Here is a 48,000-nt window from a genome sequence, read left to right as displayed (position 1 = left end):
GTCGCGCGAGAAGACAATGATCTTTCGGGGCTTGAACCGCGACAGCAGCGTCTGGACATACTTCTTGCCAAAGCTGCCGGTCCCGCCTGTAATCAGGATGGATTTATTGTCGAACATGTTGGTCGTCCTGTCAAAACTTCATACGTTAGAGAACGCGATGGCCGTGTAAAAACTCGGATACATGCAAATACTCAAAACAGTAGATGGGGCAGATGCCCCGGACCGGCCAATGCACACACGGCGATCCCTTCGGCGGAACATAACCGCCGCCCCGCTCATGGCACAATGCGCCAACGAATGCCATAGGCGGGATCGCGCGCGCGGGGCCAAGTGTTGCCGAACAGCGTTCAAGGGTGGAGCGTCTAGTATCCGGGCCAACCATGAGTCCCCCACGATCTTTTGCCGCCCTAGCCAGCCCAGCCGCGACATGGCCCCGATGATCAGGAGCTGCCGAATATCGGCTTATCCAGCTTTCGAGACGCGGCCCAGGCGATCCCTTCCGCCCGAGGAATGTTGCCGCGGCACCAACTCGAGCCATGCCGCAAAGTCGCGCTCGCGCCTGAACTGTGCCATGTCGAGGCCGAACGCTTCGAGGATCAGAGCTGTCTCCGTTTACAAGACCTGCGCCGACAGCAGTGCGGATTTCTACGATGACAGTAAGCGATGGCAGCCAGTGCCGGCTCTATGTGGCTTGGCGATTCTGAGCGGACGTCAAGCCAACTCGTTGCATTGCCTCAACTGCCGAAGATGACGCCGCAGAGTTCGGGGTGAGACATTGTATCTTACCGCTACTTCTTTGATCGGGAGTTTGCCGGATTCTCGCATGGCCTCGGCCACCTGGTCCCGGGTCATCGACGGTGGACGTCCGAGACGAAGGCCTCGGTCCCGGGCTTCCTGCATGCCGGCCTTGGTGCGCTCGCTGATCAGGGAGCGTTCGAATTCGGCGAGTGCGGCCATGATATGAAAGACCAACCGCCCGCCGGACGATGCCGTATCCAGCGACTCGCATAGGGACTGGAACTCCACCCCTCGTTCACCCAATTCTTCGATGAGCAGGACCAGCCCGGACAGGGACCGGCCGAGCCGATCCAGGCGCCAGACCACCAGCGTCTGACCGGGCCGGAGAGAGCGGAGCATGGATTTCATGCCGGGTCGCTCCATGGAAGATCCGGAAATTCCCCGGTCCTTGAAGATCTTTTGACAGCCGGCCCGCCGCAGGGCAGCGATCTGTAGGTCGAGCTTCTGGTCTTCCGTAGATACTCGGGCGTATCCAACTTTCATCGAAGTTTCCTTTTCACGCTGTTGGGCACGCATTTCGACAGATCATCCATTGGTTGAGCTCCGAAATGACGGTGCGTCATCGGTACCGCCTCGTTGACAGAACGGGACCCCATTCGCCCTGGCGCACACACTCAGCGGGTAAAAAAATAAAATCTATAAATTTCATGAAACTACAATGTCCCATCTTGGTTAATTAAGGCAATACAAGAATGGGTCCTATCTGACATGGCGAACCATTCGGCAATGGCGATCTCAACCATAGAGAGAATCCGTGTTCTCGGCGCTCGAGCGCCGTCTCCACGCCAGCACTGAAAGGAAGCAGATATGCAGATCCGCTACGAAGAAGTCTCGGACAAGGCCCGATACATCGCCTGCCCAAAAGGCGAGTGCGTGGAACTGGTCGTAACCGAACCGGAGCCAGGCATGCGGGTTGCCTATTACACTGCCATTCCTGGCGGTCGTGAGGACAGGGCGATCGCCCGCGCACTCATCCAGCGCCTTGTCGAGGATGCGCGCATTCGCGGCCAGGTCGTCGTCCCGCTGTGTCCGTTCGTTCGTGCGGAAGCGCAGAAGAATCCTGACTGGTCGGACGTCATCCGGCATTGAGCCTCTCAGCCCTGATTCCTGGCTGCGCGGGAGTTCAGCAATCTTGCGATAGCCGTACCGGCCATAGCGGCGGGCCCACGCAACGATGTCTTCGGTCAGTTGCTGCTCATCGTCTCGGCCGCGGAGGATGTCGAAGGACTACGAGCGCAACCAAAAGCAGCTGGCGCTCAACAACTATGGCCGCGCTGGCGGCGCGAAGTCTGGCCGGGGTGGCAGGGCGCTGCTGTCGGGGGCCATGACGTGCGGACGGTGCGGACGACGACTGAGTGTCGCCTAACCGTCCTGCTGCATCGCGGCCGTGCGTCATGGCTAAGAACATCGTCGGCGCGGGTCGCCAAGCGCCGCGGCAACAAGCGCGCGATGGTTGCGCCCGGCCGCCGGATCGCCGTCGTTCTGCACCGCATGTGGCGCGACGGCACGGCCTTCCAGCCGGACTCGGCACCGACAATGATCTGACCGGCTAGCCACTCCGCCCGCCACCCGCCCGGGCGCGGGCCTCCGGAGTCCCAAGGGAACGTGGTTCCGGCAATGCCGTGGGTCTGACTGTTGCCGCCCGAGCGGGCGAGCACGCAAGTGAGATGGGCAGGCCGGAATTGCATCGAACCAGCATCATGTTGGCAGCCGCCGCGCTGAGCACGGACCGAAGCATGCACCCCAGGGACACCAGCAGCGAGGCCGCGATCTGGGGACGGATGGCTACCTGGAATATTTAAACCCCGCTTCGGCGGATTAGGCCGCTTGGCCAAAAACGCTTGACGGAGACGGCCCCGTTGCCGAAGTCGGACCGAAAGTTCGGTGCCGATTGACACTGCTACGGTTAGATTGCGTCATGTGCACCTTTCGCCCGTTCCGCCTCGAACACGTTTTTCCCCTTTCCAGTCCATAATTCTCGCGCATATTCGCCGGCATCACTCTGGAGCCTGTCAGCTATCCAGAGGAGTGCGCCGTAGATCATGGCGCGGTCATCGCCGGTCAGATCCACGATGCCCGCCTTGATGACGAGGCCGCCGAGTTCGATCAGATGCCGCGTGCGCTTGCGGCGCTCGACCTGCCATGAGCGCATGTCATGCCGCGCCCGCGCCGCTTGCCGCCGATTGTGCGCCGCCCGGTTGCGTTTGAGCGCTGCCTGCGTTGCGGTCAGGCGTTGGTGCAGATCGCCGTGATTTCCCACGAAAGAACGCGACCCCGCGCTTGGCCCATGCGTCCCTCTTTCCGGCATCGGTCGTTTCCGCCAGAACCACCAGCGCCCCGGCCAATTCGTCGGCGGTCAGTGCATCCGCCCCGGTGGCGATCACCAGTTCGCCGAGTTGCTGCACCTTGCGGGTTTTGAGTTCCCGCGCCTTGTCTTCCAGAGCCTTTAGCTCGGCATCGTAGTCGCGTGGCTTGCGCATTGCATCCTCCATAAATTGTTGATGCCACGATGATAGTTGCGCGTGGCGCGGAACGCAGTAATGTTGCCGGGACGGTGTGGAACGGCCCGGTCCATCCCGAGATTTTTTCGAGGGAGGGCGCGCTTATACGTCGTTCCGATGTGCGCTTGACCGTGGCAATGCTTGGATCGCGATGGCGATCTATCATCTTCACGTCAAGGTCATTGGCCGCAAGGCCGGGTCAAGCGCGGTGGCCTCCGCCGCCTACCGCTCGGCCTCGCGGATGCGCGACGAGCGCATCGACCGAGTGCAGGATTTTTCCGCCAAGCGCGGCGTCGTCCATTCCGAGGTCATGCTGCCCGATAATGCGCCCGAGCATCTTGGCGACCGCGAACGGCTCTGGAACGATGTCGAGGCGTTCGAGGTTCGTAAGGACGCCCAGCTTGCCCGCGAGGTGGAATTTGCCATTCCCCGCGAGATGACGCAGGCGCAGGGCATCGAGCTTGCCCGCGATTTCGCCCAAGCCGAATTTGTCGATCAGGGCATGATCGCTGACCTCAATGTGCATTGGGACATTGGCGAGGACGGGATGCCGAAACCCCATGCCCATGTCATGCTCACCATGCGGTCGGTGGACGAGAACGGTTTTGGCCAGAAGGTCCGCGACTGGAACCGCACGGAGATGGTGGAGCGGTGGCGCGAACGCTGGGCCGAGCATGTCAACGAACGTCTGGCCGAACTCGACATAGACGCCCGCATCGACCACCGCAGCCTTGAGGCGCAAGGGATCGGGCTTGAGCCGCAAAGCCAGATCGGCGCGCCCGCGCAGCGCATCGAGGGCGAAGGGATCGAGGCCGCAGACCGCGCCGACATGCACCGCGAGATCGCCCGGAACAACGGCGCGCGGATCATCGCCGATCCATCGGTGGCGCTGGACGCGATCACGCATCAGCAATCGACCTTCACGCGGCGCGACATGGCGAAGTTTGCGCACCGGCACAGCGACGGCATCGACCAGTTCAACGAGGTCATGGGCGCGATGCGCAATGCACCCGATCTGGTCGAACTAGGCAAGGACGGACGCGGTGAGGATCGCTTCACCACCCGCGACATGATCGAGGCGGAACAGCGGCTGCACCGCGCCGCCGAGATGATGGCCGGGAAGGGGCGGCACGAGGTCAGCGACTGGAACAGGGAGGCGGCACTTGCCCGCGCCGAACAGCGCGGCCTTGTCCTGTCCGGCGAGCAGGCCGATGCGCTGGCGCATGTCACGGACGGGCGCGACCTCGGCATTGTCGTCGGCTATGCCGGGACGGGAAAGAGTGCCATGCTCGGCGTGGCACGCGAGGCTTGGGAAGCGGCGGGCTATGAGGTGCGCGGTGTTGCCTTGTCCGGCATCGCGGCCGAGAATCTGGAAGGCGGATCGGGCATTGCGTCGCGCACCATCGCCAGCATGGAACACGGCTGGAAGAACGGGCGCGACATGCTCACGTCCCGCGACGTGCTTGTCATCGACGAGGCGGGCATGGTCGGCACGCGGCAGCTGGAGCGCGTCCTGTCCCACGCGCAGGAAGCAGGCGCAAAGGTCGTGCTGGTTGGCGATCCGCAGCAGTTGCAATCCATCGAGGCGGGCGCGGCCTTCCGTTCGATCCACGAGCGTCATGGCGGCGCGGAAATCGGCGAGGTGCGCCGCCAGCGCGAGGACTGGCAGCGCGACGCCACCCGCGATCTGGCGACTGGCAGGACCGGCGATGCGATCAGCGCCTATGACAGAAACGGCATGGTGCATTCCGCCGACACGCGCGAACAGGCGCGCGGTGATCTGATCGACAGATGGGACGGTCAGCGGCAGCACAACCCCGACAGCAGCCGCATCATCCTCACCCACACCAATGCCGAGGTGCGGGAACTCAACGAGGCAGCCCGGGACCGGATGCGGGCGGCTGGCGATCTTGGCGAGGACGTGCGCCTCACGGTCGAGCGTGGCGAACGCAGCTTCGCCGCCGGGGATCGCGTGATGTTCCTGCAAAACGAGCGCGGCCTTGGTGTGAAGAACGGCACGCTTGGCACCATCGAGGATGTCAGCCCGCAATCCATGTCGGTTCGCACCGATGACGGGCGTAGCATCTCGTTCGATCTGAAAGACTATGACCGCATCGACCACGGCTATGCGGCGACGATCCACAAGGCACAGGGCATGACGGTGGACCGGACGCATGTGTTGGCAACGCCCGGCATGGACGCCCACGGCAGCTATGTCGCCCTGTCGCGTCATCGCGACGGAATGGACCTGCATTACGGTCGCGACGACTTTGCCAGTCAGGACAGGCTCATCAACACCCTGTCGCGGGATCGCGCCAAGGACATGGCGACCGACTACGAACAGCAGATCGACCCGGCACAGGATTATGCCGAACGGCGCGGCATTACCTTCCGCGCCCGTGTCGCCCAGATCATGCGCAGGCTGATGCCGGAGCGTGTGCGCGATGCCATAGACGATTATATCGACAGCCTGCGTGCGCCCGGTGAGCATGTGCCAGCAGGACCGGACAGGGAGGCGGCAAGGAGAGAGGTGCAGCGCGACCTTGAAGTCACGTCACGCAAGACCGGCATTGAGCCGGAAGAACTCTTGCGCCGCGCCAGTTCCGGGCAGGCTTTCGTGCGCCATGCCCGTGCCGTGGATGCGATCTTCGCGGCGCAGGACCTGGGTGTCGCTGCGACGCCCGGGCAGGTGCAGGAGCTGCACGAGGCCCGCGCGGGTTTCGATCAGCACTACCCTCACGGTTCACGCGACGCCGAGGCCGTCTATAAACGGAATCCCGGATTTGCTGCGGATGTCGCCTCTGGCGATCCAGATCGCGCCGCGCCCGCTAGGCGCGCCCTGCAACTGGAAACCGGGATGCGCAGGAACCCCGGCCTGCGCGCGGATCGGTTCGTAGAACGGTTCCGGGAGGTCAGGCAGGCCAGCGAGTCCAGATATGCGGCGGGGGACTATTCCGGCTATCACGCCGCGCGGGCAGAGATGGGCAACATGGCGATGAGCCTCGAACGCGACCCGCAGATGGAATCCCTGCTCGAAACCCGCAAGAAGCAACTCGGCATCGGCATGGATTTCGACTCAGGGATGAGGCTTGGCCGGCAACTCGCCCTCAGTCACGGCCTTGGCAGGGGAAGGAGTATCGGGTTGTAGGAGGGACGGTGACTTTCGTTGGCAGCAAGATTCGTTAGTTTGAGCCCAACGCGGTCATTTGAGGGAATCGGGATCAAGGTCGATTACTGCCTTGGAAGATAATTGGCCGACATCGACATCAGGCAGAAGTACCACGAGAAGATCGCTGCCATACTGCTTCCTGCGCTTCACGAGCGCGGGACCAACATAAGCGGTCGTTCCTTGGTCCGCAACGCGGCACTCACCGCGATACTCTTGATCTGAAACGAGTTTTTTTATGATCGGCATAGGGCAGTTGACGGGCCAAATAAGGTGGCCGCGTGGGATCGAATCTCCTCCGGGGATAAACATCGCGTCTCCGATATGTAAGCGCATCGAGTTCCCTAGAGAGAGTAAGCAGGCAAAGATCTTCTGACAGATCTGGTGGGACGGCAAGTGACTGCATTGTCCCGCGAAGCGGATCTGTCACGGTTCGCACCGACGAGGCTTTGAGCATCCCGTACGAATCAGACCGCAATCCGGGCGCGGTAGCGGGTCGCCATCCGTCACATCCGGCCTTGGTCGGCACGAAGCGTAGAATTCGGACCCGTCCTATTTACCGCCGATTGCACTCCATAGCCCTACGCCTCCTGAATAATTATTGCGCAAAGGCAAATCGTTGCTCCGTCTGGTCTCTGCAATCGTCAGCAACGACCAGCAGGAGGCAGCGTAGCCATGCCCGCACCAGACCGCATCATCCGCATGAAGACCGTGCTTGCCCGCACCGGCCTGTCGAAGTCCACCCTCTACCGCAAGATGGCAGAGGGCACGTTCCCGCCCCGACTGAAGATCAGCGTCAACGGTGCGGGATGGCACGAGTCCGACATCGACCGTTGGATCGCCGATCCCGTCAGGTGGCGGCCAAAGGTAGAGGCCGGTCATGGGCGATGATGGAAATCGCCCCGGCAGAGAGGGACCGGCCAATGACAACTGCCCGCCCGATGGGCAAGGTGCTGGGCAGAGGGACGGTGCGTCGGAGCGACTGGACGCCGTGGTGCTGACCATCGCCCGGCTGATCGGCAGGCGTATGGCTCGCGAGGATTACGAGAAAGCCAGGTGCGCGGCCAACGACAATGCGCCACCCAATCGTGATGGGAGCGGGAAGGGGGCAGATGACACGGAATGAGCCTATCGCGAGAGAGATCGCAGACCGGAATATTGACATCATATGAGATGTCAGTATATGGTTTGAGCATGAGGCTGGTTCTGGACACCAACGTGATCGTGGCGGCGTTCCGCAGTCGCAACGGTGCAAGCAATCTGCTGTTGCGGGCAGTTGACCGGGGCGTGCTGACGCCGCTTTGCTCGACGGCGCTGTTTCTCGAATACGAGGCGGTGTTGAGCCGGGAGGAAACCCGGAAGGCGACAGGTCATAGTCTGGAGGACGTCACTGGGGTGATGAGCGCGCTCGCAGCCGTGTCCGAGGGCGTCGATATTTCGTTTCGGACGCGACCCATGCTGTCCGATGTCGCCGATGAGATGGTGCTTGAGGCCGCGTTGAATGGACAAGCCGAGGCCATCGTGACGCATAATGTCAAGGACTTCCGCCCGGCGCTCACGCTGGGCGTCACGATCGCAACGCCGGGAGAGATCGTCAGGAGGTTGAACACATGACGCAGGCCCAACGCTACAAATACCCGCTGCAACTGCCGCAGTCGCTCAAGGAGACGGCGGCACGTCTGGCGCAGGAGGATGGCGTATCGCTCAATCAGTGGATCGTCTCGGCGGTTGCGCAGAAGATCGGCGCGGTGGAGACCGCCGCCGATTTCCTGAAAGCGCGCGCTGGCACGGCGAAGCGCGGCGATCTGACGGCATTTCTGGATCGCGCACCGGATGTGCCGCCGATGCCGAAAGATGCCATCAAGGATTGATCGAACGGAGACCACCGCCATGACCCGCGCCGCCCTTTACGCCCGCTATTCGGATGACAAGCAGAACGAGGCGTCCATCGAGGACCAGTTCCGGCTCTGCCGGGAACATGCGGGGCGGGAGCGGTGGCAGATCGTCGGTTCCTACGAGGATGCGGCCATTTCCGGGGCCAGCACGATCCTGCGGCCCGGCATCCAGCGGCTGATGCGCGACGCACAGCACGGCGAGTTCAGCATCCTGCTGGCCGAGGCGCTGGACCGGATTAGCCGCGATCAGGCCGATGTCGCCACGCTCTTCAAGCAGCTGAAATTCGCGGGCGTCACCATCGTCACATTGGCCGAGGGAGAGATCACGGAACTGCATGTCGGGCTGAAAGGCACGATGAACGCCCTGTTCCTGAAAGACCTTGCCATGAAGACCCATCGCGGCCTTCGCGGGAGGGTGGAGAAGGGCAAGTCCGGTGGTGGTCTCTGCTACGGCTACAAGGTGGTGAAGAAGCTGGACGGTAACGGCGAGCCGATCCGGGGCGACAGGGAAATCATCCCGGAGGAAGCCGACACCGTCCGCCGCATCTTCCGCGAGTTCGCATCGGGCAAAAGCCCCAAGGCCATCGCTGTCGATCTGAACCGGGACGGCGTTCCCGGCCCGCTTGGCCGTGCATGGGGCGATACCAGCATCCGGGGCCACCGCAATCGCGGCACCGGCATCGTCAACAACGAGCTTTACGCGGGCGTTCTGGTCTGGAACCGGCTGCGCTTCGTCAAGGACCCGTCCACCGGCAAGCGCGTCTCGCGCCCGAACCCGGAAAGCGCATGGATCAGGACAGAGGTTCCGCATCTGCGGATCGTGGATGATGCACTCTGGAACGCGGTGCGCGAGCGCCAGAAGCAGATCGCGGAAATCTTCGGCCCGAACCTGGCGAATACCCGCGAGGATCGCATGAAACGGTTGCATCTGGCGAACCGGCCCGTCTCGCTCCTTTCCGGCCTGATGACCTGCGGGTGTTGCGGCGGGAAGATCGGCATCATCCTGTCCGACCGTCTCGGTTGCCTGAACCACCACCGGCGCGGCACCTGCACCAACAACCGCACTATCCTGCGCGACAAGCTGGAAGCTCGGGTGCTGACCGGATTACAGGAGCGACTGGTTTCCGCCGAGGCGGTGAAGGAAGCCGTCCGCGCCTATGTCGAGGAAACCAACCGGCTGAACCAGCAGCGCCGGACGCAGCAGGAGACTGACCGCCGTGCGCTGGCAAAGATCGAGCGCGCCATCGCCGGGATCATCGCCGCCATTGAGGACGGGATGTATCAGCCGTCGATGAAGGCCCGGATGGACGAGTTGGAACGCCAGAAGGCCGAGATTGTCGCCCGCATGGCGGAAGCCCCTGCCGATATGCCGGATGTGCATCCCAACGTCGCTGCGAACTACAGCCGCAATGTCGCGCGTTTTGCCGAAGCCCTTCGTGATCCTGACGGTGGCCGCGAAGCCGCCGAAGCGCTGCGTTCCCTGATCGGCGGGATCATCGTCACCCCCGGCGAGAAGCGCGGCGAGGTCCATGCCGAGCTACGCGGCGAGTTGATGGGCATTCTCGGTATCGCCGCCGTCCAGCCGGAACAGGGGCGAACATCTGTTATGTCGCCAGTGGCCGCAGGCCCCCGCAACCAACGATAATTGCGAAACCTCCAAGGCAACCGCCGAGGAGGTTTTTTGCTGTCCGCGCCACGGCTTCCGCGAGCCGCCCGATTGCGCCAGCAGGTTGTCCAGCGCCTCGGCCTCCGACAGGAAATCCGGGTTCTTGCGGCCCGCGGCAAAGCGCAGGATGGCGCCGAGATCGCCGCGCAGCACGATGGCCAGTTCGCCATCCTCCGGCACCAGCGTCACCTGCTCGACCAGCGAGCGCAGGATCTCCGCCGCCTGGGCGCGGCTGTCCTCTTGCTGCAGGTTCTCGGAAAGCTTGGCGATGCGTTGGGCATAGAGCGCCGCCATGTTCGGGTGCAACAGGGGAGGGGGCTCGTCGGCATTGGCAAGCTTTTCCGTCAACTCGGCCTTCCGCGCCTCCAGTTGTGTGATCTTGTCCTTGAGCGTCAGCGGCGGGACGCCCTGCAGGATGGCGTCGATGGCCTTGTCGAGTTCCCGCGTCGTGCGATCCAGGTCCCGGCGTGCGACCTCCAGATCGGCGCCGCGCTCCATCCGCAGCCGGTTCACCTCCCGGGTGAACTCGGTGCAGAACTCCCGGAACAGCTCCGGCTCCATCAGGTGTTTTTTGAGCCCGTTCAGGACCGAGGCCTCGAGCGCATCGCGGCGGATGTTGACGCGGTTGTCGCAGGTGCCCTTGTTCCGCGCCGTCGAGCAACCCAGGAGATCCTTCGAGATCATCGAATAGCCGCCCCCGCAGCAGCCGCATTTGACCAGGCCGGCGAAGAGGTGCTTCGGGCGCCGCCGGTCGTTCAGCGGATTACCTTCCGGCCGGCTGCGGGTCGAGAAGGCCAGTTCGCCCTGCCGCGCCTTCACCGCGTCCCAGAGCGCCTGGTCGACGATGCGCAGGTCGGGCACATCCTGGGTGACCCATTCGCTTTCCGGGTTCAGCCGTGAGACCCGGCGACCGGTGTCGGGATCCTTGACGTAGCGCAGCCGGTTCCAGACCAGCCGGCCGACATAAAGCTCGTTGTTCAGGATGCCGGTGCCGCGCTCGCGGTTGCCATGGATGGTCGACGGCCCCCATTCCCGGCCCATGGGACCGGGCACGCCCTCGCGGTTCAGCGTCATGGCGATGGTGCGCGACGAGAGCCCGCTGTCGTAATCGGCGAAGATGCGGCGGATCACGGCGGCCTGCGCCTCGTTGATCGTCCGGTCGCCGCGGATCGGCTCGCCATTGCCGTCGAACCGCTTCACCACATCGTAGCCGTAGGAATTGCCGCCACCGGATTTGCCGTCCTCGACCCGGCCGCGCAATCCCCGGCGCGTCTTGTCGGCCAGATCCTTCAGGAACAGGGCATTCATCGTGCCCTTCAGTCCGACATGCAGCTGGGTGATCTCGCCCTCGGACAAGGTGAACATTTTTATGTCTGCATAGCACATGCGCTTGTAGATGCCGGCGATATCCTCTTGGTCGCGGCTGATCCGGTCCAGAGCCTCGGCCAGCACCATGTCGAAGCGGCCGCGCGACGAATCCAGGATCAGCGCCTGGATGCCGGGGCGCTGGATCATGCTCGAGCCGGAGATGGCATGGTCGGAATATTCCTCGACCACCGTCCAGCCTTCCTTCTCGGCGCGCAGCCGACACATGCGGAACTGGTCGGCGATCGACGCCTCGCGCTGCTGGTCGGAGGAATAGCGGGCGTAGATGGCGACTCTCATGTGCGGGTCTCCGCGTCAGTCGGGATGTTGGTTATGCCCCTCGCGCTCTTCGGCCTCGACGAAATCCCGTGCCGCCCGTCGGGCGAGCATGCGGACCAGTTCGGCAAGGCGTGGGTCGGAGGAGGGCAGGGGCGCAGCGGACTTTCGGGCTGGTTCCAGGACCACCCGGAGCCGTTCCGCATCCGTGTGCCTCTGCCGTGCCATCGCCCCGTTCCGCTTCCCGCGCGGCAGGATCCACGCCAGAAGAATCGTGGCGTAGGACCGGGCGGAATCACAGGCAGGTTCGGGCGCATCGCATCGGACCTCGGCGCAGCACAGCGTAAACCGGCGCTGCCGCGCCTGCTGCAGGGGGTGCTGCGCGGCTGCATCCTCGTAGGGTGGCGTAAAAATACTGGAAAGTCGCGGGATATCTCGTCGCAGGTCACACCGTCGGCGGGGTTCCGCAGCTCAAGGACGGAACCTTGCGGGAGGGTTGAATCATCGTAGAGGGAAGCCGTCTGAGCATAGCGGAAGTCGCCCAGGAGGAACTTCTGCCAAGTCGCTTAGCCGCCGGCCTGTACTCAGTAAAAGTAAAGCCAAGGTCATCGCCCCGCCCATGGGCGCGGGCGGGGCGACGTGGGGACGTCAGCCCTTCTGCGAGGCGAAAGTCGCGCGATATTGCGACTGGCGTTCCAGCATCCAGCCCGGATATTCGGCCGGCAGCCTCGTCACCGTATCAAGCGCGGCCAGGTCCTCAGCCGTCAGCGCCACCTCCGTCGAGCGGATATTGTCCTGCAGCTGCTCGATCCGCTTCGCCCCGACGATCACGCTGGTCACTACTGGCTGGTGCAGCAGCCAGGCCAGCGCCACCTGCGCCACCGTGCAACCCCTGGCCGATGCGATCTCGCGCATCACGGCGATGGCGGCATCGCCGCGCTCCAGGTCGACCGGCGGGAAGTCGAAACTCGCCCGGCGGCCGTCATTCGCGGTGTTGCCGTCGCTGTATTTGCCCGAGAGGAAGCCGCCGGCCAGCGGGCTCCAGACCATCAGGCCGAGGCCCTCGGCTTGCAGCATCGGCACGATCTCGCGTTCGAGATCGCGGCCGACCAGCGTGTAATAGGCCTGAAGCGACAGGATCGGCGCCAGCTTGCTCGCCTCAGCGATGCCGACCGCCTTGACGATCTGCCAGGCCGCCCAGTTCGACAACCCGACATAGCGCAGATGGCCCTGCCGCACGAGCGTGTCAAGCGCCTCCAGCGTCTCGGTGATCGGGGTCAGCGGATCGAAGCCGTGGATCTGGTAGAGGTCGATGTGATCCATCTGCAACCGTTGCAGGCTGGCCTTGGCCTGCGCCATGATATGGCCGCGCGAGGCGCCGCGGGCGTTCGGGCCCTCGCCCATCACCCCAAGAACCTTGGTCGCGATCACCACCTCGTCGCGCGGAATGCCGAGGTTACGGATGGTCTGACCGAGGATCCGCTCGCTCTCGCCGCCCGCATAGACATTGGCGGTGTCGATGAAATTGATGCCGGCATCGAAGGCCGCCCTGACCAGGCTGTCGGCTTCGTCCTGACGCAGCTTGCCGATCTGGCCCCACATGCCCTCCGAGCCGCCGAAGGTCATGGTGCCGAGGCAGAGTTCGGAAACCAAGAGGCCGCTGGGGCCGAGAGTGCGGTAGCGCATGGGATGTTCCTTCATGTCGGATGGGCCGCCGGGGCGGAATGCCGCCGGGTCAGGGCGAAGATAGGGCCGCCCTGCCCAGGGTCGCGACGCCGATCCTCGCAAATCCTTGCACGATCCTCTCATTCGCGCCGATTCCGGGCTCGTGAATCGCCGACGCGGATCCTAGATTGCGCGCCATGGAGAACGATCATCTTGCCCCGCTCAAACATCTGATCGCCCGCCAGTGGCAGGCGCATGGCCGGGAAACCCCGATCGAGGGGCTGTTGCTGACCTCGGTCACGGCGCCGACCGGGCCGATCCATGCCGTTTATCGCCCGTCGCTCTGCGTGGTGGTGCAGGGCGTCAAGACCAGCATGCTTGGCGATCGCGCCTATCGCTATGACGCCGGTAAATGCCTGATCGCGTCGATGGAGGTGCCGATCCGGGCCGAGATCTCCCACGCCACGCCCGACCGGCCCTACCTGGCCTTCAGCCTGGCCTTGGACCCCGGGACGATCTCGGACCTGTTGCTGGCGCTGGATGGCACCGACGACGCCCCCGCCGGTGCGGCGCTGGCGGTCCATGCTTTTGGGCCGGAGCTTGCCGATCCCCTCTGCCGGTTGCTGGCCCTGTGCGACCGGCCGCGCGACATCGCGATCCTCGCGCCGCTGGCCCGGCGGGAGATCACCTGGCTTCTGCTGAATGGACCGATGGGGCCGGCGCTGCGCCAGATCGGCCTGGCGGGCAGCCGCATGGCGCGGATCGGCCGGGCCATCGCCTGCATCCGCGAGGGCTTCGCGGATCAGCTGAACGTGCGGCGGCTCGCCGATGTCGCGGGGATGAGCCCCGCGACCTTCCACCGCCACTTCAAGGCGGTCACGGCGATGACGCCGGTGCAGTACCAGAAACAGCTTCGCTTGCAGGAAGCGCGCCGCCTGCTGCTTTCCGAGCACGCCGATGTCGCCCGGATCGGCTACGCCATCGGCTATGAGAGCCCGTCGCAGTTCAACAGGGAATATCGCCGCCTGTTCGGATCGCCCCCGGGACGGGATGGGCAGGAGATCCGCAGGAGCCTCACCCCGCAGGTCGGGGGCTGAGGGGGCGGCGACATGGGCGGAAAGCGGTCTGACGGCGCGGCGGCACGGCACCTGCGGCAGACTTGAGAAAGCAGCCATCCGTTCGCGGTGCAGCAATCACCTTGCCCCGCGACCTGTGACGGGCGTAAAGTGGACGGTCAGCAGTGGGGCGTCGTAGCCGCGCCAAACTGATTAAGCCGAGGTTTGGTGACACGACGGAAGTGGGTGGCCGTGATCAGCTGCTCAGTCAGATTTGGACCTGCAGACTTCAGATTATGAGCCGCTCGACGGGCTAGACTCGAGATTCCCATCAATTCAACAACATAGAGCGCAAGCCTTTGAAACGGAGACACTTGCTGGCCGTTGATCGGAGGCGACAAACGGAAATCAACGGATTTACATGGAGCAAGGCGCGCAAACACTGAAAACATGGGTTGAGGTGGCGTTGAGGTGGCAACATTAAACATCCATCTCAGTGCGCGTGGTTGCGCCCAACCCATCCAGAACCTTACAAGAACGCGTCTCACAAGCGTGCCCATTTTCGCACTGATCAACTATTCAAGCCACTGTCTTCAATAAACTTCTCTGCCGCCACGCTCATTCGGTTCTCCATGCCTGGCCGAAGGACCGAGTACAAAAATGGCAGGATTAATGGACTTGCACTACGTCGAGCGTAAATGGCGTTCTGCAAGTCTCTAATCTCTGGCCAGAGCTTTGTCTCCGATAGCGTTCCACGAACAGCCTGCTTCCACAACGTTTCAGCAGAACTCAGGTTCCTTGCCTGCGCCGCTGATACATCTGTTTGTCGCCAGTAAGTTCGAATTGACCAAGCGAAAAATGGAAACATTGGCGAAAAAATAGATAGCACCGTTGTTTGAAGAGTGTAATTCAACCGCCAAGCCAATACAAAGCACAGGATGAACCCAACCACTCCCGCCCACTTGATCAGTGCAGCATAGTGCGACCGGAGCTCGCTATCATACCAAAGATTTGTCCGTTGACACAAAAGCACGCCTAGGTAGCGTGGTATGGTAGACACGGCCTCGGGATACCAATTCAAGATCGCTGGCTCTTTCTTTTGACGAAACTTTACAACATAGCCCTGAACCGTCTCGGGTGACAGCCTTTGGCCGACCAGGATTTCAGACCATGGCAGCGAAAACAAACGACAATCAAACTCTTCTGCTAATTTGGCTGCGTCAACAGACAACTTACCTAACCGTCGATCAATAATCAGCATATCAACTAGAGCAATGCTAAGCCCCGCTAGAGCGAACAAACTTTTCCAGTCAAGCAACCAAATTCCAGCAACTGCCATGAGTGCTGGCACAACCGCTGTCAGAAGAATTTGTAGGCCTACAAGGAGGTTCGCCTTCCGATAAACGATTGTCCGAGCCTTAAGAAACCTCAATACTGGCTCAGAGTTCTGTTCCCGAGCGATATTGTTCTTGGTCATTCGATCACCACGTGAAACGGCTTGCTCTTTCCAACGAGGATATCACCAGAACGCAGCACTATGAATGCTTCAACAAAGTGCACACCACGATAGCGCAGCTCTTCCCACCGCCTGGTGCCTGTAGACGCTGGATAGAAGTCGCCCCGGCCCGCTTGCGCAGTTAATGCTACAACACCGGTGTTCGTGACCCGCCACTCCACTCGACAATTATCTGGAACGTCTTGATCAAACCCGACGCGTGGAGCCAGCCAAACTCCACCGTTGGAGGGAAGGATCTCGCCATCTTCGATCCTCCGTCCGCCGCTGTTCTTGTGCCTATGCCATGAAGCGATGACATACACGTTCTCCGAAACATGCCCATTCGTGCGCCAGGTTGGCTGGCGAAGATAAGGCGGAGTATAAAAGCCTGCCGGAAGGAGCTTGGCACCAAATCTATAGAAAGCCTCCACGAGATCGCTAGAGTGACGCGCAGTTGTATCAAGAAGTGCCCGATAGGGCGAAACGATCTGGGCAGCAGCCTTTGTTAAAACCTCACCCTTGGCAAAGTCGCTCCCAAAGACCCTCTGCCACTTTTTGATACTTTCGTCGCGATCTTTCTCATCATACGCATCATCAACCCAAGTACGGTAGCGCTTCATGACCTTCCGAAGATTTTCGTACTGATCATCGGTCAACTGACTGGCGAAATCTTCCGTTGCCAGCTTCGGGTTTTGCACTCTCGGCTTTTTCGGTCGTGCTTGAAGCCAGTCATCCAGCCTGCCCAAGACAGTCTTTAGTGTAGTTGGGGTATCACTGAATGCAGCAGAGCCATGATCATACCAGTCGATTTGGTTTCCAATAAGCGTTGTGAGAAGAACTGATGGGCAGGTAAATGTTCCCTTGATATCTCTGATATACTTAATGAGCCTAGTCACTTTTCGGAATGAATTCGAGCCAGAATATCCGTTACGCTGCTTAATCCAAGCCGTGTATTCCATCGGCTCGCTCTGCACAAAGGCGTCATTGCCGCGATCGCAGACCTCATATCTTCTTATCCCACCCCTATCCTTAACCAATGGAGAGATGTCTATGCGCTTGTCGTTCGCGTAAACTATGGTGACGCAAAAGTCATAAACTTTGGTTTTATCTTTATAGGTCGCACTTTCGCTGAAGATCTTGCCCAGTTTCGCAACATAATCACTCGCGCTCCAGCCATCTACAGGCTCGACAGCTAATAGAAGGTCAGCGTCAAATTCGTCGCCATTTAGCGGCTTGATAATTGTTTCATGCGCCCAAGAACCTTGCTCGTGGAATGCAATAAATTTTGGCTTGTATTCAGATTGGCGTATGAATTTCTTTATTGCATCCACGCTACTTTCAAGACTGGCAATTCGGGAATCGTTTAGATTCACTGTATCCTGAAGAAACGACTTGAAAGTTGCGGTAAGCTTCATCCAGTATCCTCTTAGTGTTGCTTGGTTAGTCTATGCTTCTGGACCACCTTGAGCAATACAGCTCGTCGCGCGATCGGCTCACAGTTGAGTCGTTTGCCGGCAGACGCGTTTATGCTTCTATGTCATCGCACTTCACGCTTCTCGAACTCTGAAAGCCGCTTCCTTCTTTCCGGGCAGCCAAGGTGCTGAAGCGGAACACGGAACGCCACCCCACTTCCGGTCTCCGCCTCCTTTCCGGTCATTCGGCCATGCTTGCCTTGATCCAGGCGCGAATCGACGCCTCATGTCGGGACGAGAAAGACGGAGCGTTGCATAGTCAACAGGTTGAAATATAATGAGAAAACCGTTCGCGGGGCGGCCAACGTGGCGCGGGACTACCAGATCTTCGACACGGATGTGCAGGGGGTCTCGGTCACCATCTACCCTACCGGATACCGAGCACGCACGCTGTGCTACCGGGCCGTGGGTCGCCATCGGCCGATGCCCGGCGAGCCTAGCACCGGTACCTGTCACGGCCAACTACAAGCAGTGATGCCTGTCGACCTGCAACTTTGGAGAGCTCGGGGCAAGCAACCACTACAGGCGAATGTCCGCAAAGGGCCGACCTTGCCAGCGGCGAGCCAGGCGCGACGGGGCGACCGTGGCCGGGAGAGAGCATGCGGTCAATCTCTGATAATCGCCATAAGGTCGGCAACAATCTCGTCCACGCTTTTGGTCGAAGTGTTGAAGGCAAGTTTGTCGGCCATCGTTGGACTGAAGCTCGCCACCTCGTCCTTCGAGACCTTGTGCCAGATTGGCAGTATTCGAGACCTACCGGACGATTCCAACTGAAATAACCCGTCCAGCTCTTTCTGAGGCCACTCCTTCTTGAAAAAGTGGGTCGACAACACGACGATACCGAAGCGACTGGAGCCCAAACCCTTATCAATAGATCGGCGGAGGCTGTCACCAGGACGAAGCGAAAAGTCATCATACCAGACCTCTGCGCCCGCAGCCCTCAGAGTGTGTGCCAGGGCCTCTACGAAGTCGGCTTTGTCTTCCCAAGCGTGTGAGATGAAAATGTCATGCGGGGGAGCGGAGGTAAGATCGGCGTTGGTCGTCGGGCCAGCTGTTGGCTTCATCGCTGACAGCTCGCGTTGAAGACGCTGTTCCAATGATTGGTTCTCCAAAGTCAGCTTTCGATACCCGGCTTCAAGCTTTCTGGTTGCTTCCTCCTGTGTTTTCGACACTCGCTCCTGGTTTTTTTTCGCCTTTGCATCGGCTTTTTTCGCCTCATTCGCCTGAACGACCAGCTTCGCGCTGAGGCTGCTCTGCTTTTTTGCAATCTTAGTCGCGATGTCAGCTTGGCTCTTGCTCGTCGCCATCAGCTCTTTTTCCAAGCGGGAGGCCTCTGCCTGCTTCAATCGAAGCGCGGGTGCGGTTTTTGCCTTTGCTTGAGCGGCCATAGCGCTCGCAAGTTTTGCCCGAATTCCGGCATCCTTTCTTGCGATGGCCGCTCCGTCTGTTTGAAGTTTTGCGATCTCACGCCTTAACGTCTCTATTGCTCGATCATTCGCGCTCATCGTGGTTTCCTTTAGCCATTGGCACCAATGGGGAGCAGTTGGGTAGAGTGTTGTCCAGCCCCACGTTTACTGAAGAAGGGTCCGGGTGGCGGCTTTGCTGAATTTGCCGGAACTGCCACGCCGCTCTGCCGTCGGGCGGCTCTCCGCCCGCAGATCGGTCCGGGGGCGATGTCGCGCGTCGTCGCGCGGCAGCTGCAAGCGGCGGCCTCGTCCCGCATCGTCACTGTCGTGGCCGAAACTTTGCTGCAAGGCCGGTCGAACGTCAGCTTCCGGGGGCACGGTCACGCAGCAAATGTTGAGGCCGACCGGCAGCAATGGGCCGAGAAACGCTGCCGTCAGCGATGCGCCAGGTAGTCCGCTGAAACGTAACCCGAGATGGCAGGCCGGTCGGTGAGGAAGACTCTGCACCAGACCTTGCCGTTATTCGTGACGCAGTTCTGGCGGGTAAGGCGCGTTCCGTCGGGCAAGCCGATGATGATGTTATGCTCGAGACCTGGACCCTCGCGAAGCTTCAGCAGATCGCCTGGCCCGACGCCCTTGACCACTGCACCGGAACCGACCGCGCATCCGGCGGCGACCATGAGAGCGAGAAGAGCAGCAAGATGAGTTCGCATGATCCGACCTGAATCGTTTCACCATCACTACGACACCATCACGCCAAATGACAGCAGGCAGGTGCCGGACGGGAATAAAGGGTTGTCAGACCGGCCATCGAAGGCCCGTTTCGCCCGTAGACCCGTCAACTCTTGCCGCAGCATTGCTTGTATTTGCGTCCCGAGCCGCAGGGGCAGGGATCGTTCCGGCCCGGACGTTTGATGCGGGTTGGGGCGTGAGGGAGATTGCCTGCCTCCAGAACGCCCCCCGGGCGCGAGACGAGCAGGATCGCCGCGACGCAATTTGGGATCAGGTCGGGGGCATCCAGATCGATCTCGTCGATTTCTTCGTCGGTGAAGGTGCTGGTCCCTTCGTTGATGTCCTGCAGGGCCATCAGGAAGATCAGGGCCGAGCGCGTTTCCTCATCCGCCTGTTCGAGCACCGCCTGCCAGGCCTCGGGGCGCAGGCGCAAAGCGCGGGTGAAGCCATCCACCCAGGGTTCCCAGAGCGTTTCGTCGCTGTTCGGGTCCACCTCGTAGATCGGTTCGAGCCATGGGCTTCGTGCGATCTCCGAGGCAATGGCATTGTAATGCGCCATCACCGCCGAGATTGTTGCTTCTGCCGTTGCCAGGTCGGGGAACCGGGCATCGCCGGTTTCTCCCCAGACATGGAGGAGCCATTCGGAGGGCGGGATGAGATCGGGACATGACAGGATGCCGGTCACATAGCCGTCGAGCTCGCTTAGGCTCATCGGATGGTTTTCCTGGGGCAGGGCCCACAGGAGTTCGTGAAGGTGATCGAGGTCCCGATCCGATCTGCCCATGGTGGGCCTCCTTTGTCCTGACGCTTTGCCTATCCGTCCCAAGGTCGAATCGCAATGCGGCCAGGGGCCACGCATCGCCCGGTTCCGGCATGGATGCGCCCGCCCCAGGGGAGCGGGCGCGCTTCGTCATGCGGCCCGGATCTTTTCCAGCCAATACCTGTGCAGCCCCTCGACCTCGCCGCTGGTCAGCAAGGGTATGGCGGCGTGCAACTGTTCGTCGGACCAGTCCCACCAGCGCATCTCCAGCAGCAGCCCTATCTGCCGGTCGTCGAAACGCTTGCGGATCACCTTCGCGGGGTTGCCGCCGACAATGGCGTAGGGTTCCACGTCGCGCGTCACCAGCGCGCGGGTGCCGATCACCGCGCCGTCGCCGATCCGGATACCGGGCATGATGACCGCCTCGGAGCCGATCCAAACATCGCTGCCGATCACGGTGTCGCCCACAGGCTGATAGCCGTTCGCGGCGCCGGCGAAGGCGGGCACTTCGGGCATCCAGTAGAAGGGGAAGCTACTGATCCAGTCGTTCCGGTGGCCCTGATTGCCCGCCATGATGAAACCCGCGCCCGAGCCGATCGAGCAGAAACTGCCGATGATCAGCCGGTCCGCGCCCTCGTCGGGCAGCAGGTATCGGGCGCAATCGTCGAAGCCGTGGCCGTGGTAATAGCCGGAATAATAGCTGTAGCGGCCGACCACGATGTTAGGATTGGTGACCTGCTGGTCGAGGGTGATGCCCCGGAACGGGCTTTCGAAATAATTGTCCATGTGACGCTCTCTGAATGGATTCTGTCATGCCCGCTTGCGCAGGCAGAAACCGCGCGAGGGCCTGCTGGCCTCGCGCCCATGCCCCGGCATCCTGCGCGGGGCGTCATTCAGATCATTCGTCGCGCAGCCTTCATCGCGTTCTCGTCCTCTGGCATGGGCCTTGATGATGGATCGGAGGACGGCGGTCAAGCGGCCGGAACCGTTGCGATCATTCCCCGGCCTGTGCGAAGCTGTCCCATCCTCCAGCCCTTGGCAGACCCATGACCGAAATCGCACCGCAACCCCGGATCAAGCTGTCGAAGCTGCGCGATATCGGCTGGTCGCTCTGGGATCCCATCGGGCTGCTGGACCCGGAAAGCCGGGCGGGCAGGTGGGACGACGAGGCCAACCTGTCCTTCGCGGACGAATATGACGGCTATCTGATCGCGGCGGCCTCGCAACTGCGCCGGGGAACGCCCCGCGATGAGGTGGTCGCATTCCTGGTCGATATCGAGACCCGGCATATGGCGATGCGCGACAGCCCGAGTGTTCGGCTGAGGGCGGAAGCGGTCGTTGAGGCGATCCTGGCTGACGAGACCATCTGGACATGGCCCGATGCGCAGGGGCGGTTCGGTTAGGAGGCAGGATGACCAGGCACCAGATCTTCACCACCAGCTTCGCCAGCGTCTATCCGCATTACGTGGCCAAGGCGGAGAAAAAGGGCCGGTCCAGGGCCGAGGTCGATGAGATCATCCTCTGGCTGACCGGCTATAGCCCGGAGCAACTGGCAGCCCGGCTGCAAGACCGGACGGATTTCGAGACCTTCTTCGCCCAAGCCCCGCGCATGAACCCGGCGCGCTCCCTGATCAAGGGCGTGGTCTGCGGCGTCCAGGTGGAGGAGGTCGAGGATCCGCTCATGCGGGAGATCCGCTATCTGGACAAGCTGATCGACGAACTGGCCAAGGGCAAGCCGACGGAGAAGATCCTGCGGAAAGGGTGAGGCGTCCGAGCCTTCGCGACGAGCGCGTGGGCTGGCGGCTTGTCGCCGGCCGTCGTGCATTCTCGGCACCTATCCGCATCATCTCCTTGATCTCGCGCTCGTTCGCTTGACGCGCCGCCGGGTCTTGGGAACGCTGTCTTTCGCAGCAACGGCGTAGTGCAGCTGGTCGCAGGCGGAGCGTACATCCTCTGGCAGCCTGTCGTGAACGATCCCTGATCCCGCTGGTCCGGAGGCTTCCATGATCCTGATCCTGCTTGCCGTCATGCTCACCGCGCTCACCTGCATCGTCGCCTGGTATCTCGCCACCTGGGCGCTGCCGGTGATGGTCGCGGTCGAGACGTTCCGTCTCGCTCATGCCACCGAGGCCGGGTTCCTCCTCTCGGTCCTTGCGGCAGGAACCGCCGCGCTGCTGTCGGTGGGGCTGGTGCTTCTGGTGCTGTTCAAGGCGAAGAACCCGATCCTCTGCCTGCTGGCGCGGGCTGTCTTCGTGATTCCGGCGATGATCGCCGGATATGCCGTCGTGCATGGCGTTACCCATGATGCCATCGACTCCGCCATCGCACTGAAGCTGCTTTGCGGCACCGCCGGCCTGATCACCGGCATCGCGGCGCTGATCAATCTGAACGGTTTTGGAGAACTGGCGCCGCAGGCCTGATCCGAGGCTGTTTGGTCGTTGTTGGCGATATTGATCCGCCACTTCCTGCAAGGCAGGTATCACCGGATCGGCGTCGAAGGTCAGCGTGTCCTCGCAGCTGCGTTCAGCCATTCCCGCCTGCCGCACCCTGTTCTGTCGCATTGATCCGATGTGATCCGAGCCGGGCGCGGATCGTGGCTGTCCAGATGCCGGGCCGGGGCCTCGACCGGGCCGTGCCCAGCTCACCCCCGGCCCGAAGACTTTCCCGTTTCATGGATTTGTCCGCCACGCATCCGCCTGTCTGGCCGTCAAAGGGCAGGCGCCGCCTTGGGGCGTCGTCGGGGCGCAGGGCCGTGTCCTCGCCTGCGGCTGCGGGCCGCCCCACCCCTGCGCCCCGACCCATGACCGCCAGCCATGCGGCCGCGGGTCGGGCTGCGCCCTCGCCGCTCTGCCTCCGGGGAAACATGCGTTTCCCGAAGTCAGTCCGGTGAGGCGCGGCCCATCGGCGGATCAGGGCAAGGACCCTCCGCCCCGAACCCGAAAGGACAGAGACATGACCGCACAGGAAAACACCCCCCGCAACCTCGTCATCAATGCCGATTGCGTCGAGGCGATGCAGGCCTTCGGCACCGGCTCGGTGGATTTCATCCTGACCGATCCGCCCTATGTGACCCGGTTCCGCGACCGGCAGGGCCGTACCGTCGCCAATGACGACAATGCCCGCTGGCTGCGCCCGGCCTTCGCCCAGATGCACCGGGTCCTGAAGGACGGCGGTTTCTGCGTCAGTTTCTACGGCTGGAACAAGGTGGATTTGTTCGTGGAGGCCTGGAAAGCGGCTGGCTTCCGCATCGTCGGGCATCTGGTGTTCCGCAAGCGTTATGCCTCCTCGGCGCGGTTCCTGCGCTACGAGCACGAACAGGCCTATCTGCTGGCCAAGGGCGATCCGGAATTACCTGCGCAGCCCGTGCCCGATGTGCTGGATTTCCCCTATACCGGCAACAGGTTGCACCCGACGCAGAAGCCGGTGGCGGCGCTGCGCCGGCTGATCGGGGCGTTCACCCAGCCCGGCGATCTGGTTCTGGACCCGTTCAGCGGCAGCGGTTCCACGCTGGCGGCGGCGCATCTGCTGGGCCGCGACTGGCTCGGGGTGGAGCTGGACGTGAGCCATTACCAGACCATCGGCAGGCGGATGGCGGCCCTGCAAGAGCGGGACCGGAAGGCGGCGGCATAGGCCCCGCGACCCGAGGGCGCCCGTCATGGGGCGGGCGCCACACCCCACAGCTTCAAGGAAAGGATTTCGACATGCGCTGGATTGTCACGAAGGACCATCACGGTGGCTGCATCGGACTGGGCGAGGACGCCGACGGCGTTCCCGCACGCGGCAAGCCCGGAGACGGCGATGCCCTGCCGTCGGAGTTCCGGCTTTACACCGCGCGCGGCAGGCTCTTGTTCGAGGGCCGTTGCGGCGACATAGACGCCGATTGGTGGCACGGCATGGAGCCGCTGCTTTACGCCTGGACCACGTTCCGGTGCCGCCGGCTGACCTGGCGCCCGGCTGGGACGGATGAACCCTGGCGCCCGCTGCGGCCATAGGCGACCTACCAGCCCACAATATCACGGCCGCCGGTCCATCGGATCGGCGGCCGTCGCGTGTGTGCAGCGCATAGGAAAGGCGCCGAAAAAATCGCGCTCGCCGGGCATGGCCCGGCTCGCGAAGACAAGGCGGAGAAATCGGCAGATGCGCTCATGGCCGATGCGACAGGCGCGAACGGCGCGGCATGATCCGGACGGGCGGAGACGCCAGCTATCGGAGCCCGGTCGGATCATGCCGGAGGCGGGACGTGGTGCGGCCCCTGTAGCGCATGGATTCCGGCGCTGGTAAGCACGGGCATGTTCGAGATTCGCACCTCCACCGGTCAGGATACAGCCCGGGTCATGGACATCTGGCGCAGGGCTGTCGATGCCACCCATGACTTTCTCGCGCCGCATGACCGCGCCGCGATCGAAGATGAGCTTTCGATTTTTCTGCCGCAGGTGCACCTGTCGCTTGCGGTCGATCACACCGATAATCCGCTGGGCTTCATGTTTTTGCACGAAGGCCATCTGGAGGCCCTTTTCATCGATCCGGATCATCATGGCCGAGGCATGGGAACCGCACTCATCCGTGCTGCGCTCGCCGATCATCCGGACCTGACGACCGATGTGAACGAACAGAACCCCAAGGCGCTCGGGTTTTATGAGCGTATCGGCTTCGAGCGCACCGGCCGCTCGCCCTGCGACGGGCAAGGAAGACCCTATCCGCTCATCCATCTTCGCTATCGGCCGCCGGCCTGGCGGCAGATCATTCCCTAGCGCGATTGGGCCGATGCGGGTGCCCGCGATCCGCCGCTCCCATGGAAAGACCCGGCGGCTGGAACCGCCGGGGCCACTGGGCCTCCGGCGCAGGTCGGGATGTCATCGCCGACGAACCGGCCCTCGTCCCCGCCGTTCCCGGCCCGCCGCACCCGGCACGGAAATCCATCATCGCCGCCAACCGCGCAGCCATATCGGTCCTGCCTTTCGCATCCTGCCATTCCGTGCCGTGCATCCCCGCCGCGATGCGACCGGCTTCATGCCGACCCCGCAATATTGCTGGATGGTCCAACCCAGGGCCGATGACACAACGGCCATGCCATTCCGCGCCCCCGACCCGACAGCCCGATCCTTCCTGTCCCGAACGACCCGGCCCTCCGGCGGCGGACGCAAGGGCGACTAGCAAGGGAAAGCGAAGCGGCACAGCTGCAGGTGGTGCGGATTCCGGGGCCTTTGCCGACAGGACGGCACCGGCGAGGAGGCCGCCGTTCCGCGATCCGTCCCCGATCCGCCCCCGGACGAACCAATCCCTCCGCCTGTCCGATCCCCTAACTCCGTGCGGTTTTCACCGGCAACCCCCAAGGCTCCGGACCGTGTTGCCGCGCGTGCGCGGCTGCCCGCCCCACTCCGAAGCATTGCGGGCAAGCTGCCGCCCGAAGGGGGCGTCAGTTGCAGGTGCCTCCCGACGGACTTTTCCGGGTCTCGTCGGAGGGAATGGTCCCTCCTTCGAGCAACGGAGACAGACAATGCAGAACATCGTCATCCTCGCCGGCACCATCCGCCAGGCCCCCGAAACCCGCACCACCCGCAGCGGCACCGACGTCACCCGCTTCAAGCTGGTCACCTCGCGCCCGCTCTACTCGGAGGGCCGAGTCGTCCGCGACGAGACCGGTTATCGGGTCGAGGACGCGGAATGGCACCGCGTCGTCGCCTTCAACGGGTTGGGCCGGACCATCCAGCAATATTGCGAATCCGGCACGAAGGTGCTGGTGCGCGGCCGCATCCACTACACGAAATGGCAGGATGCGGAAGGTCAGGACCGCTACGGCTGCGAGATCGTCGCCGAGACGGTGGATTTCCTCAGCCGGGCACTGCAGTCAGAGGCCGACGACAAGGACGAGGGCCGGTTCATCGATGAAGACGACATCCCCTCCTGAGCGGGAGGCCCGAGAGCCCGGCGGTTTCAGCCGCCGGGTTTTCCCATGTCCGCACCGGATCGCCCTGAGGCCGCGCCGCCCAGAGAAGGCTTCCCGACCGGATCGACCGGCCGGGAAGCCTCCGGCGCGGGCCTGCTGCCTTCCCCCGACCCCGACCCAATCTTTTTCTCGTGAAGAAGAAACAGGGGCCTGGGAAAGGGGCTGGGGAGCGAGGCAGCGCCACCGATGGGCTTTACATGGCCGTCAACGCGTGGTCGCGAACGGTGAACTTTGCTTCAGGGCAGAAGGGGAAATCGGTGTCCGCCGGTGAAAGGGTGCCATCCGCGGGCGTTTCGGCGGCAGTGCGACGGGCCTGAGAGGCCAGCTAACAGACTGAAAATAATGGATAAACGCCACAACCGACTTGCGCCAAGGCCCTGTTTTTGCTAGACTATTCTTAAGGTGCCAAGGTGGTCGCCACCAACCGGCACCATGCTCCCCGCAACGCGGGGCCGGGTCAGTAGAAGGGGCCGGACGGATCGGCCCCCAAACCCGGAGAGACGCCGATGCATACGGCGACATTCGAAATCAACATCCCCGGCAACCCGCTGGCCGGCCGCATCAACCTCGAGGACATCGAGATGGGCATGGACGCGGACACCGGGGTCAAGGCCCGCGCCAGCCGCGACAGCATGACCCTGACGGTCAGGGTTGCAGCGAACGATGCCGCCGACGCCGCCAACTGGCTTCGGAAGATGGGCCTGATCTGACCCCGCCAACGGAAGCTGCCCGGTCCCGCCGTGCGGGGCGTACCGCAGCAGGAGAGGCTGAACGGTTCGACCCAAGCCCAGATCGGAGAACGCCCATGACCTGTGAAACTGAAACCACCGCCCTCGCGGCGAAGATCCACGCCGAATGCGAATTCTGCTTCGACCGCAACGACATCCACGAAGCCCTCGAGCTGCTCGGCCAGATGGTCGAATACGGCGCAACCACCCCGGCGGAGATCGAGGCATTCCTCCGCCTGCGCGCGAGCGATACGAGGCCGACCTCGCAAGCGCCTGACTGTGCCAGCGAAAGCAGGAATCCCGCCAAGGCAGACGCCCGGCGGGGCTGCGGCAGTAGCGGGACCGGCTGGATCGCCCCCGCAACCGGACTGGAGAGGTAAAAATGAACAACCCGAACACCGTGACCGAACTGATTGCCGAAGCCGCCAACGCCTTGATCCGCCGCGATCCGCACCGGCTCGAGGAACTGGAGCGGATCAGCAGGGGATGGATGCAGACCCACGACGAGGAACTGGCCCAGATCATCCTCCTGCAGGCGATGACCGAAGCCGCCGATCTCCTCCTCGACACCCCGAGCGAGATCGAGAGCGCCTGATACCAGGAGCGGAAGTCGGTTCAGCGCCGCCGGTGCTGGCCGCCCCGCAACAAAGTCAGGTATTCGCCGCCGACCATGGAGCGTGCCTCGGCGAGGATGCGGGCAAGCTGCCGGCGCTCGGAGGCAGATTTCCATTCGGCGGCGCTGAGTCCGCTGAAATCCGTCCGGAACAGGACGCCGGCGATGTCGCGGCGCGAGGCGCCGGATTCGGCCCCGTCCCAGGCACGCAGCATCAGGGTCGCGCGGTGCCGCTCGGATGCCGACAGCGCCTGTAGGGAAGGGATCGGGCGGACAGGCCTGCCGGTCAGCAACCGATGAAACCGCTGGATGCTGTTCAGCCGGACCATCAGATCCTCGTCGAGCGGCACGACGATCGCCAGCCGGATCCGGGCCATGCCGTGGGGAAACCAGAGCCGGTGATCGCCACCCGCATCGGCGACGATGCCGTGCAACCCCTCGCTTGTCCGCAAGACCGACGCCAGCGGCAGATCGGCTGGATCAAGCAGCGGTGGCCGGTCATAACCTTCAGGTGCGGCGGTGAGGATCAGGGTGGCGGGAAGCGCATCAGGACGCCAGAGCGGCCGGGCTTCCGATACCGGAAGTGCGGGATCGACCGGGAAACATCAGGCCCCAGCGGCGGGCCATCCGGGCAATCTCCTCTCTCGTGGCATCGGCAACAGGCGCCTCGCGCCCGATATGCTGGCGGATCCGGGAATACTCCGCGCGATAGCGGCGGTTGCGGCGCAGGAACTGAAAGGTCATCCGGGCACGGTCGAGCGTCCGGAACCGGTTGTCATAGCCCGGAGACCTCCAATCGGTGGAAGACGGCATGGCTCTGCTCCCCATCGGAAGGAAAGGCGGGTTGGAAGCCGGGAGTATGCGGACAACCGGCAATTGCGCGAAGAGCATGCCCCGGAATACGAAGCAGGTCGCAACCGAACCAAAAGCGCAGACAAATACCGCTACCGTTCCCTGCGCTAGCGCATGCGCGGTTTCAGGATCTGGCGGTAGCCTGCCTCGGTCATCCAGCGCGCCCGGGCCAGATGACTGTCGTGAACGCGCTTCGCCCGGTCGGGATCGGCGGCCACGTCGAGGCCGAAGACGATCCGGGCCACCTCGCGCCAGTCGGCCCCTTCCTCCTCCGCGTCAAGCAGTCGCAGATAGGTGGTCAGATGGGCCTCGTCATAGCCGGTCAGCCGCTCGGACTGCGGCGGGGTGTCCTCGAAGGCGTCAGCAGCCATTGGGCTCTCCTCTTTCCGATCCGTGCCCAGGATGAAGAACGCGGCGATCCCTTTCTAGGGGAACGATCCGTGCCGCGTATCGGGATTTTCCGAATACACACATTCCGGAACGGGCAGGAGGGCGGTTTGATGGTCGGCGTAAACCTGCGAATCCTTGGAAAAACGGGCGAACGGTTGCCGAAAGCCTATTCCTTGTCGCGGCGGAGCAGTTCCACCGGATCGACCTCCAGCACCACGGCGAGCTTTTCCAGCATATCGACGGTCGCGGCGTTCTCCTCGCGCTCCAGCATGCCGACATAGTTCCGGTTGATGTCCGCACGGTCGGCAAGCTCCTCCTGCGACAGGGATTTCTCCTGTCTCAGCCGGCGCAGATTCCTGGCAACTCGCTCCCGTAAGCTCATGCCGGAGGAGTCGCCGGGCACCCGATCCGGCGCCACCCAGTATAATGGGGATTCGTGAGCCGGCCAAGTTTTTCGTCGACCCGGCTCCAGCCCCAACGAGAGGGAGTGACAAAAACCGGGCCGTCATTCTGTCACTCCGGCCCGGCGCTGCTTTTGCGCCATCGTCGCCGCAATCCCGCCTGTCCGGCGGGTCTTGCGACGGAGACCGACGATGCAGAACGAACCCGATCCCGCCTGGCCGCGCTTCGTGCGCACCGAGGAAGCCGCCCGGCTTCTGGACCTCTCGCCGCGCACGCTGGAAAAGCACCGCTGCGGCGGCACCGGTCCGGTTTACCGCAAGCTTGGTGGCAGGGTGGTCTACACGATTGCCGATCTGCGTGCCTGGATCGAGGGCTCGGCGCGCCAATCCACCTCGGAAATGGCGAAGATCGCCCGCAAGCCCGACCGGACGCTGACCGAGGCGAGGAGGGTGGGGCGGTGAGTTCTCCCATCTCCGCGCGCCGCATCTACGAGGGCCGGCAGATGGACCTGTTCCGGCCCGTCGCCAGCGACATCGCCGCGCGCGATTCCCGCGACCTGATGTCCTGGCCGTTCTTTTCGCTGGCCAAGTCCCGCCGCGTGGTGCCGATCGATTTCCACATGGGCTCGGTGTCCATCCGCGTCGAGGCGACGCCTGAGCACGGCATGGCGACGATCTGGGATGCCGACATCCTGATCTGGGCCGCCAGCCAGATCGTCGAGGCCCGCAACCACGGCTTGCGGACCTCCCGCCTGATGGCCGCGACGCCCTATGAGATCCTCACCTTCATCGGCCGAACCGATTCCGGTCTCGGGTATCGACGCCTGAAAGCGGCTCTCGACCGGCTGCAGTCGACGACGGTCGCCACCTCGATCCGCCAGCCGGCGGAACGGCGGCGGCACCGGTTTTCCTGGATCAATGAGTGGAAGGAATTGCTCGACGATCGGCGCCGTCCGCTCGGGATCGAGTTGATCCTGCCCGACTGGTTCTATGCCGGGGTGATGGACGATGCGCTGGTCCTGACCATCGACCGGGCCTATTTCGACCTCAAGGGCGGGCTGGAGCGCTGGCTGTACCGGCTGGTGCGGCGCCATGGCGGCCGGCAGCCCGGCGGCTGGAGTTTCGATCTCCGGCATCTGCATCTGAAATCCGGCAGCCTCTCGCCGTTCAAGCGCTTCGCCTTCGAAATCCGCGCCCTGGTGATGCGCCAGCCGCTGCCTGGCTATCGCCTGTCGCTGGCCGTTGGTTCCGATGGGTTGCCGCGGCTGCATTTCCAACCCGATGACAACGATCCGCGCAGGCCCTCGGGCTGCGGGATCAGATTGTGAATAAGCTGTGGAACGTCTCGTACTATCCGGAACCCTCCGGCCCGTACTATCCGGAACCCGATCCTCGTACTATCGGGAACCGAGGCACCTTTTAACCATATTGAATCCGAACGGGGATTCGGCTCCTCCTAACTTACCTAACTCAAGGATTCCTAACCTTGTAGGCGCGCGCCGGTCTGTGGACAGGGCCGTTTTGTCCCTTGAATCGGAGACTGACCGCGCCACGAAGGGGGGTGACGAATGAGTGTTCGTCACCCTGAATCATCGAAACCTGATCCTGCTCCGATCACCTTGGTCGACATGATCTGGCAGGAGAAGCGGGTCGAGCACTGGCTGCGCTTCGGACGCTTCTGCCACGAACACCGGCTCGACCGTCAGCGCCGGACCGTCGGCTTCGCGCCCGGCAGCGTCTTCGCCGTCGTGCGCTGGGCGGGCAACGAATACGGCACCGTGCTCTCGCGCCTCGACATCTTGCGGGCTGTAGGACCTAGCGAGCCCTTCCAGACGCTGCCCTTCATGCGCCCGGGCGCCGAGATCCTGCTGCGGGTCTCCGGCTGGCCGAAGGTCGAGCGGGTGTTGCAGGCGGTCGACGCCGTCGAGGCGCTGGGCATCGATCCCTGTTTGGTCTCGCCGGAGCACTGGCGGCATGTCCACAACCGCATCGCCGCGGGAGAGCCCTTTCGGACCTACACGAAGGCCCAGCACACCGCATGGCTGAAGCGCCGGAGGGTAGGGGCATGACGGCACATCACCCGCGCCTCGCGCTACCTCTGCGCGTGCTGGATCTCTTCAGCGGTGCCGCGGGCGGCTGGTCGCTCGGGTTGCACCGCGCCGGGTTCACCACCGTCGCCGCCTGCGAGATCGTCGCATGGCGGCGCATCCTCTATTCGGAGAATTTCCCGCATGTCAGACTCTACGCGGATATCCGCACCCTCACGGCAGCTCGACTTGTTTCCGACCTCGGCTGCCTGCCCGACATCGTCGTCGGCTCGCCACCCTGCCAGGACATCTCCAGCGCCAACACGAGGGGCAAGGGGATCGAGGGCGAACGCTCGGGCCTCTATCTCGAGGCAGTGCGGCTGGTCGGAGAATGCCGGCCTCGCTGGTTCGCTTTTGAGAACAGATCCTATGGCTGTTTGCCGGAGGCCGCTGTCGTGCGGTTATGGGCAAGGCAAATGGTCAAGGAGGCAGCCATGAATACGCAGGTTCATCAACATAAATCGCACGTCATCGCTCATGACGAGGTTTCAGCGATATTCATATCCTTGGAATTAAGCAAATCGACCTGGCTGGTGACGTCGATTTCTCCGGGCGCGGGGGAAAAAATGTCCCGGCATACCGTTAAGGGCGGCGATGTGGCGGCCCTGATGGACCGATTTGATGCGCTTCGTCATAAAGCCCTGCAAAGAACCGGCCGTGACTTTCCGATTGTGACAATCCATGAGGCCGGCCTGGACGGGTTCTGGATACATCGTATCCTCGAACGGGAAGGCGTCGAAAGCCACATTGTCGATGCGGCGTCGATTGCAGTGCCGCGGCGGCATCGGCGTGTGAAAACCGACAAGGTCGATGGCGAAACCCTCGTCAGGACGTTGCTGGCCTGGAAACGGGGGGAGCCGCGGGTCTGTTCGATGGTCCGCGTGCCCTCTCCGGAGGATGAGGACAGGCGCCGACCGTCGCGGGAGCGCAAGGTTCTGATCGCGGAACGTGTCAGCCACGTCAACCGCATCAAGGGGCTGCTTTATTCGCAAGGCGTGGCCTATGAACCCCTGCATCGCAATCGCCGGCAGAATCTGGAAGAGCTGCGCACTGGCGACGGGCGCCCGCTTTCGCCCTGCCTGAAACGACAGATCCTGCGCGAACTCGATCGCCTCGAACTGCTTCTGGAGCAGATCAGGAACGTCGAGGCAGAGCGCGACGCCGACCTGAAAGAGGAACGTAAAACCGATACGCCGCCGGTTGGGGTTCTGGCCGCGCTGAAAGGTATCGGCCCTGAGTTCGCGGCCGTGATCTGGGCCGAGGGGCTGTCACGCCCGTTTGAGAACCGACGGCAAGTGGCAGCCTACGCGGGCCTGGCACCGACACCATGGCAAAGCGGTTCCGTGAACCGGGAGCAGGGTGTCAGCAAATCCGGCAATCCCAGGCTGCGAACGACCATGATCCAGCTTGCCTGGCTCTGGCTGCGTCATCAGCCTCGTTCCGAGCTGAGCTGCTGGTTCCAGCAGCGCGTGGCCGGCCATGGCGGTCGTGTCCGCAAGACCATGATCGCCGCCATGGCGAGAAAACTGCTTGTCGCCCTGTGGAAGTACCTCACGGCCGGCGTCGTCATCGAAGGTGCCGCCATGAAGACGGTTTGACCCTTCATGGCAATGATGTTCGACGGGATCTGATCAATCCCGCCGGATCCGGGTGGGCGACCTGATTAGCGCGTGGCCTCAACAGCCGTAGAACAGAATGGTCCCGTCCTCCCGAGCCCTCGCCCGCAGAATGCGGGATCCTGGTGCAGCCGCCCCGAGCGGCGACCGTATGTGAGTTTGATACGTGCGGCGGAAACGCGCGCGGATCGGGGAACGGGCTCGGACCATGGATCTGGAACAACGGAAAGGACTGGCGAAATGCCGGAATATACCCTCTTGCAGGAAAGGTCCCCATGTGAGCTCTAATTTGCGAACTCGCGGCGCCGACCGGCTGCTCGACGAGTTGGAAGCGCTCGGCTACGCTTGCTGGCCATGCGTGGTGGGTGCTGCGGATATCGGCGCCAACCATGTCCGCAAGCGCTCCTGGCTCATCGGCTGCGATCCCGAACAGCTTGCCCACGCCCGTGTCGCAGTCCCGGCAGGGTGGCATGCGGCTGGAGGGCGAATCGGGGGCACGGAAGGCGATGAAGGACTCGGGTCTCTCCGACCTGTTCCGCAACCGCCCGCTGCCGACACCGATGGCCTCGGACGGGATGAAGGACGGTGCCGGCGGCGGCGCGGGATCGACATATCCGCTGCGGATGAACCTCGCCACGCCGCGGAAGACGGACGCGGATCGCGGCGGCCGGGGCGACCTTCTCAGCCAGCTTCGGGGCCACAACAGCCGCCATGCGGGGATGTCACGGGCTCCCGAAACCCTGCCGACGCCGACCAAACGCGACAGCCGCATGGACGGCTGGAGCCCGGCCTACGACCGCCGGAAATCGCCGACGATGGATGCGGTGATGGACGGCGCGATGACCAACCGGGCGCCGGACAAATGGGCCGGGGCGCGGGCGCTGGCGGCGATCTTGCGGAACCATGGCCTGACTGGAACGGCGGCATTGCCCATCACATACGGGTGGATGATGGGATTTCCGCCTGGCTGGCTCGCACGCGCCTTGCGCTCGGCAGTCGCAAGGGGACGTCTGCGGCGAGCCTGATCGTCGAGGCCTTCGGCGATGCGGTGGTGCCGCAGATCCCCGAGGCCATCGGCCGCGCCATCCTGCGCAGCGAGGCCGCACTGAACGCGGTGCTGGGGGACGCTTCGGCGGGTGACGCAGCTGCAGGCGATGATGCATCCGTAGCCCCGGGTGCAGGTGATGCCGCTGCCGACGGGGATGCTGCCGACCAGGCGGACGGTGATGCTGACGACAGCACGCCCACCAATGATCCTGCGGATCGCGGAGGTGCGTCATGACCCGCAGGACCCGCACCGCCTATCTCGCTGCCACCGGCCTTGCCGTTCTGGTGATCGGTGCTGTTTCCGTCACCGAGATCGCGCCCCGACTGATCTGGAACGCCTCCGCCAGCGTGCCGCTCGGGCTTTATGCCGTTCAGCCCGTCGGCAATCTGACCCTCGGCGATCTGGTCGCGGTGACGCTGCCAGAACCGCTGGCGCAGTTCATCGTTGCGCGCGGCTATGTCGGCCCCGGCGTGCCGCTGCTGAAGCGCGTCGCCGCGCTTCCCGGCACCCGGGTCTGCCGCAGAGGATCCACGATCACCGGCGACGGCCAGGTCCTCGGCGAGGCGCGCGAACGTGACCGCTTCGGCCGGCCGCTGCCAACCTGGCAGGGCTGCCGGCTGATCGCTGAAGGCGAGGTGTTTCTCATGAACCAGGACGCGGAAGACAGTCTCGACGGCCGCTATTTCGGCCCGCTCCCGCTCGGCAGCGTCACCGCTCGCATCGTCCCGCTTTGGACCGATGCGGAGGACCACGGCCGCTTCCGCCGGCCTGCGGCCGGTGCGGAAACGGTCCCTGATCCCACCACCAACCACCAGCCCACGGAGAGTAACATGCCACAGATCGGCGAATTCACCCGCACACAATCCGGATACGAGGGCCGCATCCGCACCGTCACGCTCGATCTGCAACTGGTCTTCGTGCCCACCCATGCCGATGTCGAGAACGCCCCGGATTACCGGCTCCATCTCGACGGCGAGGACGGACCGGAGATCGGCGCCGGCTGGACCCATAGTGGCGAAAGGGCCGGAACCTACATCTCGGTCGCCCTCGACGATCCCGTCCTCGCGCAGCCGATCCGCGCCCGGCTGTTCCAGTCCGACGAGCAGGGCCGAAACTGGGGCCTGCACTGGTCGCGTCCCAGAAAACGCGACGAGCGGGACTGAGCCATGCCGGTATCCGTCCTTCGCCATACTGACGGGCGGGCTTACGCCGCCCGCGGCATCGCCATTCTTCTTCTTTCCGGCCTGACAATCGCCACCCTCCCGGCTGCCGGCCTGCTGGCGCAGACCGTGCAGCCAGTCGTGCGAGAATCCCGCGATCCCTTCGCGTCCCATGTCGCGGAAGCCTCGCTGCGCTTCGGCATTCCGGCGCACTGGATCCGCGCCGTGCGCCATGTCGAAAGCGCCGGCAATCCGCAGGCCGTCTCGCCCAAGGGCGCCATGGGCCTGATGCAGATCATGCCGAAGACATGGGCGGCGCTGCGCGCCCGCCATGCTCTCGGCGACGATCCGTTCGACCCGCGCGACAACATTTTCGCCGGCGCCGCCTATCTGCGCGAGATGCACGACCGCTACGGCACCATCGCTGGCATGCTGGCAGCCTACAATGCCGGGCCGGGACGCTACGACGAGCACCTGATCTCGGGCCGGCTCCTGCCGGCCGAGACCCGCGCCTATGTCGCCGCGCTCGCGCCGCTGATGGGCGGCGTGACGCTTCCTGGCAGTCCTCCTGCTGTCGCGCCTCCGCGCGATTGGCGCGAAGCACCGCTCTTCACCGGCAGCATGACCGGCAGCCCGGATGCGGAACGAGTGCAGCCCGGCGGTCTGTTCCTGCGCCGGTCCGACGCGGGAGCAGTGCAATGAAAAAACATTCCAGACGCCTCACCACCTACCTCGACGGAGGGCTCGGCAGATGAAGATCGCCTATGCAGACCCGCCCTATATCGGCTGCGCGCATCTCTACTGCGACCGCCCGGATTACGCCGGTGAGGTCGATCATGCGGCGCTGATCGATCGGCTGGAGCGGGACTACGACGGCTGGATCCTGCATGCCGCCGCGACGCCGCATTCGTTCGCCGTTCTCGCGCCACTGGTCGAGCCGACGGGTGCCCGGTGGATGGCTTGGGTGAAGGGCTTCGCCGCCTTCAAGCGTAATGTGCCGGTCGCCTGGGCCTGGGAACCGGTGATCGTCAAAGCCGCCCGCAAGCCCGTGGTCAGCAAGCGGCTGGTGCTGCGCGACTGGGTGCAGGAAAGCATCACCCTGCGCCGTGGGCTGACCGGCGCCAAGCCGGAAGCCGTCTGCCTCTGGGCCTTCGAGATGGTCGCCGCGCGGCCCGAGGATACGCTCGACGATCTGTTTCCCGGCACCGGCGCCGTCACCGCGGCGTGGCATTCATGGCAGCGGAAGTTCACCCTGCCGGGCGATCCGGTGCCTGCACTGCCGCCGTCGGACAGCGCCCGCCGGGGTCGATCCCGCACGGGAGGCGCCTCATGAGCGTATTTGGATCAGGTCGTGTTCTGTCGTGCTCCATCGCAGAAAAGGGCGTCGCGGCCTGTTGGGCCGCGGCGCTTTTAGGACGGCAAGATAAAAGCCCGCGATGTGCGGGCCGGGCGGTTGGGGATGTTTGCCGGGTTTTCGAGAGAATTGCGCACATCGCGGCGCCCATCCGTACCTCGCGGCTTCCCGGATTATGCAGCTTTCCGAACGAATCCCGCACCTCGCAGGAGATCGGCCCATGAGCAACGAGGACGATTTCCGCATCCGCCCCGGGGGCATCCGCTCCAGCCGCAGCCAGCGCGCCCGGCCTTTCGTGGTCCAGGCGCTGGCCGCCGCCCAGAAGGCGGGCGGGCGCGTCTCGCGCAGCGGCAGGATCGTGTCGCCGGGCACCTCGCGCTTCGGCCGGGGCCGAACTGCGGCCGTCCGCGCCAACAGGCTGATCACCCGCCGCACGCGGCTCTGCACCGTCAAGGTCCGGGTGGTACGCAGAACAGGGCAGGCCGCGGCGCTGCCGCGGCATCTGGGCTATCTCGGCCGCGACGGCGTCACCCGCGGTGGCGAAAAAGCCCGCATGTTCGATCCACACAGCGACGATGCGGACATCAAGGACTTCGCCGAGCGCAGCGAGGACGACCGCCACCATTTCCGCTTCATCGTCTCGCCCGAGGATGCCGCCGACATGGCGGACCTGAAGCGGTTCACCCGGGAGTTGATGGCGCAGGCGGAAAAGGATCTCGGCACGGAGCTCGACTGGATCGCCGTCGATCACTGGAACACCGACAATCCCCATGTCCATGTCATCCTGCGGGGGCGGGCCGATGACGGCAAGGATCTGGTCATCTCGCGCGACTACATCCGGGAAGGCTTGCGCGACCGGGCACAGGACCTGATCACCCGGGAACTGGGGCCGCGCCATGACCATGAGATCCACCGCAGCCTGATGCGGCAGGTCGAGGCGGAACGCTGGACCGCGCTCGACCGCCAGCTTCTCCGCGACGCCGGCAAGCCCGGCGTCATCGACATGGCCCCACACGTCGATGGTCCGCGCGACGATTACCTGCCGCAAAAGGTCGGGCGGCTGCGGCATCTGGAACGCCTCGGCCTGGCCGATCAGGTCGGGCAGGCGCAATGGGTGATCCGGCCCGAGGCCGAGATTATGCTGCGCGAACTCGGCGAGCGCGGCGACATCATCAAGCGCATCCATCGGGCGCTGTCGGGGCAGGGGATCGATCGTGGGGTTTCGGACTACGTCTTTGCCAGCGAGGCCGATGGCCCGATCCTGGGCCGGCTGGTGGAACGCGGCCATGACGACGAGCTGAAGGGCAGCGCCTATGTGGTGATCGACGGTGTCGATGGCCGCACCCATCACATCCGGCTGCCGCATTTCGACGCCGCCGGCGATAGTGCGCCTGGATCCATCGTCGAGCTGCGGTCTTACGAGGATGCGAAGGGCGCGCGCCGCACCGCGCTGGCTGTTCGTTCCGATCTGGATATCCGCGCTCAGGTGACCGCCAATGGTGCCACCTGGCTCGACCGCCAGGCGGTCTCTCGCGATCCTGTGGCGCTGTCGGAGGCCGGTTTCGGCGTCGAGGTGCGCCAGGCGATGAAGCGGCGCGCGGAACACCTGATCGAGGAGGGTCTGGCCGAGCGGCAAGGCAGCCGCGTGATCTTTGCACGCCGGCTGCTCGACCGGTTGCGCGAGCGCGAGGTCGGCGCGCTTGCCGAAAAGCTTGCCGCCGAGACCGGCATGTCCTACGACCGGGCGAACACCGGCGATCATGTCGCGGGCACCTATCGCCGGCGCTTCGCCCTGGCCTCGGGTCGTTTCGCCATGATCGACGACGGGCTGGGCTTCAAGCTGGTGCCCTGGACGCCTTCGCTCGAACGGCATCTCGACCGGCACGTCTCGGGCGTCGCCCGGGCGGATGGCGGCGTGGACTGGTCCTTCGGTCGAAAGCGCGGGCTCGGGCTGTGAGGCGGCGGCGGAGAGGTCGGGGTCTTGACGACCGAAGCGCGCGCACCATATGACCATGTGTAGTCATAACCCGGAGGCGGCCATGAAGGAACTCCAGCTCAGGGATGCGAAGGCGACGCTTTCCGCCGTGGTCGATCAGGCCGTGGCTGGCGAGCCGACGGTTATCACCCGGCACGGCCGCAAGGAAGCGGTGCTGCTCTCCTTCGAGGAGTTTCAGCGCATCTCCCGGGTGCCGGATTTCGCCGATCTGCTGCTGGCCTTTCCCGGCGAGCCCGATGACATTCCCGAACGTGCCCGCAAGCCGGCGCGCGCGCTGCGGGATACGGGCCTCTGAATCTTGTACCTGCTCGATACCAACATCGTCTCGGCCTCCGTGCCGACGAGGCGAGACGCCGATGCCCAGGCTCTCGCCGCCTGGATGCGCGCCCATAGCGACCGGCTCTATCTCTCGGCCATCACCATTGCCGAGATCGAGGCAGGCATCGCCCGAGCGGTCAGGATCGGCGCCAGCGCCAAGGCTCCGGCGCTACGCCGCTGGCTCGCCGCCATCGAGCATTTCTATGCCAGCCGGATTCTGCCTTTCGGCATCGGGGAGGCCCGCCAGGCCGGAGCGATCCTCGACCGGGCGCGCGCCCATGATTCGGGTTTCGAGGACATCGCCATCGCTGCGACTGCGGCCGCGCATGACCTGACGGTGCTGACCGCCAATGAGCAGCATTTCGCGCCGCTCGGCGTGCCTTTCGCCAATCCGCTGAAGGAATTGCCTGCGCCGTAGCTGGATCTACGCAGAAATTGGAACCTGTGCCGGCAATCAGACCGCCGCATCCCGCAAGTATTCTTACGCTTCCCTACGCTGCACTGCGATCCGCCCAAGGATTGCGGTTGAATCTTGCGCCGGGCGGGTTTTCCTCATTGCATCGAATACCTGCAGGGAGCCTGGAACCGCCTTGTCCGGCACGAAGATCCTCTGGGGCCAGATCACCGTGGTCTTCCTGATCGTGCTGATCTTCGTCTGGTCCGGCACGCAATGGACGGCCTGGCGGCTTGGCTTCCAGCCGCAGCTCGGCCCGGCCTGGTTCGCTCTCTGGGGCATTCCGGTCTATTACCCGCCGGCCCTGTTCTGGTGGTGGTACTTCTACGATGCCTATGCGCCACGCATCTTCGTCGAGGGCGGCATCATCGCTGCCGCGGGCGGATTCCTCGCCATCGGCACCGCCATCATCCTCTCGGTGATGCGCGCCCGTGAGGCTGCCGATGTCGAGACCTACGGCTCGGCGCGCTGGGCGGAGCGGCCCGAGATCGAGCGGGCCGGACTGCTCGGCCCCGATGGCGTGGTGCTCGGCAAGCTCGGCGCGGACTATCTGCGCCACGACGGCCCGGAACATGTGCTCTGCTTCGCACCGACCCGATCCGGTAAAGGCGTCGGGCTGGTGGTGCCGACGCTGCTGACCTGGCCCGGCTCGGCCATCGTCCATGACATCAAGGGTGAGAACTGGCAGCTCACCGCCGGGTTCAGGGCACGGCACGGCCGGGTGCTGCTCTTCGATCCGACCAATGCCCAATCCGCCGCCTACAACCCGTTGCTGGAGGTGCGCCGCGGGGAATGGGAGGTGCGCGATGTCCAGAACATCGCCGATATCCTCGTTGATCCCGAGGGCTCGCTGGAAAAGCGCAACCATTGGGAAAAGACCAGCCATGCCCTTTTGGTTGGCGTGATCCTGCATGTGCTCTATGCCGAGGAGGATAAGACCCTCGCGCGCGTCGCCGCCTTCCTCTCCGATCCGCGCCGGTCGATCGAGGCGACGCTGGCGGCGATGATGAAGACCCCGCATCTCGGAGAGGCCGGCCCGCATCCGGTCATCGCCAGCGCCGCGCGCGAGTTGCTGAACAAGGCCGAGAACGAACGCTCGGGCGTGTTGTCCACCGCCATGTCCTTCCTCGGGCTTTACCGCGATCCGGTGGTGGCCCAAGTCACCAGCCGCTGCGACTGGCGCATCGCCGATCTGATCGCGGGCGAGCAGCCTTCGACGCTTTATCTGGTGGTGCCGCCTTCCGACATCTCGCGCACCAAGCCGCTGATCCGGCTGGTGCTGAACCAGATCGGCCGGCGCCTGACCGAGGATCTGCGCGGCAAGGACGACCGGCACCGCCTGCTGCTGATGCTGGACGAGTTCCCGGCGCTGGGACGACTGGATTTCTTCGAATCCGCCCTGGCCTTCATGGCCGGCTACGGCATCAAGTCCTTCCTGATCGCGCAATCGCTCAACCAGATCGAGAAGGCCTATGGCCCGAACAATTCGATCCTCGACAACTGCCATGTCCGGGTCAGCTTCGCCGCCAACGACGAGAGGACGGCCAAACGGGTCTCCGATGCCCTCGGCACCGCCACCGAGATGAAGGCGATGAAGAACTATGCCGGGCACCGCCTGGCGCCCTGGCTCGGCCATATCATGGTCTCGCGCTCCGAGACCGCCCGGCCGCTGCTCACCCCCGGCGAGGTGATGCAGCTGCCGCCCGAGGACGAGATCGTCATGGTGGCGGGCACCCCGCCGATCCGGGCCCGGAAGGCGCGCTACTATGTCGATCCGCGTTTCCGCGAGCGGGTGCTGGCCCCGCCCGATACGCGCGAGGTCATGCCTTCACGGCAGATGGATGACTGGACCGGGCTGCCGCCGCCAAAGCTGGATGATGTGGGGCAGGGGGCTGGTGCTGCCGCCGTGCCGAATGCCGCGCTTGCCCAGGTCGACACCAATTCATCCGGGGATTCGGACAATGCCGGTCTGCGCCGAGAGCCAGGACTGGAGCCCTATCAGGATATCGCGCCGCAGCCGGTGACGCTTCCGGAGAACGAGTTCGATCCCGATTTCGAGGCCCCCGAGCAGCAGGCGGTCCGTAACCGGGGACTGGCGCGCGACATGCGTCGGGTCGCGCGCCAGATCTCGATGAACCAGGACGACGGATTGGAGCTCTGAGCCATGCCGGAACATGCCGACAAGAAAAGGCGCCTCTCGGTCTATCTGGACCCCGAACTGATGCTGCTGTTGGCCGATTATGCCGACCGGCGCGGGAAGTCCCGCTCGCTCGTGGCCGAAGCGGCCATCGCATCTTTCCTCACCCCCGATGTCGACGAACGGCAGGAGGCGGCGATGACCCGGCGGCTCGATCGCATCGACCGCAATGTCCAGCGGCTGGAGCGCGATATCGGCATCGCCAACGAGGCCTTCGCGATCTTCGTGCGGTCCTGGCTGACCGCGACCCCGGCGCCGCTCGACGCGGCGGCGCGGGCCCAAGGCGGCGACCGCTACGACCGGTTCCTGGAAGCCCTCGGCCGACGCCTCGTCAGCGGGCCGAGGCTGCAACAGGAGGTGCCAGAGGAGCGCGGGTAGGGAAGGCACGTCGGCGCACCCACCTCCCATGTCTTCCGGGTCAGTGCGGCCAGTCCTCATCGGGCCAATCCTGCGAGGTATGGATGACGCGCAGGATGACGACGCTTTCCCGGCCGGCGATCGCCCGCAACTCGTAGGCGATGATATAGGGCAGGCGGCTCACGGATTTCTCATAGCTGCCCGTGACCCGGCCGGGCCGCCCCGTCGCCATGTCTCCGAGAGCTGTGCCGGTGTCCCGGATGCGGTCCGCAACCCGCCGCGCGGCGGCCGGGTTGTCCTGCGCGATGAAGGCGATCTGCTCCTTGATGTCGTCCAGGGCCGCGCGGGTCCAGGCAACCGGCCGCCTCACGCTTTTCCTGCGCGCGTTGCTTCCGCCGCGTCGATCACGGCATGGATCTCGGCCATGGCATCTTCATGGGATACGACGCGGCCGGCCGCCGCATCGGCCATGCCGCGCCGGATGCCGTCGATGATTTCCAGTTCGCGCTCGACATAGGCGGAAACGGCTTCGGCCGCGAGGAACGACTTGCTGCGCCGGGTTTCTCCGGCGATCCGCTCCAGCTTCTGCTTGGTCTCGGGGGAAACCCGAATCGTCATGGTGGTGCTTGCCGTCATAGTGAAAGCCTTGTAATGTATTGTGTACAAGATAACACGACCGGGCTGTCCACGCCATAGTCCAGACGCAAAACGTAAGACGTTATGTGTCAGGGTGTCGTTTCCCCTGTCGTTGCTGCCTGGTCTTCTCCCGAAACCCCATGCACGAGCGAGCCCGCGAGGAGCTGGGCTGCAATGGGCAAGGAAGGGCAGATGTTCAGCCATTTGGCTGCCCCCGGACACTGATACTCCGCCTTGCTTTCGCAAACCCGCGATCCGAGGCGATGAACCTCTCCAGCATCGGCACGACGAGCTTTTGCGGTGCGACAGCCCCTTGCCCGCCGCTCCGGCCTAGAAGTTCGCCGTAAAGAACCAGATCCCTGTGCAGGCCGGCGGGCAGTTCGACGGTCAGCTTCACCGGCGTATCGTCCGCGATCGGCCCGAGCTTCAACTTTGTCATGGCATCATCCTCCTGCGTTCTCGAAGACCAAGTCCCGGCTCACCAGAATCCTGACCGGGAATCCCGGCCGGATGGTGAGTGTGGGGGCGACCTGCAGCTGGCGCTGGACGATCTGCTGGCCGGCCTGGTTGACGGTGTCCTGGGCGCCGTCGCGGATGGCGCGGATGAGCCGGTCCTCCTCGTCGCCGGCGGCGAGTTCGGTGCCCACCGCCAGCAGGGTCGAGAGCCCTGCGACCTTCATCAGCTCTCCCCAGTGGTAATCGACGCCATCCTCGAGCCCGGCATAGCCGGACGCGTCGGCGCCCGGCAGGCGCTCCAGCACCAGCGAGCGGCCGTCCGGATAGATCAGCCGGTTCCAGACAAGGAGAACGCGGCGCTGGCCGAATGTGACATCCGCATCGTATTCGCCGATGATGCGGGTGCCCTGCGGGATCAGCAGGATCGAGCCGGTCGGGCTGTCATAGACGGGTTGGGTGACCTGGGCGATGATCTGGCCGGGCAGGTCCGAGCGGATGCCGGTGACCAGCGCCGCCGGGATCACCGATCCGGCCTGCAGGATATAGGGCGAGGCCGGTGCTTCGACGCGATCCGGAACCACCGTGATGCGGTCGGCGGCGGCGCCCAGAAACGCCGCGTGCCGGTCCTGCGCGCTTGTCGCTCCCGGTTCTCCCATGGTGCCGGATCCTCCGGACGCCGATCCGGCACTCCCGGCACCGGTATCCGGCCCGCCCGCAGGCCGTGGCCCACCCTGAAAGAACACGCCGCTGAGCCGCGCGGCCTCTTCTTCCGCCAGTCGCTGCTGCTCCGCCGCGTCCATGGCCGGTACGGCCTCGAGCGGGGAGGCGATGTCCGGTGCCGGCGCCGGCACCGGTTCGCCGCGGTTCCGGGCGTTGAGGATCGGCTTGCCGAGATCGCCGGGCAGCGCCGGGCCGAGGACGGGACCGCTATAGTCGCGCGGCAGTTCCGCCAGCCCGTCGGCGGTGGTACGGTTCTCGGTGGAGAACAGCTCCTCGCCGCCGCGCTCGACGTCGCGGGTTTGCAGGGCAAAGATCAGCGCCGCCCCGATGCCGAGTGCGGCGATCCCACCGAGGCCCGCCAGCACCTTGCGCGACAGCCGGGTGACGCGCGGCGGCTCGGCCCGCAGGCGCATCGGCGCGGCGGCAGCTTCCCTGTCGCTCATCAGGACGATCCTTTCGTCGGCGCGCGGGTTGGTTGGGCGACCGCCCGTGTCTGTTCCATACGGATAATCCGTACCACCTGCTGGCGCTTGCCGGACCCAAGCCGCAACTCGGCCACACCGAAGAGCCGGTCGACGATCATGACGTTGCCGTAGACGCGGCTGTTGACGATCTCGGGCGCACCGTCCGGGCCGATGACGAAGAGCGGCGGCATCTCGCCCTGGGCGATGCCGCGCGGAAAGACCACATAGACCCGGCGGCCGTCATCGAAGACCGAGACCGGCCGCCAGGGTGGGCTCGCGCCTTGCACCTGCACGCCGTAGCGATGGTTGCGGGATGCTTTGCCTGGTATAGCCGGTGCTGCGGGAACCGTTCGCCGTTGGGCCGGTGCCGACGATTCCGGATAGTGCCAGGACACCGCCGGCATCCAGGCCTCCTCGCTCGCACGCAGCTCCAGCATGTAGCGGCGCCGGTCGGTGGCGATGACCAGGTTAGTACTGATGTCGGGCCGTGTCGGCTTGACCAGCACATGCACGCGGTGGAACACGCCGCTGCCGCTCTCGGTATCGCCGATGATCCAGCGGGCGGTGTCGCCGGCGGCGATGGGGCCGGCGCCGGTGAGACTCTCGCCGGGCTCCAGCGCGATATCGGTGATCTGTCCGGGCGCGGCATAGACCTGATAGAGCGCGCCTTCGCTCCACGGATAGACCTGTATGGCATTATAGTAGCCCTCGCGGCGCGGCTCGACCCGGGCGGCGAGATTGGCATTCGCCACCCGACCGATAGGGCTCTCCGCCGTATTGCCGCCGCGCGCCGGTGTCCAGTCCGGCGGCACATGCAACGGTTTTGGTGCCGGATCGGCAACGGCAGCGGGCGGCGAAGGCAGCGGCGGCACGTGGTCGTCATAGCTGACCTGCGGCGATTTCTGGGTGGCGCAGCCCGCCAGCATGGTGGCGAACAGCAGGACAATGGCCGGTCCGGGTTTGCGGAACGTGATGGGGATCATTGGCTCATCTCCCGCGACCATGAGATCGCATTGACGTAGATGCCGAGCGGATTGGCGCGCAGAGTTTCGGCGGTGCGGGGCGTCTGCAGCACCACGGTCAGGATCGCGGTCCAGCGTTCGGTATTGGAAAGCTGACCGTTCTCGTAGCGCTTTTCCGTCCAGGCGACCCTAAAACTGTCGGGCGAGGCGCGGATGACCGAGGACACCTCGACCGAGACCTGCTGCTCGCCGAGTTTCGCAAAGGGATCGTTGCCGCGGGCATGGTCGTTCAGCGCCGCGGCACCGCGATCCGTGGTGAACTCATAGGCCCGGAGCCAGTTCTGGCGCAGGATCACCGGATCGGCCGGGATCGAGCGGACCTGCTCGACAAAGCGGCCGAGATGCCAGGAGATCTGCGGATCGGTCGGGCGATAGTCGGCCGCGGCCGGTGCGACGGCCTGCGCCTGGCCGAGATCGTCCACCTGCACCACCCAAGGGACCACGGTGCCGCGCGCCGACTGCCAGACCAGGGCGGAAGCGAACCCGGCGGCGAGAAACAGGCAGGCAAAGGCCATGTATCGCCAGTTTCTGGCCTGCACCCGGGCCGAGCCGATGCGCTCGTCCCAGACTTGTGTTGCCTTCTGATAGGGCGTGACCGGTTCCGGGGTCTTGCCGTAATGGGTCGTCGGGCGTCTGAACAGGTTCATGGCTTGTCGCTTTCGGAAAGGGAAACGGAAGCACCGGGACCATGGCTGTCACCTGACCGGACCGCATGGGCGGCGACGGTTGCGCCCCGGCCCACGGCTTGCCCGCGCAGGCGCTGCGCCCAGGCGGGCGGGCTGCCGGGAGATGACGGAGTGGGCACAGATGCACCGACGCCGCCGAGCGTTCCCTGCGTGGTGGATCCGCCAGTGCCGGTGAAGGCGGTCTTCACTCCGGCGGCATGGCTCTTGGAGATGCTGGCCGCCGCTTTGCGCAGCGGCGACAGCGCGGCGATGCCGGCACCTTTGCCGATACCGGCGACACCGGAGAGGGCACCACCGAGCCCGGATTCTCCGGCGGAATGGAGGGTGTAGGCAGCGGAGGCGGCGCCCGCCGTCGCGGCTCCGCCGCGTGCGGCCATCGCACCACCCTTCGCCCCCAGCACGGTCGCCCCACCGGCGACGAGCGCGGCACCCCCTACGGCCAGCCCGGTGCCGACGGCGGCACCCGCGCCAAGCTGCGGACCTCCGGAGACGAGCCCGTTGGCGATGCCGGGGCCGAAGATGCCGAGGCCCAAGAGCGACAGCGCCGCCAGCACGATGGCCATGGCGTCGTCCACGGTGGGCGCGACGCCTCCAAAGCCGGTGGTGAACTGCGAAAACAAGGTGCTGCCGATGCCGATGATGACGGCTAGCACGAGAACCTTGATACCGCTGGAGACGACATTGCCCAGCACGCGCTCGGCCATGAAGGCGGTCTTGCCGAAAAGCCCGAAGGGGATCAGCACGAAGCCCGCGAGCGTGGTCAGCTTGAACTCGATCAGGGTGACGAAGAGCTGCACGGCGAGGATGAAGAAGGCGAGGATCACCAGCGCCCAGGCGAAGAACAGGCAGAGGATCTGGATCAGGTTCTCGAACACCGCGACCCAGCCCATCAGGTCGGAGATGGATTCCAGGAGCGGCCGTCCGGCATCGAGCCCGGTCTGGGCGACGCGGCCGGGGCGCATGAGATCGGCGGCGGTGAAGCCGGTGCCGGAGGCCATGAGCCCGAGACCGGCGAAACTGTCGAAGACGATGCGCGCGAGACTGTTCCAGTTGGTGATCAGCCAGGCGAAGACGCCGACGAAGATGGTCTTCTTCACCAGCCGGGCCAGAATATCGTCCTCGGCGCCCCAGGCCCAGAACAGGGCGGCCAGCGTCACGTCGATGACGATCAGCGTGGTGGCGATGAAGGCGACCTCGCCGCCCAGAAGACCGAAGCCGCTGTCGATATAGCTGGTGAAGACCGCCAGGAAATTGTCGATGACGCCGGATCCGCCCATGTTCCTGCTATTCCTCGCTGCTCGAGGTTGCGGCCGATTGCGCCGGCGTCCGGCCGAGAAACCGGTCGCGGGTCTCGGCCCAGATGCGCAGGCACTCGGCATCTTCCGCCGCAGCCGCGCCCATCCGCTGGCAGCGGCGCTGCCCCTCGCGCAGCGGATCTTCCGGCTGCGATTGACTCTGCCGACCGGGCAGGGGCGGCAGATCGCCGGCCCGTTCCATGCGGATCAGCGTCACGGTCATGACGATCGCCAGGAACAGGATGGCAATGAGCCGGACCATCGCCTTGCCCTCCATGATGGTGCCTCCTCGGGCTTTCAGTCGTTGAACATCCGGGCATTGCCGGGCTGGTAGCCGGCGCCGGGTGTCAGAAACCGTTCGCGCTGGATGCGGCCCTGTTCGGCCGCCGCCGAGCGCTCGGCCTCGCTCAGTGCCTCGGCCCGGCCGGTGGCGGCGAGGAGCGCGGTGAGGTCGGACAGTTGCTGCGATTGCAGGGCCAGCAACTGGTTGCCGGCCTGGCTGGCCTGCAAGGCGCCGTCAGCATTCTGGCTCTGCTCGACCAGCGCGGCCATCTCGGCCCGCTGCGCCTCGATGTTGTTGGTGACGCCGGACTGGACGCGCATGGCGTCCTGAAGCCCGCCCATGGTGTTGCTCCAGCGCGTCCGGGCATCGGCCAGCAGTTGCTGCTCGGATGTCGAGAGATCCGGCGTGCCGTATTCCCGCTCGAAAGCCTGATCGACCTCCTGCACCTCGAAGGCGATGTTCTGGGCCTCGTCGAGCAACTGCTGGGTGCGGGTGACGTTCTGCTGCAATTGCTGCAGCGAGCTATGCGGCAGGCTGGCGAGATCGCGGGCCTGGTTGATCAGCATCTGCGCCTCGTTCTGCAGCGAGGCGATCTGGTTGTTGATCTGCTCCAGCGACCTGGCGGCGGTCAGCAGGTTCTCGGCATGGTTGGTCGGGTCGTAGACGAT

Annotated in this window: 57 protein-coding genes and 2 pseudogenes; 32 read left to right on the top strand and 27 right to left on the bottom strand. The window is 64.4% G+C overall.

Going from position 1 to position 48,000, the window contains the following annotated elements; genetic code table 11:
* The 3 genes from BLT64_RS26600 to BLT64_RS21750 form a co-directional block, all read right to left on the bottom strand.
* The coding region (locus BLT64_RS26600; protein WP_175474421.1) for a polysaccharide biosynthesis protein at positions 1-117 on the bottom strand (117 nt) is incomplete at its 3' end.
* A 345-nt stretch (positions 118-462) separates the two neighbouring features.
* Entirely contained in the window at positions 463-597 is a 135-nt protein-coding gene (locus BLT64_RS26595; protein ID WP_437438289.1) for a transposase, read from the bottom strand.
* 114 nt (positions 598-711) lie between these two features.
* Entirely contained in the window at positions 712-1,281 is a 570-nt protein-coding gene (locus BLT64_RS21750; RefSeq protein ID WP_011746445.1) for a recombinase family protein, read from the bottom strand.
* Between the two features lie 324 nt (positions 1,282-1,605).
* Here BLT64_RS21750 and BLT64_RS21745 point away from each other — a divergent pair, with 324 nt between their 5' ends.
* Positions 1,606-1,887: a GNAT family N-acetyltransferase gene (locus tag BLT64_RS21745; protein WP_011746446.1), complete on the top strand. Its 282-nt coding sequence runs from the start codon at positions 1,606-1,608 to the stop codon at positions 1,885-1,887.
* 817 nt (positions 1,888-2,704) lie between these two features.
* On the opposite strand, the gene BLT64_RS21735 is transcribed toward BLT64_RS21745, so the two are convergent.
* The gene (locus BLT64_RS21735) at positions 2,705-2,950 is read right to left on the bottom strand and encodes a conjugal transfer protein TraD (RefSeq protein WP_011746448.1); all 246 of its coding nucleotides are present in this window, start codon (positions 2,948-2,950) and stop codon (positions 2,705-2,707) included.
* 1 nt (position 2,951) lies between these two features.
* Positions 2,952-3,278, bottom strand: coding sequence for a conjugal transfer protein TraD (locus BLT64_RS21730; RefSeq protein ID WP_175474420.1), 327 nt, complete (start codon positions 3,276-3,278; stop codon positions 2,952-2,954).
* 172 nt (positions 3,279-3,450) lie between these two features.
* On the opposite strand from BLT64_RS21730, the gene traA reads away from it, so the two are divergent.
* Entirely contained in the window at positions 3,451-6,447 is a 2,997-nt protein-coding gene (gene traA, locus BLT64_RS21725; protein ID WP_011746450.1) for a Ti-type conjugative transfer relaxase TraA, read from the top strand.
* Between the two features lie 54 nt (positions 6,448-6,501).
* Here the strand turns inward: traA and BLT64_RS26585 are convergent, their stop codons facing one another.
* The gene (locus tag BLT64_RS26585) at positions 6,502-6,801 is read right to left on the bottom strand and encodes a hypothetical protein (RefSeq protein ID WP_128492968.1); all 300 of its coding nucleotides are present in this window, start codon (positions 6,799-6,801) and stop codon (positions 6,502-6,504) included.
* Positions 6,802-7,140: 339 nt separating this feature from the next.
* Between BLT64_RS26585 and BLT64_RS21720 the strand changes: the two genes are divergently transcribed.
* The 4 genes from BLT64_RS21720 to BLT64_RS21705 all read left to right on the top strand — a co-directional run bounded on the left by BLT64_RS21720 (position 7,141) and on the right by BLT64_RS21705 (position 10,005).
* Positions 7,141-7,356: a helix-turn-helix transcriptional regulator gene (locus BLT64_RS21720; protein WP_011746452.1), complete on the top strand. Its 216-nt coding sequence runs from the start codon at positions 7,141-7,143 to the stop codon at positions 7,354-7,356.
* A gap of 303 nt (positions 7,357-7,659) precedes the next feature.
* Complete coding sequence (locus BLT64_RS21715; RefSeq protein ID WP_041529689.1) at positions 7,660-8,079, top strand: putative toxin-antitoxin system toxin component, PIN family; 420 nt, start codon at positions 7,660-7,662, stop codon at positions 8,077-8,079.
* Positions 8,076-8,336 (top strand): toxin-antitoxin system HicB family antitoxin, encoded by a 261-nt coding sequence (locus BLT64_RS21710; protein WP_011746454.1) that lies wholly within the window; start codon positions 8,076-8,078, stop codon positions 8,334-8,336. The genes BLT64_RS21715 and BLT64_RS21710 overlap by 4 nt, the downstream gene beginning before the upstream one ends.
* A 19-nt stretch (positions 8,337-8,355) precedes the next feature.
* Positions 8,356-10,005, top strand: coding sequence for a recombinase family protein (locus BLT64_RS21705; RefSeq protein ID WP_011746455.1), 1,650 nt, complete (start codon positions 8,356-8,358; stop codon positions 10,003-10,005).
* Here the strand turns inward: BLT64_RS21705 and BLT64_RS21700 are convergent.
* Together BLT64_RS21700 and BLT64_RS21690 are read right to left on the bottom strand one after the other, a co-directional pair.
* A complete protein-coding gene (locus tag BLT64_RS21700) occupies positions 9,898-11,691 on the bottom strand; it encodes a recombinase family protein (protein WP_011746456.1) in 1,794 nt (597 codons plus the stop codon). The genes BLT64_RS21705 and BLT64_RS21700 overlap by 108 nt on opposite strands.
* Before the next feature lie 624 nt (positions 11,692-12,315).
* On the bottom strand, positions 12,316-13,353 hold the full coding sequence (locus BLT64_RS21690) for an aldo/keto reductase (protein WP_011746458.1): 1,038 nt from the start codon (positions 13,351-13,353) through the stop codon (positions 12,316-12,318).
* Between the two features lie 176 nt (positions 13,354-13,529).
* Between BLT64_RS21690 and BLT64_RS21685 the strand changes: the two genes are divergently transcribed.
* Positions 13,530-14,429 carry an AraC family transcriptional regulator gene (locus BLT64_RS21685; RefSeq protein WP_011746459.1) on the top strand — a complete coding sequence of 300 codons (900 nt, stop codon included), beginning with the start codon at positions 13,530-13,532 and terminating at the stop codon, positions 14,427-14,429.
* A gap of 529 nt (positions 14,430-14,958) precedes the next feature.
* Here the strand turns inward: BLT64_RS21685 and BLT64_RS26580 are convergent.
* The 6 genes from BLT64_RS26580 to catB all read right to left on the bottom strand — a co-directional run bounded on the left by BLT64_RS26580 (position 14,959) and on the right by catB (position 21,038).
* Positions 14,959-15,864: an S-4TM family putative pore-forming effector gene (locus tag BLT64_RS26580; RefSeq protein WP_011746461.1), complete on the bottom strand. Its 906-nt coding sequence runs from the start codon at positions 15,862-15,864 to the stop codon at positions 14,959-14,961.
* On the bottom strand, positions 15,861-17,297 hold the full coding sequence (locus BLT64_RS21680) for an SMODS domain-containing nucleotidyltransferase (protein WP_011746462.1): 1,437 nt from the start codon (positions 17,295-17,297) through the stop codon (positions 15,861-15,863). The genes BLT64_RS26580 and BLT64_RS21680 overlap by 4 nt, the downstream gene beginning before the upstream one ends.
* Positions 17,298-17,959: 662 nt before the next feature.
* Positions 17,960-18,859, bottom strand: a complete 900-nt coding sequence (locus BLT64_RS21675) for an NAD(+) hydrolase PdTIR (RefSeq protein WP_011746463.1) — start codon at positions 18,857-18,859, stop codon at positions 17,960-17,962.
* Positions 18,860-19,194: 335 nt separating this feature from the next.
* A complete protein-coding gene (locus BLT64_RS21670; protein ID WP_011746464.1) occupies positions 19,195-19,473 on the bottom strand; it encodes an SH3 domain-containing protein in 279 nt (92 codons plus the stop codon).
* A 125-nt stretch (positions 19,474-19,598) separates the two neighbouring features.
* The gene (locus BLT64_RS21665; RefSeq protein WP_011746465.1) at positions 19,599-20,276 is read right to left on the bottom strand and encodes a YecA/YgfB family protein; all 678 of its coding nucleotides are present in this window, start codon (positions 20,274-20,276) and stop codon (positions 19,599-19,601) included.
* 126 nt (positions 20,277-20,402) lie between these two features.
* Positions 20,403-21,038 (bottom strand): type B chloramphenicol O-acetyltransferase, encoded by a 636-nt coding sequence (catB, locus tag BLT64_RS21660; RefSeq protein ID WP_011746466.1) that lies wholly within the window; start codon positions 21,036-21,038, stop codon positions 20,403-20,405.
* Positions 21,039-21,298: 260 nt separating this feature from the next.
* Here catB and BLT64_RS21655 point away from each other — a divergent pair, with 260 nt between their 5' ends.
* The 10 genes from BLT64_RS21655 to BLT64_RS21610 all read left to right on the top strand — a co-directional run bounded on the left by BLT64_RS21655 (position 21,299) and on the right by BLT64_RS21610 (position 27,522).
* Positions 21,299-21,655 carry a hypothetical protein gene (locus tag BLT64_RS21655; RefSeq protein ID WP_011746467.1) on the top strand — a complete coding sequence of 119 codons (357 nt, stop codon included), beginning with the start codon at positions 21,299-21,301 and terminating at the stop codon, positions 21,653-21,655.
* An 8-nt stretch (positions 21,656-21,663) separates the two neighbouring features.
* Positions 21,664-22,017 (top strand): DUF2200 domain-containing protein, encoded by a 354-nt coding sequence (locus tag BLT64_RS21650; protein WP_011746468.1) that lies wholly within the window; start codon positions 21,664-21,666, stop codon positions 22,015-22,017.
* 238 nt (positions 22,018-22,255) lie between these two features.
* Positions 22,256-22,672 carry a hypothetical protein gene (locus BLT64_RS21645; protein WP_011746469.1) on the top strand — a complete coding sequence of 139 codons (417 nt, stop codon included), beginning with the start codon at positions 22,256-22,258 and terminating at the stop codon, positions 22,670-22,672.
* 532 nt (positions 22,673-23,204) lie between these two features.
* On the top strand, positions 23,205-23,882 hold the full coding sequence (locus BLT64_RS21640) for a DNA methyltransferase (protein ID WP_011746470.1): 678 nt from the start codon (positions 23,205-23,207) through the stop codon (positions 23,880-23,882).
* 71 nt (positions 23,883-23,953) lie between these two features.
* On the top strand, positions 23,954-24,244 hold the full coding sequence (locus tag BLT64_RS21635) for a hypothetical protein (RefSeq protein WP_011746471.1): 291 nt from the start codon (positions 23,954-23,956) through the stop codon (positions 24,242-24,244).
* A 297-nt stretch (positions 24,245-24,541) separates the two neighbouring features.
* Complete coding sequence (locus tag BLT64_RS21630) at positions 24,542-25,003, top strand: acetyltransferase (protein ID WP_011746472.1); 462 nt, start codon at positions 24,542-24,544, stop codon at positions 25,001-25,003.
* A gap of 746 nt (positions 25,004-25,749) precedes the next feature.
* Positions 25,750-26,160, top strand: a complete 411-nt coding sequence (locus BLT64_RS21625; RefSeq protein WP_011746473.1) for a single-stranded DNA-binding protein — start codon at positions 25,750-25,752, stop codon at positions 26,158-26,160.
* A 545-nt stretch (positions 26,161-26,705) separates the two neighbouring features.
* The gene (locus tag BLT64_RS21620; RefSeq protein ID WP_011746475.1) at positions 26,706-26,909 is read left to right on the top strand and encodes a hypothetical protein; all 204 of its coding nucleotides are present in this window, start codon (positions 26,706-26,708) and stop codon (positions 26,907-26,909) included.
* Between the two features lie 95 nt (positions 26,910-27,004).
* Positions 27,005-27,307, top strand: a complete 303-nt coding sequence (locus BLT64_RS21615; protein WP_041529690.1) for a hypothetical protein — start codon at positions 27,005-27,007, stop codon at positions 27,305-27,307.
* 2 nt (positions 27,308-27,309) lie between these two features.
* The gene (locus BLT64_RS21610; protein ID WP_011746476.1) at positions 27,310-27,522 is read left to right on the top strand and encodes a hypothetical protein; all 213 of its coding nucleotides are present in this window, start codon (positions 27,310-27,312) and stop codon (positions 27,520-27,522) included.
* A gap of 20 nt (positions 27,523-27,542) precedes the next feature.
* Here the strand turns inward: BLT64_RS21610 and BLT64_RS21605 are convergent, their stop codons facing one another.
* The 4 genes from BLT64_RS21605 to BLT64_RS21590 form a co-directional block, all read right to left on the bottom strand.
* Positions 27,543-28,067, bottom strand: coding sequence for a DUF2285 domain-containing protein (locus tag BLT64_RS21605; RefSeq protein ID WP_371862690.1), 525 nt, complete (start codon positions 28,065-28,067; stop codon positions 27,543-27,545).
* Positions 28,068-28,086: 19 nt separating this feature from the next.
* On the bottom strand, positions 28,087-28,353 hold the full coding sequence (locus BLT64_RS27475; protein ID WP_011746478.1) for a transcriptional regulator domain-containing protein: 267 nt from the start codon (positions 28,351-28,353) through the stop codon (positions 28,087-28,089).
* A 146-nt stretch (positions 28,354-28,499) separates the two neighbouring features.
* On the bottom strand, positions 28,500-28,763 hold the full coding sequence (locus BLT64_RS21595; RefSeq protein ID WP_011746479.1) for a DNA -binding domain-containing protein: 264 nt from the start codon (positions 28,761-28,763) through the stop codon (positions 28,500-28,502).
* A 185-nt stretch (positions 28,764-28,948) separates the two neighbouring features.
* The gene (locus BLT64_RS21590) at positions 28,949-29,164 is read right to left on the bottom strand and encodes a helix-turn-helix domain-containing protein (RefSeq protein ID WP_074810651.1); all 216 of its coding nucleotides are present in this window, start codon (positions 29,162-29,164) and stop codon (positions 28,949-28,951) included.
* A 211-nt stretch (positions 29,165-29,375) separates the two neighbouring features.
* On the opposite strand from BLT64_RS21590, the gene BLT64_RS21585 reads away from it, so the two are divergent.
* From BLT64_RS21585 to BLT64_RS21515, 15 genes and pseudogenes are all read left to right on the top strand, one after another.
* Positions 29,376-29,645: a helix-turn-helix transcriptional regulator gene (locus BLT64_RS21585; protein WP_074810642.1), complete on the top strand. Its 270-nt coding sequence runs from the start codon at positions 29,376-29,378 to the stop codon at positions 29,643-29,645.
* The gene (locus BLT64_RS21580; protein WP_277751054.1) at positions 29,642-30,511 is read left to right on the top strand and encodes a replication initiator protein A; all 870 of its coding nucleotides are present in this window, start codon (positions 29,642-29,644) and stop codon (positions 30,509-30,511) included. Before BLT64_RS21585 ends, BLT64_RS21580 begins: the two co-directional genes overlap by 4 nt.
* 240 nt (positions 30,512-30,751) lie before the next feature.
* Complete coding sequence (locus BLT64_RS21575; RefSeq protein ID WP_074810639.1) at positions 30,752-31,252, top strand: DUF2840 domain-containing protein; 501 nt, start codon at positions 30,752-30,754, stop codon at positions 31,250-31,252.
* A pseudogene (locus BLT64_RS27005) lies at positions 31,222-31,620 on the top strand (DNA cytosine methyltransferase); the annotation flags it as partial. The gene BLT64_RS21575 and the pseudogene BLT64_RS27005, both read left to right, overlap by 31 nt.
* Before the next feature lie 84 nt (positions 31,621-31,704).
* Positions 31,705-32,868, top strand: a complete 1,164-nt coding sequence (locus BLT64_RS21565; RefSeq protein WP_049792343.1) for an IS110 family RNA-guided transposase — start codon at positions 31,705-31,707, stop codon at positions 32,866-32,868.
* Between the two features lie 524 nt (positions 32,869-33,392).
* Positions 33,393-33,911 (top strand): hypothetical protein, encoded by a 519-nt coding sequence (locus BLT64_RS21560; RefSeq protein WP_041530019.1) that lies wholly within the window; start codon positions 33,393-33,395, stop codon positions 33,909-33,911.
* A 253-nt stretch (positions 33,912-34,164) separates the two neighbouring features.
* A pseudogene (locus BLT64_RS21555) lies at positions 34,165-34,710 on the top strand (S26 family signal peptidase); the annotation flags it as partial.
* A 54-nt stretch (positions 34,711-34,764) separates the two neighbouring features.
* A complete protein-coding gene (locus tag BLT64_RS21550; protein WP_041530021.1) occupies positions 34,765-35,097 on the top strand; it encodes a DUF736 domain-containing protein in 333 nt (110 codons plus the stop codon).
* A 3-nt stretch (positions 35,098-35,100) separates the two neighbouring features.
* On the top strand, positions 35,101-35,796 hold the full coding sequence (locus BLT64_RS21545; RefSeq protein ID WP_011746487.1) for a lytic transglycosylase domain-containing protein: 696 nt from the start codon (positions 35,101-35,103) through the stop codon (positions 35,794-35,796).
* A gap of 49 nt (positions 35,797-35,845) precedes the next feature.
* Positions 35,846-36,427, top strand: coding sequence for a hypothetical protein (locus BLT64_RS21540; RefSeq protein WP_011746488.1), 582 nt, complete (start codon positions 35,846-35,848; stop codon positions 36,425-36,427).
* A gap of 241 nt (positions 36,428-36,668) precedes the next feature.
* The gene (locus BLT64_RS21535; RefSeq protein WP_011746489.1) at positions 36,669-38,405 is read left to right on the top strand and encodes a relaxase/mobilization nuclease domain-containing protein; all 1,737 of its coding nucleotides are present in this window, start codon (positions 36,669-36,671) and stop codon (positions 38,403-38,405) included.
* An 82-nt stretch (positions 38,406-38,487) separates the two neighbouring features.
* Positions 38,488-38,739 carry a type II toxin-antitoxin system Phd/YefM family antitoxin gene (locus BLT64_RS21530; RefSeq protein ID WP_011746490.1) on the top strand — a complete coding sequence of 84 codons (252 nt, stop codon included), beginning with the start codon at positions 38,488-38,490 and terminating at the stop codon, positions 38,737-38,739.
* Between the two features lie 3 nt (positions 38,740-38,742).
* A complete protein-coding gene (locus BLT64_RS21525; RefSeq protein WP_041529691.1) occupies positions 38,743-39,180 on the top strand; it encodes a PIN domain-containing protein in 438 nt (145 codons plus the stop codon).
* A gap of 172 nt (positions 39,181-39,352) precedes the next feature.
* Positions 39,353-41,377 carry a conjugal transfer protein TraG gene (locus tag BLT64_RS21520; protein WP_011746492.1) on the top strand — a complete coding sequence of 675 codons (2,025 nt, stop codon included), beginning with the start codon at positions 39,353-39,355 and terminating at the stop codon, positions 41,375-41,377.
* A gap of 3 nt (positions 41,378-41,380) precedes the next feature.
* Positions 41,381-41,791: a CopG family transcriptional regulator gene (locus BLT64_RS21515; protein WP_011746493.1), complete on the top strand. Its 411-nt coding sequence runs from the start codon at positions 41,381-41,383 to the stop codon at positions 41,789-41,791.
* Between the two features lie 40 nt (positions 41,792-41,831).
* On the opposite strand, the gene BLT64_RS21510 is transcribed toward BLT64_RS21515, so the two are convergent.
* From BLT64_RS21510 to trbJ, 9 genes are all read right to left on the bottom strand, one after another.
* Positions 41,832-42,140 carry a type II toxin-antitoxin system RelE/ParE family toxin gene (locus tag BLT64_RS21510; protein WP_011746494.1) on the bottom strand — a complete coding sequence of 103 codons (309 nt, stop codon included), beginning with the start codon at positions 42,138-42,140 and terminating at the stop codon, positions 41,832-41,834.
* Positions 42,137-42,406: a CopG family ribbon-helix-helix protein gene (locus BLT64_RS21505; RefSeq protein WP_011746495.1), complete on the bottom strand. Its 270-nt coding sequence runs from the start codon at positions 42,404-42,406 to the stop codon at positions 42,137-42,139. Before BLT64_RS21505 ends, BLT64_RS21510 begins: the two co-directional genes overlap by 4 nt.
* 196 nt (positions 42,407-42,602) lie before the next feature.
* Complete coding sequence (locus BLT64_RS21500; RefSeq protein WP_011746496.1) at positions 42,603-42,845, bottom strand: DUF2274 domain-containing protein; 243 nt, start codon at positions 42,843-42,845, stop codon at positions 42,603-42,605.
* Positions 42,846-42,849: 4 nt separating this feature from the next.
* Positions 42,850-44,025, bottom strand: a complete 1,176-nt coding sequence (locus tag BLT64_RS21495; protein ID WP_011746497.1) for a TraB/TrbI/VirB10 family type IV secretion system protein — start codon at positions 44,023-44,025, stop codon at positions 42,850-42,852.
* The gene (gene trbG, locus BLT64_RS21490) at positions 44,025-45,029 is read right to left on the bottom strand and encodes a P-type conjugative transfer protein TrbG (protein WP_011746498.1); all 1,005 of its coding nucleotides are present in this window, start codon (positions 45,027-45,029) and stop codon (positions 44,025-44,027) included. Before trbG ends, BLT64_RS21495 begins: the two co-directional genes overlap by 1 nt.
* On the bottom strand, positions 45,026-45,715 hold the full coding sequence (gene trbF / locus BLT64_RS21485; protein WP_011746499.1) for a conjugal transfer protein TrbF: 690 nt from the start codon (positions 45,713-45,715) through the stop codon (positions 45,026-45,028). The genes trbG and trbF overlap by 4 nt, the downstream gene beginning before the upstream one ends.
* Positions 45,712-47,031 carry a P-type conjugative transfer protein TrbL gene (gene trbL, locus BLT64_RS21480; protein WP_011746500.1) on the bottom strand — a complete coding sequence of 440 codons (1,320 nt, stop codon included), beginning with the start codon at positions 47,029-47,031 and terminating at the stop codon, positions 45,712-45,714. The genes trbF and trbL overlap by 4 nt, the downstream gene beginning before the upstream one ends.
* Before the next feature lie 7 nt (positions 47,032-47,038).
* Positions 47,039-47,326, bottom strand: coding sequence for a putative entry exclusion protein TrbK-alt (gene trbK-alt / locus BLT64_RS21475; protein WP_011746501.1), 288 nt, complete (start codon positions 47,324-47,326; stop codon positions 47,039-47,041).
* A 20-nt stretch (positions 47,327-47,346) separates the two neighbouring features.
* A partial coding sequence (gene trbJ, locus BLT64_RS21470; RefSeq protein WP_074810636.1) for a P-type conjugative transfer protein TrbJ occupies positions 47,347-48,000 on the bottom strand: 654 nt, incomplete at its 5' end.

This window comes from Paracoccus denitrificans, assembly GCF_900100045.1.
Lineage (GTDB): Bacteria > Pseudomonadota > Alphaproteobacteria > Rhodobacterales > Rhodobacteraceae > Paracoccus > Paracoccus denitrificans.
Note: the sequence above shows the minus strand (reverse complement) of the source record. Positions and strands in the feature narration are given on the sequence as shown.

Bases quoted from the DNA above. Each gene is read 5' to 3' on its own strand.
- BLT64_RS21750 (WP_011746445.1), bottom strand. From the start codon at position 1,281: ATGAAAGTTGGATACGCCCGAGTATCTACGGAAGACCAGAAGCTCGAC.
- BLT64_RS21745 (WP_011746446.1), top strand. From the start codon at position 1,606: ATGCAGATCCGCTACGAAGAAGTCTCGGACAAGGCCCGATACATCGCC.
- BLT64_RS21735 (WP_011746448.1), bottom strand. From the start codon at position 2,950: ATGCGCTCATGGCAGGTCGAGCGCCGCAAGCGCACGCGGCATCTGATC.
- BLT64_RS21730 (WP_175474420.1), bottom strand. From the start codon at position 3,278: ATGCGCAAGCCACGCGACTACGATGCCGAGCTAAAGGCTCTGGAAGAC.
- traA (WP_011746450.1), top strand. From the start codon at position 3,451: ATGGCGATCTATCATCTTCACGTCAAGGTCATTGGCCGCAAGGCCGGG.
- BLT64_RS26585 (WP_128492968.1), bottom strand. From the start codon at position 6,801: ATGCGCTTACATATCGGAGACGCGATGTTTATCCCCGGAGGAGATTCG.
- BLT64_RS21720 (WP_011746452.1), top strand. From the start codon at position 7,141: ATGCCCGCACCAGACCGCATCATCCGCATGAAGACCGTGCTTGCCCGC.
- BLT64_RS21715 (WP_041529689.1), top strand. From the start codon at position 7,660: ATGAGGCTGGTTCTGGACACCAACGTGATCGTGGCGGCGTTCCGCAGT.
- BLT64_RS21710 (WP_011746454.1), top strand. From the start codon at position 8,076: ATGACGCAGGCCCAACGCTACAAATACCCGCTGCAACTGCCGCAGTCG.
- BLT64_RS21705 (WP_011746455.1), top strand. From the start codon at position 8,356: ATGACCCGCGCCGCCCTTTACGCCCGCTATTCGGATGACAAGCAGAAC.
- BLT64_RS21700 (WP_011746456.1), bottom strand. From the start codon at position 11,691: ATGAGAGTCGCCATCTACGCCCGCTATTCCTCCGACCAGCAGCGCGAG.
- BLT64_RS21690 (WP_011746458.1), bottom strand. From the start codon at position 13,353: ATGCGCTACCGCACTCTCGGCCCCAGCGGCCTCTTGGTTTCCGAACTC.
- BLT64_RS21685 (WP_011746459.1), top strand. From the start codon at position 13,530: ATGGAGAACGATCATCTTGCCCCGCTCAAACATCTGATCGCCCGCCAG.
- BLT64_RS26580 (WP_011746461.1), bottom strand. From the start codon at position 15,864: ATGACCAAGAACAATATCGCTCGGGAACAGAACTCTGAGCCAGTATTG.
- BLT64_RS21680 (WP_011746462.1), bottom strand. From the start codon at position 17,297: ATGAAGCTTACCGCAACTTTCAAGTCGTTTCTTCAGGATACAGTGAAT.
- BLT64_RS21675 (WP_011746463.1), bottom strand. From the start codon at position 18,859: ATGAGCGCGAATGATCGAGCAATAGAGACGTTAAGGCGTGAGATCGCA.
- BLT64_RS21670 (WP_011746464.1), bottom strand. From the start codon at position 19,473: ATGCGAACTCATCTTGCTGCTCTTCTCGCTCTCATGGTCGCCGCCGGA.
- BLT64_RS21665 (WP_011746465.1), bottom strand. From the start codon at position 20,276: ATGGGCAGATCGGATCGGGACCTCGATCACCTTCACGAACTCCTGTGG.
- catB (WP_011746466.1), bottom strand. From the start codon at position 21,038: ATGGACAATTATTTCGAAAGCCCGTTCCGGGGCATCACCCTCGACCAG.
- BLT64_RS21655 (WP_011746467.1), top strand. From the start codon at position 21,299: ATGACCGAAATCGCACCGCAACCCCGGATCAAGCTGTCGAAGCTGCGC.
- BLT64_RS21650 (WP_011746468.1), top strand. From the start codon at position 21,664: ATGACCAGGCACCAGATCTTCACCACCAGCTTCGCCAGCGTCTATCCG.
- BLT64_RS21645 (WP_011746469.1), top strand. From the start codon at position 22,256: ATGATCCTGATCCTGCTTGCCGTCATGCTCACCGCGCTCACCTGCATC.
- BLT64_RS21640 (WP_011746470.1), top strand. From the start codon at position 23,205: ATGACCGCACAGGAAAACACCCCCCGCAACCTCGTCATCAATGCCGAT.
- BLT64_RS21635 (WP_011746471.1), top strand. From the start codon at position 23,954: ATGCGCTGGATTGTCACGAAGGACCATCACGGTGGCTGCATCGGACTG.
- BLT64_RS21630 (WP_011746472.1), top strand. From the start codon at position 24,542: ATGTTCGAGATTCGCACCTCCACCGGTCAGGATACAGCCCGGGTCATG.
- BLT64_RS21625 (WP_011746473.1), top strand. From the start codon at position 25,750: ATGCAGAACATCGTCATCCTCGCCGGCACCATCCGCCAGGCCCCCGAA.
- BLT64_RS21620 (WP_011746475.1), top strand. From the start codon at position 26,706: ATGCATACGGCGACATTCGAAATCAACATCCCCGGCAACCCGCTGGCC.
- BLT64_RS21615 (WP_041529690.1), top strand. From the start codon at position 27,005: ATGACCTGTGAAACTGAAACCACCGCCCTCGCGGCGAAGATCCACGCC.
- BLT64_RS21610 (WP_011746476.1), top strand. From the start codon at position 27,310: ATGAACAACCCGAACACCGTGACCGAACTGATTGCCGAAGCCGCCAAC.
- BLT64_RS27475 (WP_011746478.1), bottom strand. From the start codon at position 28,353: ATGCCGTCTTCCACCGATTGGAGGTCTCCGGGCTATGACAACCGGTTC.
- BLT64_RS21595 (WP_011746479.1), bottom strand. From the start codon at position 28,763: ATGGCTGCTGACGCCTTCGAGGACACCCCGCCGCAGTCCGAGCGGCTG.
- BLT64_RS21590 (WP_074810651.1), bottom strand. From the start codon at position 29,164: ATGAGCTTACGGGAGCGAGTTGCCAGGAATCTGCGCCGGCTGAGACAG.
- BLT64_RS21585 (WP_074810642.1), top strand. From the start codon at position 29,376: ATGCAGAACGAACCCGATCCCGCCTGGCCGCGCTTCGTGCGCACCGAG.
- BLT64_RS21575 (WP_074810639.1), top strand. From the start codon at position 30,752: ATGAGTGTTCGTCACCCTGAATCATCGAAACCTGATCCTGCTCCGATC.
- BLT64_RS21565 (WP_049792343.1), top strand. From the start codon at position 31,705: ATGAATACGCAGGTTCATCAACATAAATCGCACGTCATCGCTCATGAC.
- BLT64_RS21560 (WP_041530019.1), top strand. From the start codon at position 33,393: ATGAAGGACTCGGGTCTCTCCGACCTGTTCCGCAACCGCCCGCTGCCG.
- BLT64_RS21550 (WP_041530021.1), top strand. From the start codon at position 34,765: ATGCCACAGATCGGCGAATTCACCCGCACACAATCCGGATACGAGGGC.
- BLT64_RS21545 (WP_011746487.1), top strand. From the start codon at position 35,101: ATGCCGGTATCCGTCCTTCGCCATACTGACGGGCGGGCTTACGCCGCC.
- BLT64_RS21540 (WP_011746488.1), top strand. From the start codon at position 35,846: ATGAAGATCGCCTATGCAGACCCGCCCTATATCGGCTGCGCGCATCTC.
- BLT64_RS21535 (WP_011746489.1), top strand. From the start codon at position 36,669: ATGAGCAACGAGGACGATTTCCGCATCCGCCCCGGGGGCATCCGCTCC.
- BLT64_RS21530 (WP_011746490.1), top strand. From the start codon at position 38,488: ATGAAGGAACTCCAGCTCAGGGATGCGAAGGCGACGCTTTCCGCCGTG.
- BLT64_RS21515 (WP_011746493.1), top strand. From the start codon at position 41,381: ATGCCGGAACATGCCGACAAGAAAAGGCGCCTCTCGGTCTATCTGGAC.
- BLT64_RS21505 (WP_011746495.1), bottom strand. From the start codon at position 42,406: ATGACGGCAAGCACCACCATGACGATTCGGGTTTCCCCCGAGACCAAG.
- BLT64_RS21500 (WP_011746496.1), bottom strand. From the start codon at position 42,845: ATGACAAAGTTGAAGCTCGGGCCGATCGCGGACGATACGCCGGTGAAG.
- BLT64_RS21495 (WP_011746497.1), bottom strand. From the start codon at position 44,025: ATGAGCGACAGGGAAGCTGCCGCCGCGCCGATGCGCCTGCGGGCCGAG.
- trbG (WP_011746498.1), bottom strand. From the start codon at position 45,029: ATGATCCCCATCACGTTCCGCAAACCCGGACCGGCCATTGTCCTGCTG.
- trbF (WP_011746499.1), bottom strand. From the start codon at position 45,715: ATGAACCTGTTCAGACGCCCGACGACCCATTACGGCAAGACCCCGGAA.
- trbL (WP_011746500.1), bottom strand. From the start codon at position 47,031: ATGGGCGGATCCGGCGTCATCGACAATTTCCTGGCGGTCTTCACCAGC.
- trbK-alt (WP_011746501.1), bottom strand. From the start codon at position 47,326: ATGGAGGGCAAGGCGATGGTCCGGCTCATTGCCATCCTGTTCCTGGCG.